This window comes from Marinobacter sp. EhC06, from assembly GCF_001650915.1.
Classification (GTDB): domain Bacteria; phylum Pseudomonadota; class Gammaproteobacteria; order Pseudomonadales; family Oleiphilaceae; genus Marinobacter.
Genome location: NZ_LXYO01000010.1, coordinates 56,362 through 114,032, shown reverse-complemented (window position 1 = coordinate 114,032; position 57,671 = coordinate 56,362). Strand labels below are relative to the sequence as shown.

The following is a 57,671-nucleotide window of genomic DNA, read 5'->3' as shown; positions in this document are numbered from 1 at the left end:
GCTTCTGCCGAGCGTGAAATCGCTTATTTCTTCAATGACAACGAGATCTGCCCGCGGGGCTGATTGCGTTGATCGGAGGCGATCGTCCGATCGCCTCCGAATTGGTTATCTGATCGAGGTTATGAAATGACAGCGGCCGCTGAAAAAACCAATCTGCTGGGGATGCCGAAAGCAAAGCTAGAAGCTTTCTTTGAATCCCTGGGAGAGAAGCGTTTTCGTGCCACCCAGGTTTTGCAGTGGATCCATCAGCGTGGCGCTGATGACTTCGATCAAATGACCAATATGAGCAAGGCGCTGCGGGAAAAGCTGAAGCAGGTCGCCGAGATCCGTGGTCCTGAGGTGGTTTACGACGAAACGTCCAAGGACGGCACCCGCAAATGGGTGATGCGCATGGACAACGGCAACAGCGTCGAAACAGTGCTGATTCCCGATGGCGAGCGCGGCACGCTCTGCGTTTCCTCCCAGATTGGTTGCAGCCTTGACTGTACTTTCTGCTCCACCGGCAAGCGTGGCTTCAATCGGAATCTCACCGCCGCGGAGGTCATCGGCCAGGTGTGGGTTGCACGCAAGGCCTTCATGCCTTTTGAGCCAGGCCCGGATCGGCCCATTACCAACGTGGTCATGATGGGTATGGGCGAGCCCCTGCTTAACTTCGACAATGTCGTGGATGCTATGAACCTCATGATGGAGGATCTGGCCTACGGGATCTCCAAGCGTCGGGTTACCCTCAGCACGTCAGGTGTTGTGCCGGCTTTGGATCGCCTGTCGGAAGTTACCGATGTTTCACTGGCCATTTCCCTGCACGCGCCGAATGATGAATTGCGTAACAAGCTGGTTCCGTTGAATAAAAAGTACCCGATTGCCGAGTTGCTGGCCGCGACCAAGCGTTACTTCGCCCGCTTGCCGGACAAGCGCAAGGCGACAATCGAGTACACCGTCATTGAGGGAATGAACGATCAGCCGGAACATGCCCGTGAGCTTGCGGTGTTGCTGCGGGATTTGCCGTGCAAGATCAATCTGATTCCCTTTAACCCGTTTCCGGAGAGCGATTTCCGGAGGCCGAGCATGAACGCGACACGTCGCTTCCAGGCCGTCCTGAACGAAGCAGGATATATTGCCACTATCAGGACTACCCGGGGTGATGACATCGATGCCGCTTGTGGTCAGCTGGTAGGACGGGTTGAAGACAGAACCCGTCGGAGCCAGAGGTACATTCAGGTTCAGCAGGTGAATCCCTGAACCAGGAACGCCATACAGCCCAATCGAGGAAGGGGACACCCGTGATAACAGCACCAGCAAACCGACGCTTTTCAATGTTAGCCGCTATGCTGCTGACTCTGCTGGTTACAGGTTGCGTTACCACCACCGACAGTCGGTTCTCACGGGAAGCGGATCGCCAGGAAGCCCTCGATAACTATGTGAAACTCGCTACCGCCTATATCGGCCAGGGCAACCTTGAACGTGCGCGTCATCACCTCGAAAGGGCGTTGAAGCTGGATTCAGATGACCCGGGTGCCAGGGCCGCTATGGGACTTGTCTATAACGCCGAGGGCGAGCCAGAGCTGGCCGAGCGTAATTTCAAACAGGCCATCTCCGAGGATCCGGGTTACACCAGGGCGCGGGTCTACTACGGGGCCTTCCTTTTCGGCCAGAATCGGATGGAAGACGCCCGAGACCAGTTCCGTGCGGCGTCGCGGGATACCGGTTATCAGGACCGCGGCTCTGTTTTCTTTAACCTGGGCATGACCCAGGAACGACTCGGAGAACTGGAAGCTGCAGCCACATCCTATCGTCGGGCGGTGGAGCTGACACGGGGCGATGCCCGCTCTTTGCTGGCGCTTTCACGGGTGTCTGTTGAAGCCGGCAATTACGACGATGCGGCCCGCTACTATTCACGCCTGATTTCCCTGATGCAAAGGAATCAGCGCCTGGTTCACTCACCGGAGAGCCTCTTAACTGGCATTCGTATTGCCCGCTATTACAGTGATGAAAACCAGGAAGCGAGCCTTGCGCTTCAGCTCAGAAACAAATTTCCGGAGTCAGTCGAATACCAACAATATAAGGTGCTGATTTCTAATGGCAACTGAAGAAAACTCACAGCCAGCGATGAAGGAGCCCGTAGGGCAGCAGCTTCAGAAGGCACGGGAAAAAGCCGGTCTGAGTACCGGAGATGTCGCCGCAGCGCAGCATTTGCGCCCTTCAGTCATACAGGCGATAGAGTCGGGAGAATACAGCCAGATTGACAGTGAACTCTTTCTGAAAGGGTATGTCAGGGCTTATGCAAAACAGGTTGGGCTGGATGCGGATGCGGTGATTGCCGACCTGGACCAGGAGCTGGAGCCCATCCGGCAACAGCGGGAACAGGAGCATGAAGCCAATCCCCTGGTTGATATCGAGCGTCGCAGACGCCGTAAACGTCAGTTGGCCAAAGCCCTGTTTTTTCTGGTGGTCCTGGGCATTGCCGGTTATCTGGCCTTCACCTTCCTGGTGCCTGAGCAGGATTCAGCACCCTCCGAGGCGGTAACAGAGCCTGAGGCTGCGCCAGAAGATCAGGGCGAAACCGGGCAACCGGCGGCGTCCGAAGCTGAACGCTCTGAGCCCGAAGTGGTGGCAAGTGTTGACGAGCCGGAGCCTGCGGTCATGGAATCTGCGCCGGTGGCAACAGAGCAGCGGGAACCGTTGGTGGAGCCGGTTGAACCAGATGCTGGCGAGACTCAGGCCCCAACTGAGACGGCAGCGGTTGAAGAGAGCCGGTCGGAGACCACCGAGACGGTAACAGAACAGATTCCGGCGATTATTCAGACTACCGAGCCGGTGCTCGAAAATCCAAACGGGCTGGCTGAAGTGGCGGACACCGGCCGGCTTCAGATTCGCTTCAGCGATGATTGTTGGGTCCAGATCAGTGATGCTGCGGGTAACCGGTTGGTGAATTCGCTTCAGCGTAACGGAGACCAGATCGATGTTGCCGGGCCAGCCCCGCTGCGGGTCGTCATTGGCGCGGTTGATGCGGTCGAATCCATCCGTTTCCAGGGTGAGCCTGTGGATATCGGTGGCTACCGGGTTGTCAACAACCGGTCAGAGTTTACCCTGACAATCTGAAACTTGATCAAATTTTCTATATCGGTCAGTAAGACATGAAACAGGATTCCCCGATTACCAGACGCAAATCCCGCCAGATAATGGTGGGCAATGTTCCTGTAGGTGGCGACGCGCCAATTGCGGTGCAGAGCATGACCAACACCAACACCTGCGACGTGGAGGCCACGGTTGGCCAGATCACGGTATTGCAGGAAGCGGGTGCCGATATCGTGCGGGTTTCTGTTCCTTCCATGGACGCTGCAGAGGCGTTCGGAAAGATTCGGGAGCAGGTATCCCTGCCGCTGGTCGCCGACATCCATTTCGATTACAAGATAGCCCTCAGGGTAGCTGAGCTGGGTGTGGACTGTCTTCGTATCAACCCGGGCAACATCGGCCGGGATGATCGTGTCAGTGCTGTTATCAGTGCTGCCCGGGACGGCAACATCCCGATTCGTATCGGTGTGAACGCCGGTTCCCTGGAGAAGTCTCTTCAGCGTAAATACGGTGAGCCCACGGCAGATGCGTTGGTGGAATCAGCCATGCGCCACATTGATATCCTGGACCGCCACGATTTCCAGGATTTCAAGGTCAGCCTGAAAGCGTCCGAGGTGTTCATGACTGTGGATGCCTACCGAAAGATCGCCCAGCAGATAGAGCAGCCGCTGCATCTGGGCATTACCGAAGCCGGTGGTCTGCGCTCGGGCACGGTCAAGTCTTCCATTGGTCTTGGCATGCTACTGATGGACGGCATCGGCGACACCATTCGGGTGTCTCTTGCGGCCGACCCGGTGCAGGAGATCAAGGTTGGTTTCGACATTCTCAAGAGCCTTCGCCTGCGAAGCCGTGGGATCAATTTCATCGCTTGTCCGAGCTGTTCCCGGCAGAATTTCGATGTCATCCAGACCATGAATGATCTGGAGGCGCGGTTGGAGGATGTGAATGACTCCCTCGACGTGGCAATTATCGGGTGCATCGTGAACGGCCCGGGTGAGGCCAAAGTTGCCGATCTCGGACTTACCGGTGGCAGCCCCAAGAATCTTTTCTACATGGCGGGCAAGCCAAACCAGAAGCTGGACAACGCCACACTGACCGACGATCTGGAACGCCTGATTCGCGAGGAAGTGGCACGGCGCAAGGAACAGGAAGAATCGATCATTGCCCGTTCTGACAACTGATCGTTACCATTCCCGGGCACAACCATCCAGACAGAGTTAAGGGTTAACATTGGCAAAGATTCAGGCAATTCGCGGGATGAACGATATCCTGCCGGAGCAGGCGCCCGTGTGGCAGTTTGTGGAATCCACGGTGCGCCGGGTACTGGCCCAGTACGGCTACCAGGAAATCCGCATGCCGATTGTGGAACAGACCGACCTGTTCAAGCGTTCGATCGGTGAAGTGACCGACATTGTCGAAAAGGAAATGTACACCTTTGAGGACCGCAACGGAGACAGCCTGACGCTGCGCCCTGAGGGTACTGCGGGCTGTGTTCGGGCGGCCGAGGAACATGGCCTGTTGTTCAACCAGACCCGTAGGCTCTGGTATACCGGCCCGATGTTCCGGCATGAGCGCCCGCAAAAAGGCCGCTATCGTCAATTCCACCAGATTGGCGTGGAATGTTTCGGGATGACTGGCCCTGATATCGATGCCGAGCTGCTGATACTGACCGCACGACTCTGGAAAGAGCTCGGGCTCGCTGAGCATACCCGTCTGGAAATCAATTCCATCGGAACGTCCGAATCCCGTCGGATTTACCGCGCTGCCCTGGTGGAATACCTGAGTCAGTTCAAGTCAGACCTGGATGCCGACAGCCAGCGTCGCCTGGAGTCTAACCCTTTACGGATTCTGGACAGCAAGGATCCTTCCACCCGCAAGATCCTGGAAAACGCGCCCAACCTCGACGACTATCTTGATGATGAATCCCGAGAGCATTTCGAGCGTCTGAAAGCGTTGCTGGATGCCGCAGGCGTGGCGTATTCAGTCAATCCGGCGTTGGTTCGAGGCCTGGATTATTACGGCAAGACCGTATTTGAATGGATAACCGACAGTCTTGGTGCCCAGGGCACAGTGTGCGCTGGTGGTCGATACGATGGCCTGGTGGAACAGCTGGGCGGCAAACCGACATTCGCAGTGGGCTTTGCAATGGGCCTGGAGCGCCTTATCCTGCTGCTGGAGACGCTTGAGCTGGTCCCGGATTACGTGAACAGCAATGCCGATATCTATGTAACGGCGATGGGTGAGGTGGCGTTGGCTCCGGCTCTTATACTGGCTGAAAAGCTGCGTGCGGCTTTGCCGGATCGGGTGATCGTTTCTCACTGTGGCGGCGGCAGTTTCAAAAGCCAGATGAAGAAGGCTGATCGGAGTGGTGCCAGGTACGCGGTCATTCTGGGCGAGAACGAGGTTGCCAATGGAACCGCCGGTCTAAAGCCCTTACGTGCTGACGAACCGCAAACCGAGGTTGCCCAGGACGAGCTGGCTGCCACCCTGGCAGCGGCGCTGGCCAACTGAATTTGACCAAATTTACTGATACAAAAGCAAAAATTCGACAACAGGAGTCCTCATGGCAGAGTTGCGCACCGAAGAAGAACAGGTCCAGGCGATCAAGGACTGGTGGAAGAAAAACGGCAGTTCTCTGCTGATCGGCATTGGTGCAGCCCTGGCCATTGTTTTTGGCTGGCAGGCCTGGCAGAACCATCAGGCGCAGCAGCGCACCGAGGCAGCCAACCAGTTTGCCAATCTGCTGAATGCCTTCAGTGACCAGGCTGATGAAACCAGCGGCGAGACCGTCGCTTTCGTCGCGCAGACCCTGCGGGAGGACTACACGGATAGCGCCTATGCGGTTTACGGTAACCTGATCCTCGCCCGTCAGCAGTTGATGCAGGAGGGTAACGCCGAAGCCGCCATTGATTCCCTGAAGTGGGCATTGGAAAAAACCGGAGAGCATGAGGCACTGGCGCTTGTGGTCCGTAATCGTCTGGCTCGTGCCCAATTTTCCGCAGGCCAGTACGAGGCTGCTCTGGCCACAATCGAGGGCGCCGGTGATGCCGATGCGTTTGATGCCATGTACTCCGAGCTCCGTGGCGATATCCTGTTGGCGCAGGGCGACCGCGAGGGCGCACGTGAGGCCTATCTTGCTGCCCGTGAGCAGAGCCAGCAAGGTCGCAGTGGTATTCTGGAGCTGAAACTGGCAGACCTCGGTGTCGGGGAGGATGCCTGATGCCGGTTCTCCGCGACAGCATGTCAAAACGCGGACTTCTCCTGGGGCTGGCTCTTCTGGCCGCACTTTCCGGCTGTAGCGCGACCGATACGTTCGAACAACCTGTTCCGGTTCCCGAGATTGAGGCGTCTGCCGAATTCAAGAGAGTCTGGAGCATGTCCGTGGGCGACGGTCATGATGGTGATTTTCTGTACCTGGCACCTCTGAATACCGGCGATTTGATCTACGCCGCATCGGCGGATGGTGAGATTTACGCCGTGGCCTCGGATTCCGGCAAGGTTATCTGGGAATCTGAATTTGAAGAGCGCATCTTCTCGGGCCTCGGTGGCGATGGGCAGAACCTCTACCTGACCACCGAGAACGCCGATCTGGTGGCGCTTTCCCGTGAGGACGGCTCCGAGCTGTGGCGCCAGTCGCTGCCCACGGAAGTACTGTCGTCGCCCCAGTCCAACGGCTCCCTTGTGGTAGCCCACACGACGGACGGCAAGGTGTTAGGTTTCAGTGCCACCGATGGTGAGAAACTCTGGCAGTACGACGGCACGGTTCCGGTTCTGTCCATGAGGGCTGCTGCGGCGCCGCTGGTCGGTGGAGACGTTGTCATCGCCTCCTTTGCCAGTGGCAAACTGATCGCTCTGGCGGCAGCCTCGGGGCAGCCCATGTGGCAGTATGAAGTGGGCCAGCCTCAGGGGCGCACCGAGCTTGAAAGGCTGGTCGACGTGACGGGGCAACCCCTGGTCATTGAGACCGCCGTTATGGTGGTTGGCTACCAGGGCAAACTTGCCCTCGTTGATATTCGTACCGGGCAGGAGATCTGGAGCCGGAAGGCATCCAGCCTCTATTCCCCGATGATTGGTGGCGGCGAGATCTATCTGGCCTCGGCCAATGGCGACATTGTTGCTCTGAGAGGCTCTGATCGTCGGGAAGTCTGGACCCAGGATCGTCTGGCCTGGCGGCAGCTAACCCAGCCAATGGTTTATGAAGACTATCTGGTGGTGGGCGATTTTGAAGGCTACCTGCATGTCATTGACCGTGAGGATGGCAAGCTGGTTGGCCAGCTGGAGTTCGACGATGAGGGTATCCGCGTACCGGCACAGCGCCTCGCCAATGGTAACCTGCTGGTTTTTGGCAACAGCGGAAAGATGGCCGTATTCCAGGTTAAGCCGCAGGATTGATCCCCCATTATGACCCCAGTTATTGCCCTTGTCGGACGCCCTAACGTCGGCAAATCGACATTATTCAATCAGATGACCCGTTCCAGGGATGCCCTGGTTGCGGACTTTCCGGGGCTTACCCGTGACCGCAAATACGGTGAGGGCAGCTACGAAGGGCAGCGCTTCATCGTCATAGACACCGGTGGTCTTACCGGCGACGAGCAGGGCCTTGATCTCGAAATGGCCCGCCAGTCCATGCAAGCGGTAGAAGAGGCTGACATCGTACTGTTCCTGGTGGACGGTCGTGCCGGCCTGACCGCAGGCGATGAACTTATTGCAGACAGTCTTCGTCGGTCCGGCAAGCAGGCCCATCTGGTAGTGAACAAGACCGATGGCCAGGACCCGGACATTGCGGCATCGGATTTCTACAGCCTTGGCTTTGAATCCACTTTCCTGATTGCGGCTTCCCACAACCGGGGTATCCGCTCGATGCTCGAGATCCTGCTGCCCTCCGAGGAGGAGCGGGAGGAAGAGGATAGGGCTGACCGTTACCCCGGCATCCGCATCGGAGTGGTTGGCCGGCCGAATGTGGGCAAGTCCACCCTGGTCAACCGGATGCTCGGTGAAGAGCGTGTGGTGGTTTACGACATGCCGGGCACTACCCGGGATAGCGTTTATATTCCCTACGAACGCCAGGGCAGTCAGTACACGCTGATTGATACCGCTGGTGTTCGTCGCCGCAAGAACGTCAGTGAAGTGGTGGAGAAGTTCTCCATTATCAAGACGCTGCAGGCGATTGACGACGCTCATGTGGTTATTCTGGTCATTGATGCCCGGGAAGGCCTCGTGGATCAGGACCTTCACCTGATCGGGTTTGTCCTTGATGCCGGCCGTTCGCTGGTGATCGCCGTCAATAAGTGGGACGGCATGGACCCGGAAGACCGTGTTCGGGTGAAAGAGCAGGTGCAGCGTCGTCTCGACTTCCTGGATTACGCCGATAAGCACTACATCTCGGCGCTCCACGGTTCTGGCGTGGGCGTGATGTATGAGTCGGTGCAAGCGTGTTACGAGTCTGCCATGGCGAAGTGGCCGACCAACCGACTGACTGCCATCCTGCAGGATGCCATTGCCCAGCATCAGCCTCCCATGGTGCACGGGCGTCGAATCAAACTGCGTTACGCTCATCAGGGTGGGTCTAATCCGCCGGTTATTGTGGTTCACGGTAACCAGGTGGATTCACTGCCGGGCGCCTACAAGCGCTACCTGGAGAACACCTTCCGCAAGGTGCTCAAGGTAACCGGGTCACCGATCCGTTTTGAATTCAAATCGGGCGAAAATCCGTTTGCTGGCAAAGTGGATCGTCTGACACCGCGTCAGAAGGTCAAGAAGGACAACGATGAGAAACAGGGTCGTCGTCCTAAGAAAAAACGCCAGAAGAGTCTTAAGCGCTGAGTCCTGGGCCGGGTGAGGGCAGACTGCCTCAGCCCGGCCCGGCACTTTCAACCTGCTTTGCCTGAACCGCGGTCAAAGCGACGGTAAACACAATATCCTCCACCAGTGCGCCCCGGGACAGATCGTTGACCGGCTTGCGCAGACCCTGCAGCATTGGCCCGATACTGACCACGTTGGCGCTGCGCTGAACGGCCTTGTAAGTGGTGTTGCCGGTATTCAGGTCCGGGAACACGAATACCGTGGCCTTGCCCGCTACCTTGCTGTCGGGCGCCTTGCTCCTGGCCACGCTCTCGATGGCCGCAGCATCGTACTGAAGCGGCCCGTCTATCAGCAGATCCGGCCTGCGCTCACGAGCTATTCTCGTGGCTTCCCTGACCTTGTCCACGTCCTGGCCGCTGCCTGACTCACCAGTGCTGTAGCTGATCATCGCAACCAGGGGTTCGATCCCGAAGGCTTCCGCCGATTCCGCGCTCTGGATCGCAATGTCTGCCAGTTCCTCGGCATTCGGATCCGGATTAATGGCACAGTCGCCGTAGACCACCACCTGTTGCGGAAGCAGCATGAAGAACACGGAAGAGACCACTTTCGCGTGGTCATGGGTCTTGATCAGCTGAAGGGCGGGTCGCACCGTATTGGCCGTTGTGTGGATGGCACCGGACACCAGGCCGTCGGCTTCATCCAGAGCCACCATCATGGTACCGAGAACGACGTTGTCTTCGAGCATGGCCTCTGCCATGTCCGGTGTCAGCCCCTTATGCTTGCGCAACTCTACCATTGGGCCGACATAGCGCTGGCGCACCTCTGTGGGATCAATAATCTCGATATCTTCGGGCAGTTCCAGATCCTGGGAATCCGCCACTCGCTTGATCTCCAGGGCATTCCCGATCAGTGCACACCGTGCCAGTTTGCGCTGATGACAGATAATAGCCGCCTGCACGGTTCTTGGCTCGCTGCCCTCGGGCAGTACAATGCGTTTGTTCGCTGCCCGAGCCCGTTCTGACAGCTGATACCGGAAAGCCGGAGGTGAAAGTCTGTTTTGTCGCGCGACTTTGAGGTGCTGCTGCAACCAGTCGGTGTCTATGCGGGTGGCAACCGCCTCCATCGCTTTTTCAATACGATTGGGGTCATCAATTGGAATGGCGGACGACAGATTCGCCAGCATGTGGGCCGTCTCGTAGGTATTGGCATCCGAGCCCAGTACCGGCAAACCGGTTTCCAGCGCTCGGTGACAGAGCTCGATCACACGCTGGTCCGGCATCAGACCCCCGGTAAGCATCAGGCCGGCCAGTGGGACCCCATTCAGAGCAGCAACCGCTGAGGTCACCACTATGTCTTCCCGATCGCCCGGCGTCACCAGCAAGGTGCCAGGTCTCAGGGTCTCGGTCATATTGCGGATGCTGCGGGCACACACCGACACCTTCTGGACTCGCCTGGCGTGCATCTGCCCCTCGTTGAGAACCGGTAACCCGAGCTCTCTGGCTATGTCGGAGACCCGAGGTGCAAGCAGCTCCGGCTGCCAGGGAATCTCCGCAATCAACCGAAAACGGCCCTCGCTGAAGACCTTGCATTGGCTCTGGTAATCAATGGTGGTTGGGGCAGGGTGGTTGCTGTTGGATCGGGGCTCAAGCCCCGCCCGCTCGGGCTCGCCGACCTTATTCAGTATAACGCCAATAACATCCGGATCGCTCGGGTTGGCAAACAGGCGCGATGAAAAATCCAGCTCTTCATCCATTTGCCGGGCGTCCAGGTTTTTGGGCGTGCTCACCAGGATAACCTCGGAACCGAGATTGCGGGCGACCTCTACGTTCAACCGGGCAATATAGGCTTCGCTGCGGTCTGGAACCAGGCCTTCGATGATTACCACGTCCACGTCCCGGGCAACTTTCTGGTATTCCCCAACCACTGTTTCCAGCAGGTAATCCGATTTGCCTCTGTTGAGCAGTTGCTGGGCTTCCTTGAGGGCAATCGGATCCGGCGGGTTCAGATGGCTGCTTGCCCGTACGAAAGCGACTGAGGAGTCCTCACCTGCGTTATGCATAGATTCGGCGCGGTGAACGGTCTGACAGAACGGCTTGTAAAAGCCGACACTCACGCCCACCCGTTCCAGGGCGCGCAGCAGACCGAGACAGACCGAAGTGAGGCCTGAATCCATGGATGTCGGTGCAAAAAAGAGACTCTTTGCCATGATGCTAGTCCTGATGATGCGTGTGGGTCAGCCCAAAGCAGCAGAGCCGGCGAGGCGGGATGCTTCCCGTGCAATAACCAGCTCCTCGTTGGTGGGGATCACCAAAACGGGAAACCTGGAGTCGGGGCTTTCCACCCGGCGGTGGCTGAATTCGCCATGATGCTTGTTTAGGTCCGGGCTGAGTTCAAATCCTATGAGCTTGAGGTGGTTGATGGTTTCGGCTCTGATCCGGGCACTGTTTTCCCCGATGCCACCTGTGAAAACCAGTGCGTCCAGTTGGCTGAGTGATGCCATCATGGCCCCAACGTAACGGGCAAGGCGGAAGCAGAACACATCAATGGCGGTTCGGGATGGCTCATGACCATGGTCCGCGAGCTCACAGAGCGAACGCATGTCGTTGGTCTGCCCGGACAGGCCGAGGAGGCCACTTTCCTGATTCAGGACCCGGTGCACCTCGTCCGCGGCGATGCCCTTGCTGCGGAGAAAGTCGAACAGGCCAGGGTCGACATCGCCGCTGCGGGTTCCCATCACCAGGCCTTCCAATGGTGTAAGACCCATGCTGGTATCGACACTGATCCCGTCCCGGATGGCGGTAATACTGCATCCGTTGCCCAGGTGGGCCGAGATGATCGAGGTGGTAGCGGGCGTTTTTCCCAACAGACGGGCAGCTTCGGCGGCCATGAAGGCATGACTGGTGCCGTGGAAACCATACCGGCGAATTCCCCAATCCCGGTACCAGGCCTCCGGCAGGGCATAGAGGAACGCCCTTTTGGGCAGGGTCTGGTGAAAGGCGGTGTCGAAAACGGCAGTCTGCGGCACCTCGGGAAACTGCGCCAGGGTTGCCCGAATGCCGGACAGATTGACCGGGTTGTGCAAGGGGGCAAGCCCCGCGCAGTCCTCAATGGCATCCATGACATCGTCATCAAGAAGCACGGCTTCACGGAAGGTCTCGCCGCCGTGAACGACCCGGTGGCCAATGGCGGTCGGGGCCGACGCCATCAGTCCCTGATCCCGGAGCGCTGCGACCAGCGTATTCAGCGCCTGATCGTGGCTGGCACCGGGATCCAGCGGAATGGTCTCTTCCCGGCCTTCAACGCGAGCAAATGCGTCGTTTTGACCGAGACGCTCAGCGAGCGCGGATGCCAGCTTTCTGTGTTGGTCATCGAATAAGGCGAGTTTCAGGGATGAGCTGCCGCAGTTCACGACAAGTACGGTGTCTTCCATGGGAGTCAGGTTCCAACGGTTTTCGATCTATACCCGATGATTGCTGGCCAGCCAGGCTTCAAAATCCGGTGCCGGCAGGGGGCGGCTGTAGAAGTAACCCTGAGAGAAGTCGCAACCTTCCTTTTTCAGGAAGTGGGTCTGAGCCTCTTCTTCCACCCCTTCTGCGATCACTCGCAGGCCCAGGCTGTGGGCCATGTTGATGATAGCCCGCACCAGTGAGGCATCCTCGGGCTCCTTCATGACATCCTGGACAAAGGACTTGTCAATTTTCAGGGTATCAAACGGGTAGCTCTTCAGGTAACTGAGGGCAGAGTAGCCTGTCCCAAAATCGTCCACTGACAATCGGATGCCGGCCTTGTCCAACTGGCGCAGGATTTCGGCGGTTTCAATGGAGTTGTCCAGAATCAGTCGTTCGGTAATTTCAAGTTCCAGCTGCTCCGGTGCCAGACCGCTGGTAGAGAGGGCGTGCATAACGGCCTCGGTAAAGCCGGGATCCCGGAACTGACGCGGCGACACGTTCACGGAAATACCAATGTCTTTGCCGGTGGCATGCTTCCATCCCATGGCGGCCCGACAGGCCTCCTCGAGGACCCACTCGCCGATGGGGGTAATCAGACCGGTTTCCTCGGCCAGGGGAATGAACCGGTCGGGCATCACCATGCCCATGGCCGGGTTGTTCCAGCGCAGCAGGGCCTCAACCGAGCAAAGCGTGCCGGAATCGGTATTCACGATCGGCTGGAAATACAGTTCGAATTCCTTCAGCTCCAGAGCCCTGCGCATGCTGGACTCCATCTTCAGGCGCTCGTGGGAGACCTCGGTCATTTCCGGGGCGAAATGGGCGAAGGAGCTCTTGCCTTTGTGTTTGGCCTGGTACATGGCGGCATCAGCGTGCTGCAGCAGCGTGCCGCTGTTGTCTGAGTCCGTCGGGAAAATAGCGATGCCGATGCTCGTGGTTACGAACACCTCCTGCCCATTGAGTATGTAGGGCGGTGAGAAGGTTTTCAGGATACGCTCTGCAACCTGCGACGAAGCCTCCGGGCCAGTCAGCCCCGGCAGGATCACCAAGAACTCATCGCCCCCCAGCCGCGCAACGGTACTGGTGCCACGGAGGCAGCTGGAAATCCTTCGGGCTGCCTCAATCAGCAGGTTGTCGCCGGCATCGTGGCCGAGGGTGTCGTTTATGTGCTTGAAGTTGTCGAGATCGAGGAACATCACGCCCACGAGGGTGCTTTCCCGACGTGCCTGTGCCAGTGCCAGTTTCAGACGGTCCAGGGCCAGCATCCGGTTGGGCAGCCCGGTCAGGATGTCGTAGTTGGCCTGGCGCAAGAGCTGCTGTTCATAGCGTTTGCGGATGCTGATGTCTTCACCCAGGATAAGGTAACCGGTGGTACCGCCGGACTCGTCCTTGATTGGGGTGACAATCAGTTGCTCCCAGAAGCGTTCACCATTACGGCGCACGCTGTTGACTTCACCCTGCCAGACCCCGACGCGCTGCACCTGCAGGCGGATGGATTGCCACAGGTGTCGGCTTTCACGGTTTTCAATATCGTTGTCCCCGAGTGCGCCAGGGTGCTTGCCAATGATCGACGCAGCCTCATAGCCGGTTAACTGGGTGAATTTCTGGTTGGCAAATTCGATACGCCACTGGCGATCGCAGATCAGGACCGAGGAGGGGCTTTGTTCAATGGCTTTGGAAAACTTCCGGATTTCCGCCGCATCCTTTTGCTGGCGCTCCATGTCTGCGTTCAGTCGCTCGCGCATCTGGTTGATGGCGTCTGTGACCCGACCCAACTCGTCGTTACGGTTCGATGGGGTGTTGGGTCTGTCCAACGTCAGTGGCTTCGAAGTGGTTTTCAGCGAAAAGTCCCGAGCGTAATTCGCCATGGTAGTCAGATGGCGTGCCACGAAATGCTGGAAGATCCAGATAATGAGGATCGAAACAAAGAACGTCTTCAGGAACTGGGTCAGCAGAATGACCCCCACCTTCCGCTTGAGTTCATCGTAGACCCGGTCCAGGTCTGCGGTCACCGTCAGCTCACCCAGTTTGAACATTTCATCGCCCTGATGAACGAGATTGAAACTGTGGGAGGTGGTTTTTGCGTCCCGCGGGATTTCTCCCATAACCAGCTCGGAATCGGGTTCGATCCTCAGCCGCAAATGAACCACATCGGGCAAACTGAGTATGCCTTCCATCTGGGTTTGCAGCAGTTTCTGGTCCAGGGCCCACAGACTGCGGGCCAGACTGGATGCATAGCCGGCTTCAACCACTTGCATGCGGTTGTCGATCTGCGAGAGGTCTTTTCGATAGTCGGAATAGATCTGAAGGGCGGAGGCCACCAGTGTAAAGGCGGAGCTGAACAGAAGAATCCAGGCCAGCAGCCTGAAAGACAGGGGCGAGCCTGTGCGAAAACGTTGAAGACGCGTCGACAGTTTTGGCATGTCTTGAACTTCAGCCACCCAGACCGGTTAGGAGATCGGACACTTCCTTTGTTTCCGACTATAGCAGCAGTTTCTTTCAAATGCCTTGCAAATGCAGGAAAAATCGAAGGAAATGTGTTGTGGTTCAGTATTTATGCGTACATCTGGTCCGACAAATACGTTGACCTGGATCAATACCTTGCGGGCATGCCGGGCGTAACCTGAGTTTAATCAAGTTAATTACCGGAAGGAGAAACAACATGTATATGGACGCCGTTGTGATCGCGGGTATTGCCACTGTACTGCTGATGGTTGGCTTTTTCGTGGGTGTTGGCATCTTCGTGATGAAAGATCAGAAGGAGCACGGACACCAGGATCGAAAAGAAGGGAAGCACGGTCAGAAGCCGGTCTGACGATGTCATCGGAAAACTTCGGTTTTCCGAAACATCAAGGCAGAAAAATTGGCGTCCCCTAGGGGGTTCGAACCCCTGTTGCCGCCGTGAAAGGGCGGAGTCCTAGGCCACTAGACGAAGGGGACGCAACGTTTTCAACACCTTGCCTCGTCGAGGTGGCGCGTATATTAAGAAAGCTTCGAAACCCTGTCAACGCCTTTTGTGAAAAAAATCACCGGGATGATCCGAGAGCAATGCATTGAGCCAATGCCGGCTCCAGATCGGGATACCGGAATTCAAACTTTTCCCTCGTAAGTTTCTCTGGAATAGCGTTCTGTCCGGTGAGCAGAAGGCGGGCCATTTCTCCCAGGGCAACCCTCAGCACCGGCGCTGGCGCCGGAAAAAGAGTGGGGCGGTGCAAAACCTTACCCAGGCTTCGGGTGAATTCTGCGTTGGTTGCCGGGTTAGGGCTCACCACATTGAACGGGCCTGAGGCGCTCGAGTTCTCCATCATCCAGATAAGAGCGCCAACGACGTCGTCGCGGTGTACCCAGGGCATGTACTGCGTACCGCTTCCCAGGCGCCCGCCAAGCCCAAGCTTGAAGGGTAGAATCATCCGTTCAAGGAAACCTCCGCCCGGGCCTGCCACTACACCCGTGCGGGAGAAGCACACCCTCACGCCATCGTCGGCTAGAGGTTTGGCGGCGTTTTCCCAGTCGCGGCAAAGTCGATGGGTAAATTCATCGTTGGGGCGGGTGTCTTCGGTTACCTTTGCAGCCCCCTGGTCCCCGTAGAAGCCAACAGCCGAGCCTGAGACGAGTACTTCCGGTGCCCGTTCCCAACTTCGGATGACCTCAACCAGCGTTTCGGTCACACCTATCCGGCTGTCCCGCAGTTCCTGCTTGCGGGCTTCAGACCACCGTTTGTCGGCGATACCTTCACCGGCGAGATTGATCACGGCATCATAACCCGGATGGGCGCGAAGCTGTTGCAGGTCGCGGATCGCTTGAACCCGACCGCAACAGGACTTGACGGTTTCTGCCGGTTGCCGGCTGAAAACCGTGAGTTCATACTCCCTTGCCAGCAATTCACGGCACAGAACATGGCCGATAAATCCGGTACCACCGGTAATCAGAATCCTTTTCGACATAATTGTTGCTCCTGTCGCGCACCGCCCGCCGAATCGGCTTTCAGAACGCCCGGCTCAGGCTGGCGTCTGTTCCAGTTGAAGCATAACAACATCCCGGATCGCCTGTCCCAGTAAAGGGTTTTCTCCAATCGGCGGCGCAAGTTGGATGGTTGCGCCATGTGCCTTCTCGAGTTCTTCAATCATGGCGGGAACGTCCTTGCGAAGGTGACGTCCGGCTGCAAGGAACAAGGGGATGATCGTAAACTCGGTGGCGCCTTCCGAAACACCTTCCTTTATGACCGTGTCCATGGATGGTTCTGCGAGTTCCATGTAGGCAACCCGAGCGTTGTCGATAGACGCAAGGGTTGGCGCAGCAAGCTGTTCGAAGGTTTCACACCAGCGCTTGTCACTGCTTCCATGTGCCAACAGAATAATGCGGGGGCTGTTCATTGCCTCTCCTGGAGTAGTCAATTTAATAGAGCCTGTCGTAAGTCCGGAGTGCCGGCCGCGATATAAGGACCGACCATAACTAAAGTAACAGGGTGACGGTGAATGTTCGATTGGAAAGAGATTCTGGATTTCTGGTTTGGCGAATTGGACGAACATGGGCTGCCAGACAGTGATCATCGGAACAAGTGGTTCCGGTCCGATCGCAGGTTCGACCAGGAAATCCGTCGGCGTTTTTTGTCGATGGTTTTGTTTGCATCCGAGCAGGGGCTGGACCACTGGCGCCGTGAGGCCGGTGGGATACTCGCCGAGATTATCCTGCTTGACCAGTTTTCCCGGAATATATTCCGCGGCGGCGCCATGGCATTTGACCAGGACCGTCAGGCAAGAAAGCTCTGCCGGCAAGCGATGCAGAAAGGCCAGGATATGATGCTTGTTCCGGTCCACAGGGCATTCCTGTATATGCCCCTTCAGCATTCTGAGCTCAAGGAGGATCAGGACACGTCCGTGGAATGTTATGAACAGCTTGCGCGGTCTACCCAGGGGATTCTGGCCGATTTTATGAGCAGCTTCCTGCAGTCCGCCCGGGATCACCGGTCCATCATCCAGCAGTACGGCCGTTTCCCCCACCGCAACAAGGCCCTGGGCAGAACTTCAACACCGGAAGAGCAGGAGTACCTCGAAGGTGGGCGCAGGTTTGGCCAGTAAGGTAATCGCTGTTTCCTTAAAGTTTTGTATGAAAAACGTACATTCTGACGGGGTTAGCAATTTTCCCTGATAAAATGCGCAACACTGAATTATGACGGGCTCGCGATACGACTCTCGCGGCCTTCAATTATTTTATCGGGGACGTGAAATGCAAAAAACGCGGCGTTTTTCGCCCGCAGGCCTGCTTTTGGCTGTGTGTGCTGCGCTACCTCTTTCATCGTTTGGCGCCTCTCTGGATGACCAGCTTCTTGATCGCCTCAGTGCAGCCGCGCCTAAAATTGACACGGCGGTTCTCAAGACAGCGATCAACGCCTCTCGTTGTGCTGTCTCCAATGGTGTTCAGATGCCCGAGCGGCTCGCGGTTATCGATTTCTCGTTGCCGTCCAGCCAGGAAAGACTGTGGATCTTTGACCTCGAAAGGGGTGAGTTGTTGCTGCGTGATCTGGTCGCACACGGCAAGAATTCAGGGAATTTCGAATCGACCGCCTTCTCCAATGTTGAGGGCAGTTACCAGTCCAGTATCGGGCTTTTTCAGGCCAGGGAATCCTATTACGGTAAGCACGGTTACTCGCTCAGGCTCGATGGTCTTGAGCCGGGCATCAACGATCTTGCCAGGCAGCGAGCCATCGTTATTCATGGCGCCGATTATGTGAATGAGGACTGGGTCAGCAAATACGGCCGCATAGGCCGGAGCCACGGCTGCCCGGCGGTGGATAACCAGATCGTCAAGCGTGTGGTGGACAACCTGAAGGGCGGCCAGTTGGTGTTCAAGTACTACCCCGACCAGGAGTGGCTGCACAGTTCCGGTTTCCTGAAATGCGACAACAAGACGCTGGCTGGAAAAAACCTGAAAAAAAGTGGTTGACGGCTTCGTCGGGATCCGTAGAATACGCCTCCGTTGTCGGTAACAGCCGAGCAGCATTGCGGGAATAGCTCAGTTGGTAGAGCACAACCTTGCCAAGGTTGGGGTCGCGAGTTCGAATCTCGTTTCCCGCTCCAGATTCAAAAAACCCGGTCCTGAAAAGGATCGGGTTTTTTCGTTTTCGGGCACCTCCAAACTCGGCGCCGGGGTGTGTGGTCAGGTATACTCAGCAGCCTGTTGCGTATCCTGATTCTTTGGGGAGGCTGCCCGCCATGAAGGTCCATTCGCTGTTCGTGTACCCCGTCAAATCCCTGTCTGGCATTGAAGTGACCTGTTTTAGTACCGATGACTTCGGGCCAGTTGGGGACCGTCGATGGATGATCGTGGATGATGACCGCCGGTTTGTTACCCAGAGGGAGCACCCGGAACTTGCCCGGGTCGGAACCCGTCTGGAAGGTGACCGGGTCGTGATCAGCATTCCCGATGAGGGCGAGTTTGTCCTGAGTGCCGCAGAGGAAGAGGTTCGGGTTCTGGTCTGGAGAGACTGGGTCAAGGCCCGGACGGGGTTGCCCGAGGCAAACGCTGCCCTGAGCCGTTTCTGCGGTAAGCCTGTTCGCTTGGTCTTTATGCCGGACAGCTCTTTCCGCCGAGTTGATGCGGGCCGGGTCACCGACTACCGCCGGGTGGGTTTCGCCGACGGGTTTCCCTTTCTGGTTACAAATACCGCCTCCCTGGCAGAGCTGAATAGCCGGCTCGAAGTGCCCGTGGAGATGCGCAGATTCCGCCCCAATATTGTGGTTGAGGGGGCAGGGGCTTGGGATGAAGATCTGTGGCAGAGCCTGAGCATTGGCGACAACCGCCTGAGCATCGTAAAGCCCTGTTCGCGCTGTGTCATGACCACCGTGGATCCTTCCACGGGCCAGAAGGATGCCGCCTTGCAGCCCCTGAGAACGCTCTCCGGCTATCGCAGAACCCAGGAGGGCGTCATCTTCGGCCAGAACGCCATTCATGAATCACCGGGCATTATTCGCGTGGGTGATCCCGTCACTGTCAACAAATCGGAGTAGAACCAAACGTGCCACTGTTAACGCTGGACTCAGTTTCCCTGGCTTATGGAATGCACCCGCTGCTGGATCAGGCCTCATTGGTTATCGATGCCGGCGAGCGCGTGTGTTTGCTGGGACGAAACGGCGAGGGGAAATCGACCCTGCTCAAGATTGTCAGCGGGGAAGTGATACCCGACGGTGGGTTGGTGCGTCTTGACGATGGCGCTGTGCTGGCGGTACTGCCGCAGAACCTGCCTTCGGAAGATACCCGTACCGCCTATGAAGTTGTCGCCGGGGCCTTTCCGGAAACAGGCCAGTTGCTTGCTGAATTTCATCAGCTGTCCCAGCAGGCCGATGAGGCGAGTCTCGACCGGCTGATGAAGGTTCAGGAGCGCCTGGAAGCTCTGGATGGTTGGCGCCTGGACCAGAGAGTCACCACCATTCTCGGACAGTACGGCGTTGATCCGGACCAGACGCTGGATACTCTGTCCGGCGGTTGGCAGCGCCGGGTTTTGCTGGCCAAGGCACTGGTTGCCGATCCGGACATACTGTTGCTGGACGAGCCCACAAACCACCTGGATGTACCGGCAATTGCCTGGCTGGAAGAGGCCCTTGGCCAGTTCCGCGGCGCTATGCTGTTTGTCAGCCACGATCGTGCGTTCATACGGCGCATGGCGACCCGAATTGTGGAGCTGGACCGGGGTAAGCTGGTGAGTTTTGCCGCCACCTATGATCGCTACCTGGATCTGAAAGAGAAAGCGCTGGAAGAGGAAGAGCGGCAGAATGCGTTGTTCGATAAGCGACTGAAGCAGGAAGAAGCCTGGATTCGTCAGGGCATCAAGGCTCGCAGGACTCGCAATATGGGGCGTGTTCGGGCCCTGAAAGCCATGCGTGAGGAGCACCGGCAGCGCAGGGTGCGAGGTGGAACCGCCAGCTTTGCCGTGGAAGACGCGGCGCGGTCTGGCAAGCTGGTGGTTGAAACCAGGGACGCGGGTTTTGCCTATCCGGGTGGCGCGCCGGTAATAAGAGATATGAATCTTACCATCCTTCGCGGGGACAAGATCGGGCTTGTTGGCGAGAACGGCACGGGCAAGACGACCCTTGTTCGGCTTTTATTGGGAGATCTGGAACCAACCGAGGGTTCTATTCGTCTGGGTACCAATCTGCAGGTTGCTTACTTTGATCAGTTGCGAGGTGAGCTGGATCTGACACGGAACGCACTGGATAACCTGTCCGAGGGCCGGGAGTTCATCGACATTAATGGCCAGAGCAAACACGTACTTGGCTATTTGCAGGAATTCCTGTTTACCCCGGAGCGCGCCAGATCTCCGGTCAGCGTCTTTTCCGGTGGTGAGCGTGCCCGGCTGCTGCTGGCGAAGCTGTTCAGCAAGCCCGCCAATATCCTGGTGCTCGATGAGCCAACCAACGATCTGGATGTGGAAACGCTGGAGTTGCTGGAAGAACAGCTGGCGGAATTTGCCGGCACCGTGATCGTGATCAGTCACGACCGTGAGTTTCTTGATAATGTGATCACCGAAACGGTTTTCCTGGATGGATCGGGCAAAGTGCGGGAGTTCGTTGGTGGCTACACCGATTGGCGTCGACAGGGCGGCTGTTTCCCGTCAGAAGCCACCGGTAATCGACCGGACAAGCAGGATAAATCCAGTAAAACCTCTGGTGATACTGGCAAGGCCGAATCACAGAAAGCCGCGGATAGCATAAAAGCGGGAACGCAGTCTGAGAAAAGCAAACCCGCTAAACTGAGCTACAAACTCAAACTCGAGCTGGAGCAGTTGCCAGGGCAGATTGAGGCACTCGAGCAGGAAGTCGCCGGCCTGCAGGAAAGAATTTCCCAGGCTGATTTTTATTCAGGCCCACCGGATGAAGTCTCGGCCACTCTGGAAGCATTGACGGAAAAGGAAAACCGTCTGGAGCAGGTCATCGAGCGGTGGATGGAGCTGGAAGAACAGGCAAACCAATGAACGTACACTACGATTTCAGATTTCAGGACGGTCGTACCGTCGAATTCAAAGTCACGGACAAGCCGTCCCGGCCGTCGGGTTCGCTCCCGTCATGGACAAAACTGGAGCATTGCCAGTGTAGTAACTGCCCGCTAAAAGCGGCGGAATCTCCCCACTGCCCGGCGGCAACGGAAATATTGCCGGTGGTGGAGGCTTTCCGGGATGAGGATGCCTATCAGAAGGTTGAAGTAAGAGTAACCGATGACCGCCGCAGCTATGTAAAACAGACGGCCCTCGAAGAGGCGCTCCGGTCGCTGCTCGGGTTGAAAATGGCAACCAGCGGTTGCCCGGTGCTTTCGGAGCTCAAGCCGATGGCGGTCCACCACCTTCCGTTCGCAAATACCGATGAATTTATTATGCGTAGTGTTTCCCACTACCTGTTGCAGCAATATTTTGCGAAACGGAATCATCAGACCCCGGACTGGGAACTGAAGGGACTGGTGGAGAGGAATCAGAGGTTGCAGTTGGTCAACCAGGCCCTGTGGCAGCGTATTCACTCGGTCTGCAAGGGCGACAGTAACCTGAAGGCGCTACTGAATTTCTTTTCAATGGCATCCAGTGTCAGCTTCTCACTGGAAAGTCAGCTGCGCAAACTGGAGGCGAAAATGGGCGGCGAGGGGGCCTGATAGCCGCTTCCCGTCAGTGCAGGCCCGGGTCCAGGCCCGGGCCTTCTGTTCAGCAGACGTTAATGAATTCGAACGGCCAGAACATCGCATTCGGTTCCATGCAGGACCCCGTTGGCGGTTGAGCCCAGCAATAGCTGGAAACCCTTTCGCCCGTGACTGCCGACGATCACCAGATCCACCTCCTGTTCCTTGGCGAGCCTGTGAATTTCAGACTCAGGACGTCCGACTGTCACCACCTGATTGTTTTTTGCCACACCGTACTGATCGCCGTAGGTTCCCAACTGTTCGCGGGCCGCTTTATCGAGCTGGTCCTGCAGTTCCGTCAGGTCCATCGGGATATCTCCCCCATAGGCATACCCAACAGGCTCAACCACGTGGACCAGCATCAGCTCGGCACCGTGGGCCTCGCTCACGGCTTTTGCCTTGTTCAGCACCTGCGGGGCCTCTTCAGTGAGGTCAATGGCAACAAGCATCTTTTTATAGGCAGACATCGTATCGCTCCTTCGCACACGGGGTATTGTAATGAGGATAGTACCTTAAAACCGGTCGGGAAAGTGTAGAGGGAAACTGACGGGTATCAAAAACGGAGACGGAAAACTGCTTTTCTGGCAGGCAATTACGCCTGCCAGAAAGGGACGGCAGGTGTTCATGCGTTACCCTGGAGAAGCTCAATGGTTGTGGCCAGCCCTTTGAGGATGCCCTTGGAGTACCGGTCGATTACAAAGCCTACGTTGTTTTCATTGTAGTTGATGTAGGATCCCCGAATGAACTGCCATTTGGATGAGATATCGTTAAGTGCTGCTTTCAGTTCCGGTGTTCCCTGGCCCTTGATAACCGATGCCAGCAATTGATCCAGCTCCCGGGCCTGCTCGTCCAGCGGTGTTTCGGTAGAAGAGCCCTGGAAGGTCTGGGCCACCGAGGAGTTGGTCCTGACCGAGTACTTGGCCATCATCTGTGCCATCTTCACTGCAGCAGAACGGGCAGCTTCAACCCTCGGATTGGTATCGGTCTGGGAACTTTCCTGGGCCACCCGGTAGAGCTCGGTGGCTTTCTCGTTCATGGTCAGTGCCTGGTTGGCCATATCGGAGACCAGACGCAGGTCCGGATAACCCTGATTGCGCACATCGTTGATGTTGTCGCGCATCAGGTTCTTGAATTTATCAAACTCCTGATTGAGCCCTTCTACTTCCTCGGCAGACAATACGCCGGAATCACTGCCAGCAATGGAATTCATCGAGTCATTGGCCGAGTTGATGCCCTGTACAATCTCGTTCAGGGTATCGGTGTCCCCGGTTCCACTGAAACGGTAGTAGGCATCCAGTGCCATGTAGTTACTGACCCGGAAATTATGAAGGTCGGAGAGAAATCCGTCGGCGCTGTCCTGGGCGCGGACACCCATGGACGTTAGTGCAAGTAGAATAAGCGCGGCTACAAGGGAACGTACCCGCAGGTTAGCGTCTGTCATCGGATGGGTCTCCGTAATGCGGTTTTATTATTGTGGACCAAAGTCGTAGATCGAAGGTAAAGTAACTGCGTCAGCCAATCAAGCAGTTTTGGCGGCGTTGTCGCCCGTAAATGTAAATAACTTTGAAATTTGCGTGACGAAGTTCCGGTTTTCCCTGAGCAGTGGCTTCCAGTTCACTGAAACATAACAATTCCGCTCGAATTTTTTCGGTTGCCCCCGGCAATTTGGGGACTTTTGCAGCCCTCCTGAAAGAAACAAATTGACAAATGCGCCGTTTTTTTTCATCGTGTGCCCTCACGATTCAAACGACTGTATGAATTTTTGGATCGGATGATCGGGCAGTGACCGAAATCTCGCTGCACAAACAGCCGCGCCGGTGAATCAAAAAGTACCGCTCGGCTGGAAGCAGTTCCAAACACAGACTGGAGATCAGTTGATGATTTACGAAGGTAAAGCCATCACGGTTAAAGAGATCGAAGGCGGGATCGCTCAGTTGAACTTCGACTTGCAGGGCGAGTCAGTAAACAAGTTCAACCGTCTTACTATCGAAGAGCTCCGCGCCGCGACTGACGCACTTAAAGCGCAGAAGAACCTGAAGGGTCTGGTAGTGACCAGCTCCAAGGACAGCTTCATTGTTGGCGCCGATATTACCGAATTCACCGAGCTGTTTGCGGGCTCGGAGGAGGATCTGGTAGCCAACAACCTCAAGGCCAACGAAGTCTTTAACGCCGTTGAAGATCTGCCGTTCCCCACAGTTACCGCGATCAACGGTATGGCGCTGGGTGGCGGTTTCGAGATGTGTCTGGCAACCGACTACCGCGTGATGGACAAAAAGGCCAAGGTTGGCCTTCCGGAAGTGAAGCTTGGCATCTTCCCGGGCTTCGGCGGTACCGTGCGTCTGTCCCGTCTGGTGGGTGTGGACAATGCCGTTGAGTGGATCAGCGGCGGCACTGAGAACCGTGCAGATGTGGCACTGAAAGTCGGTGCTGTGGATGCCGTGCTCGAGTCCGACAAACTGGTTGACGCTGCTGTTGCCATTATTAACCAGTGCAACGAAGGCAAGCTGGATTACGAAGCTCGTCGCGAAGAGAAGAAGGGCAAGATCAAGCTCAATGCCATGGAAAGCATGATGGCATTCGAGATCTCCAAGGCATTTGTTGCCGGCAAGGCTGGCAAGAACTACCCGGCGCCCGTCGAGGCCATCAAGGTCATGCAGAAGCATGCCGGTATGACCCGTGACAAGGCAATCGAAGTGGAAGCCAAAGGCTTCGCCAAGATGGCCAAGACCAATGTGGCGGCCTGCCTGGTTGGCCTGTTCCTGAACGATCAGGAATTGAAGAAGAAGGCCAAGGCCTGGGAAAAAGAAGCCAACGACGTGAACCTGGCTGCCGTTCTGGGTGCCGGTATCATGGGTGGTGGTGTTGCATTCCAGTCTGCCCTGAAAGGCACGCCGATCATCATGAAGGACATCAACCAGGACGGTATCGCCCTGGGTCTGAAAGAAGCCAAGAAGCTTCTGGCCAAGCGTGTTGAAAAGGGCAAGATGAAGCCGGATCAGATGGCCGACGTGCTCAATAGCATCACGCCGACCCTGAACTATGGCGACTTCAAGAATGTAGATCTGGTAGTCGAAGCCGTTGTTGAGAACCCGAAGGTGAAAGACGCGGTTCTTCGTGAGACCGAAGACGCGGTTCGTGAGGACACCATCCTGACCTCCAACACCTCTACTATCTCCATCGATCTGCTTGCGAAGAACCTCAAGCGTCCGGAAAACTTCTGCGGCATGCACTTCTTCAACCCGGTACACATGATGCCGCTGGTTGAGGTTATCCGTGGCGAAAAGACCAGTGATCGTGCGATCGCCACCACCGTGGCTTACGCCAAGGCCATGGGCAAGACCCCGATCGTTGTCAACGATTGCCCGGGCTTCCTGGTAAACCGTGTTCTGTTCCCGTACTTCGGCGGCTTTATCGGCCTGGTGCGTGACGGTGCTGACTTCCAGCACGTTGACAAGGTTATGGAGAAGTTCGGCTGGCCGATGGGCCCTGCCTACCTGCTTGACGTTGTCGGCATGGATACCGGCAAGCACGCCGGCGAAGTGATGGCAGACGGCTTCCCGGATCGGATGAAGCACGAAGGCACAACCGCCATTGACGTGATGTTCGATAACAACCGTTACGGACAGAAGAACGACAAGGGCTTCTATAAATACGAACTGGACCGCAAGGGCAAGCAGAAGAAGGTTGTCGATGAAGAGACCTACAAGCTGCTCGAGCCGGTTGTTCAGGGTAAGAACGAGTTCAGCGAAGAAGACATCATCGCCCGCATGATGATTCCTCTGTGCCTGGAAACCGTTCGCTGCCTGGAAGACGGCATTGTCGAAGATCCGGCAGATGCTGACATGGGCCTGATTTTCGGTATCGGCTTCCCGCCTTTCCGGGGTGGTGCCCTGCGCTATATCGACGATATGGGTGTAGACAAGTTCGTCGAACTGGCAGACAAGTTTGCAGACCTTGGTCCTCTTTATCACCCGACCGAGAAGCTGCGTGAAATGGCCAAGACTGGCAAAAAGTTCTTTGGCTAACCCTGAACGAGATTTCCGAACGGAGAAAGATCTATGAGCCTTAATCCGAGAGACGTTGTCGTCGTCGATTGCGTGCGGACTCCGATGGGTCGTGCCAAAAACGGTTGTTTCCGGAACGTGCGTGCAGAGACCCTGTCCGCCAATCTGATCGAAGCACTGTTTGAGCGCAACCCGAAGCTCGACCCGAAAGAAGTTGAAGATGTTATCTGGGGCTGTGTAAATCAGACCAAGGAGCAGGGCTTCAACGTGGCGCGTCAGATTTCCCTGCTGACCCGCATTCCCCACGAGTCTGCCGCTCAGACCGTGAACCGCCTGTGTGGCTCTGCCATGAGCGCGATTCACACTGCAGCCCAGGCCATCATGACCGGCAACGGTGATGTGTTCTTCGTGGGCGGTGTCGAGCACATGGGGCACGTACCCATGACCGAAGGTTTCGACCACAACCCGGCTGCGTCCAAGTACTCCGCAAAAGCGTCCAACATGATGGGCCTGACCGCGGAAATGCTGGCCAAGATGCACGGGATTACCCGTGAGCAGCAGGACGAGTTCGGTGCTCGCTCCCACCGTCTGGCCCATGAAGCGACCGTAGAAGGCCGTTTCAAGAACGAAATCGTGCCCATTGAAGGTCACGACGAGAACGGCTTCAAGGTGCTGATCGAGGAAGACGAGACCATTCGTCCCGAGACCACTGCCGAGTCGCTGAGCCAGCTGAAACCGGCGTTCGATCCGAAGAACGGTACCGTGACTGCTGGTACTTCTTCCCAGCTGACCGACGGTGCGGCAGCAATGGTGCTGATGTCCGCAGAGCGTGCTGAAGCGCTTGGCCTGAAGCCGATTGCCAAGATCCGCAGCATGGCCGTTGCCGGCTGTGATCCCGCGATCATGGGCTATGGCCCGGTGCCGGCCACCAAGAAAGCCCTGAAGCGCGCAGGCCTGAAAGTCGAAGACATCGACTTCTGGGAACTGAATGAGGCTTTTGCCGGCCAGTCCCTGCCTGTCCTCAAGGACCTGAAGCTGTTGGGCGTTATGGAAGAGAAAGTGAACCTGAACGGCGGCGCGATTGCCCTTGGCCATCCGCTGGGCTGCTCCGGTGCACGTATCTCCACAACCCTGCTGAATGTAATGCAGGCCAAAGGCGGTAAGCTTGGTGTTTCCACCATGTGTATCGGTCTGGGCCAGGGCATTGCGACGGTCTGGGAGCGTCTGTAATCCGTTAAGCGGTTTTCAGTACGCGGTTTCAGAAGGCCCGGCAAATGCCGGGCCTTTCTGTTTCAATCGGCGGCCCGGACAGGCTTCCAGAATGTGAAAAAAAGCAGGATTGAAACCAAAGAATGGGTTGTCTTGCTATTCTTGACCCTGTAAAACAGTGAGCCTATACAGATTGGCGGCGTATGTGTGTTTTCTAGCCGACTGATTTTACAGCGAGTTTACGGTTTGCTGATTAATTGACCGATTTATCGCCAAGGATACAGAACTCCGATATGGGTAAAAGTCTCGTAATTGTCGAGTCACCAGCGAAAGCGAAGACCATCAACAAGTACCTGGGCTCTGACTTCATCGTCAAATCGAGCGTCGGGCACATTCGTGATCTTCCCGTCAGTGGCAGTGGATCCCAGTCGGATCCGAAGGAGCGCGCCAGACAGGCCGCCGCCACCCGAAAGATGAGCCCGGAAGAAAAGGCGGTGCACAAAAAGCGCAAGGCCCGGGAGCAACTGGTGGCCCGCATGGGTGTCGATCCCGACCAGAACTGGAGCGCCCGTTACGAGATCCTTCCCGGAAAAGAGAAGGTTGTCAGTGAACTGAAGCGCCTGGCCAAATCCGCAGACCACATCTATCTGGCGACGGATTTGGACCGTGAAGGGGAGGCCATTGCCTGGCACCTGCAGGAAACCATTGGCGGCGAGCCGGAGAAATACCGGCGGGTGGTGTTTAACGAAATCACAAAGCGCGCCATTCAGGAAGCCTTCAAGGACCCCGGGAATCTCGACAACAACCGGGTGAATGCCCAGCAGGCCCGGCGCTTCCTCGACCGGGTTGTGGGCTATATGGTGTCACCGCTGCTGTGGGCAAAGATTGCCCGTGGCCTGTCTGCCGGTCGCGTGCAGTCAGTCGCTGTTCGGTTGATTGTCGAGCGGGAGCGGGAGATCCGGAAATTTGTCCCGGAAGAGTTCTGGCAACTGCATGCCGACCTCGCATCGGCCAAGGCCGAGCAGCCGGTTCGCTTCGAAGTTACGCGCCACGATGACAAGCCTTACCGGCCAGTCAACGAGCAGCAGAGCACCGAGCACGTCAGCCGCCTCAAGGCTGGCACCTTCAAGGTCTCCAAGCGAGAAGACAAGCCGACACGCTCGCGTCCGTCAGCCCCATTCATTACCTCCACGCTGCAGCAGGCGGCGAGCAACCGCATGGGGTTCAGTGTCAAGAAGACCATGATGCTGGCCCAGCGTCTTTATGAGGCGGGCTTTATTACTTACATGCGTACTGACTCCACCAACCTGAGTCAGGATGCGGTTAGCAGCTGCCGAACCTACATTCAGAAGCAGTTTGGCGACAAATACCTGCCTGAGAAGCCACGTGTCTATGGAAGCAAAGAGGGCGCCCAGGAGGCCCACGAAGCCATTCGGCCGACCGAAGTCAGTCGCCGTCCTACCGATATCAGCGGCTTGGAGAAAGATGCCGAGAAGCTATACGACTTGATCTGGCGCCAATTTATTGCCTGTCAGATGTCCGATGCGGAGTTCCTGAGCACCTCGATAGTCGTTGCTAACGGCGATTACGAGCTACGTACCCGGGGCCGGATCATCAAGTTCGATGGTTTCCTGAAGGCGGCGCCTCAGGCCGCCAAGAAAGATGAAGACATTGCTCTGCCTGATATCCAGGTAGACGAAGTTCTGGATCTGAAAAAGCTCGACCCGAGCCAGCACTTTACCAAGCCTGCGCCGAGGTACACCGAGGCGAGCCTGGTCAAAGAGCTCGAAAAGCAGGGTATTGGCCGTCCCTCGACCTATGCGTCGATTATTTCGACGATTCAGGATCGCGGCTATGTCAGGCTGCAGAACCGCCGCTTCTATGCCGAGAAGATGGGCGAGATTGTGACCGAGCGCCTGTCAGAATCTTTCCCGAATCTGATGGACTTCGATTTCACCGCGAAGATGGAAGATGAGCTCGACGAAATTGCCGAGGGTGATGTCGAGTGGAAGAAAGTCCTGAATGATTTTTACGGCCGTTTCAAGCAGCAACTGGAAACGGCAGAAAGTGGTGAAGACGGCGGCATGCGTGCCAACACGCCCACCGAGACTGATATTCCGTGTCCGAGCTGCGGTCGGAATATGCAGATTCGTGTGGCCAGTACGGGTGTATTCCTGGGCTGCTCCGGTTACTCATTACCACCGAAGGAGCGTTGCAAGACCACCATCAATCTCGTGTCCGGCGACGAAGTGGTCAGCGCTGACGATGACGTGGAAGGCGAGGGCGAAACCCGGCTGCTGCGCAAGAAGCGCCGCTGCCCCAAGTGTGGCACTGCCATGGACAGCTACCTGGTGGACGAAACCCGCAAGCTGCATGTCTGTGGTAACAATCCGGATTGCTCTGGCTACGAGGTAGAAAAGGGCACGTTCCGCATCAAGGGCTACGATGGGCCGACCCTCGAGTGCGACAAGTGTGGCTCTGAGATGCAGCTGAAGACGGGGCGGTTTGGAAAGTATTTCGGTTGTACCAATACCGAGTGCAAGAACACCCGTAAGCTGCTCAAAAATGGCGAGCCAGCACCGCCCAAGATGGACCCGGTACCCATGCCGGAGCTTCAGTGCCAGAAGGTGGATGACACTTACGTTCTTCGTGATGGGGCGTCCGGGTTGTTTCTGGCCGCCAGCAAGTTCCCGAAAAATCGGGAAACGCGACCACCTCTGGTGATGGAGATCAAACCACACCGGAAGGAAATTGATCCGAAGTATGATTACCTGATGGATGCGCCCGAGCGTGATCCTGAAGGCAATCCGACGGTGATTCGCTACAGCCGCAAGACCAAGGAGCAGTACGTCATGTCCGAGAAGGAAGGCAAGGCGACGGGCTGGTCCGCGTGGTATGTGAACGGAAAGTGGCAGCCGCAGGACAAGAAAAAGTAGTGCCTGTGGATTCGGGGCCGGGTGAGAGCTTTCATCCGGCCCAGCTTCAGAGACTTACCGGAACTTCCTGAGTCTCTGGATTAAAGAGGATGTATCCCAGCGTTTGCCCCCCATGGACTGCACATCCGCGTAGAACTGATCCACCAGAGCGGTGACTGGCAGAGACGCGTTCACTTTTCGTGCCTCTTCCAGGCAAATCCCCAGGTCCTTACGCATCCAGTCAACCGCGAAGCCGTGTTCGAATTCACCCGCAATCATCGTTGCCGAGCGGTTTTCCATTTGCCAGGACTGGGCTGCCCCTTTCGAAATCACATCCACCACTTTTGCCACATCCAGCTCAGCCTGCTCGGCAAAGTGCAGCGCCTCTGAAAGGCCCTGTACAAGACCGGCAATGGCGATCTGGTTCACCATCTTGGTTTTCTGGCCACTGCCAGCTGGGCCCATTCGGTTGAGTGCGCGCGCATAGTGCTCCATAACCGGCTCGGCTTTCGCATAGTCCTGTTCAGAGCCGCCGCACATGATGGTCAGCTTGCCGTTTTCGGCTCCTTGCTGGCCGCCGGACACAGGCGCGTCCACAAATCCCATGTTGTTTTTACTGGCAGCTTCAGCAAGATACTCGGCAATGCCGGCTGAAGCCGTAGTGTGATCGACCAGAACCGCACCTTCGGAGGCATTGGCGAGGATGCCTTCATCGCCTTCGTAAACTGCTTTAAGATCGATATCCGCACCAACGCAGGTGAGTACTATATCCGCGCCCTTCACGGCCTCGGCAATGGAGGTGCAGCTGGTTCCCCCGTATTCGCTTGCCCATTGCTCGGCTTTGGCGCTGGTTCGGTTCCAGACCCTGACGTTGAGCCCGGCCTTGGCCAGGTGCCCGGCCATTGGATAGCCCATTACGCCGAGGCCGATAAACGCTGCTGTAGTCATTGCTTTCTCCTCTTATGTTTTTGTCGGGTTAACTTAGCACAGAAGGGCGGGGCGGCACGCAATAAAAAAGGCCGCTGAATCAGCGGCCTTTCCATGCGTTGCCCGAGAAATCAGGCTTATTTCGCCGGATAATCCCGGGAATCCGAGCCAGTGTAAAGCTGGCGCGGACGGCCGATGCGATAGTCGCCGCTGACCATTTCGTTCCAGTGCGAGAACCAGCCGATGGTCCGCGACAGGGCGAAGATAACGGTGAACATCGAAGTCGGGATTCCGATGGCCTTGAGGATGAGTCCGGAGTAGAAGTCGACGTTCGGGTAAAGCTTGCGCTTTACGAAGTACTCGTCTTCCAGCGCGATTTTTTCCAGACGCTGGGCGATCTTCAGCAGCGGGTCGTTTTCGAGGCCTAGCTCGGTCAGAACCTCGTGAGCGGTTTCTGCCATTACCTTGGCGCGCGGGTCGAAATTCTTGTATACCCGGTGGCCGAAGCCCATCAGACGGAATGGATCGTCTTTATCCTTGGCCTTGGCAATGAACTTCTCGATGTTGGACTCGTCGCCGATCTCGGCCAGCATGTCCAGAACCGCTTCGTTCGCGCCGCCGTGCGCGGGGCCCCAGAGGGCGGCAATGCCGGAAGCGATACAGGCATAGGGGTTGGCGCCGGTGGAGCCGGCCAGACGCACGGTCGACGTCGACGCATTCTGTTCGTGGTCTGCGTGCAGGATGAAGATCTTGTCCATGGCCTTGGCTAGGATCGGGTTCGGCTTATATTCCTCACAGGGAACGCCAAACATCATCTGCAGGAAGTTCTCGGAATACGAGAGGTCGTTACGCGGGTACATGAAGGGCTGGCCGATGCTGTACTTGTAACACCAGGCTGCAATCGTAGGCATCTTGGCGACCAGGCGGTGAGCGGTGATCTCACGCTGCTCCTGGCTGGCTACGTCCATCTCGCCGTGGTAGAAGGCGGACAGGGCGCCGACCACACCACACATGATGGCCATCGGGTGTGCATCACGACGGAAACCCTGGAAGAAGTTCCGCATCTGGTCGTGCAGCATGGTGTGGTTTTTGATGGTCTCGTGGAACTTCTGGTTCTCCTCGGCGCTTGGAAGTTCGCCGTGAAGCAGGAGATAGCAGACTTCAAGGTAGTCGGAGTGTTCCGCGAGCTGTTCGATCGGGTAGCCGCGGTGCAGGAGAACGCCATTTGCACCGTCGATGTAGGTTATGGCCGATTCGCAGGCTGCGGTGGATACGAATCCGGGGTCGTATGTAAAAACGCCTTCCTGGACTAGGCCTCGTACGTCGATAACGTCAGGGCCGACGGTGCCGGAATAAATCGGTAGCTCAATGGACTTGTCCCCCACCGAGAGCGTGGCTTTCCTGTCGGTCATGGTGCTCTCCTATTTATCAGCTTTGAAAGCTTTATCTACAGTTATGGATGCGCTAGAAGGCGCGTATTATCGCAAAACTGGCGGCAAAATATAGGGCGTTGGCTTTTTTTGTCAATGGAAGAGTCGGGAAAACCCAGAATTTGACATTCGCTGTAAATCAGGGATATCCCGAATAACAACGGATTGGGGATGGAAAAGGATTTGTCAATCATCCTTATAGCTGGCTTAACCCCCTGAAATACGCGGCTTGAGCGACGTTGCAGGTTTGTAATTGGTTAGGGTACTCCTTATAATCCCTAGCCCGGAATTGGGGATAAACCTTCTCCCGCTGCCTGTAAATAGTGGTTTGCCGGTGAGGTTATCTCCCTTCTGAGCCAATCGTGTGCCGGTTTCGTATCTGCACGCCGATCCTTACATACCAACCATCCGCACCCGGTTTTCCGGTCCCGCGGAACCAAGAGAGAGTGTGAGAGCGCTGTGAATAGCAAACGACCAGTAAATCTCGATCTCGGCAAGTTTCATTTTCCGCTGCCAGCCATTACGTCCATATTGCACCGTATCAGCGGCATCATCATTTTTGTTGGTGTTGCGTTCCTGCTTTACGGGCTTCAGCTTTCCCTGTCCGGGGAAGAGGGCTTCAGTCGTGTCAATGAACTGCTGGACAGCTTCCTTGCCAAGCTGATTATCTGGGGCATCTTGTCTGCTCTGTTGTACCACCTGGTTGCGGGTATCAAGCACCTGTTCATGGATATGGGCATTGGTGAAGAGCTCGAGAGCGGCCGCCTCGCCTCGAAGATCACGATTGTGGTTTCCGTCATTCTCATCGTTCTGGCAGGAGTCTGGGTATGGTAAACAGCGTCACGAACCTGGGTCGCAGTGGTGTCTATGACTGGCTGATCCAGCGGGTAACCGCCTACGTACTTGCTTTGTATACAATTTTCCTGCTCGGCTTTCTGTTGACCTCCGACGTCAACTACGAAACCTGGAGTGCGCTTTTCGACCAGACCTGGTTCCGTATCTTTACCCTTATGGCACTGCTTTCAATCGGTGCTCACGCTTGGGTGGGGCTCTGGACGGTGACGACCGACTATATCAAGGCCATGGGTCCCAGGTTTATCGTGCAGGCGGCTTGTGGGCTGACCATGTTCGTCTATGTGGTTTGGGGCATTCAGATTCTTTGGGGGCTTTAATCGATGGCTAATATCAAGACCATGTCCTTTGACGCAATTGTTATCGGCGGCGGCGGTTCCGGCATGCGTGCCGCGCTCCAGTTGACCGAGTCCGGCGTCAATACCGCGTGTATCACCAAGGTTTTCCCGACGCGGTCTCATACGGTCTCTGCCCAAGGTGGCATCACCTGTGCGATCGCCAGTGCTGATCCGAATGACGACTGGCGCTGGCACATGTATGACACGGTTAAAGGCTCGGACTACATTGCCGACCAGGATGCCGTCGAGTACATGTGTTCCGTTGGTCCTCAGGCGGTATTCGAGCTTGAGCACATGGGTCTTCCGTTCTCGCGCACCGAGCAGGGCCGTATCTATCAGCGTCCGTTTGGTGGTCAGTCCAAAGGCCCTGATAACCCGACTCAGGCAGCACGTACCTGTGCCGCTGCTGACCGTACCGGTCACGCCCTGCTTCACACTCTGTACCAGGCCAACATCAAGGGCGGAACCACCTTCCTTAACGAGTGGTACGCGGTAGATCTCGTCAAGAACAGTAAGGATGAGGTCGTTGGTGTGGTTGCCATTGAGGTTGAGACCGGCGAAGTCGCCTACATCAAATCCAAAGCGACCGTTCTTGCTACCGGTGGCGCGGGACGTATTTACGCCTCCACAACCAACGCGCTGATCAACACCGGCGACGGTATCGGTATGGCACTGCGTGCCGGTTTCCCGATGCAGGACATGGAAATGTGGCAGTTCCACCCGACCGGCATTTACGGAGCGGGAACGCTGGTGACCGAAGGTTGTCGGGGTGAGGGTGGCTACCTGATCAACGCCGAGGGTGAGCGTTTCATGGAGCGCTATGCGCCGAACGCGAAAGACCTGGCGGGCCGTGACGTTGTAGCCCGGGCAATGGTGATCGAGATTCTGGAAGGTCGTGGCTGCGGTCCGGATAAGGACCACGTTCTGCTGAAGCTGGATCATCTGGGTGAAGAGACCCTGAACCTGCGCCTGCCGGGCATCTGTGAGCTGTCCCGCACCTTTGCGCATGTGGATCCTGTCAAAGAGCCGATCCCGGTCGTGCCTACCTGTCACTACATGATGGGCGGCATTCCGACCAACGTTGGTGGTCAGGCGTTGACCCAGGATGAAAACGGAAAAGACAAGCCAATCCCCGGGCTGTTCGCCTGTGGCGAGGCTGCGTGTGTATCGGTACACGGCGCCAACCGTCTGGGTGGTAACTCTCTGCTGGACCTGGTGGTGTTTGGTCGCGCAGCTGGCCTGCACATTGAAGAGCAGCTTCGCGGCGGCTTCGAGGTAGACGGTGCCAGTGAGGACGATATCAAGCGTGCCATGGCGCGGCTTGACCGCCTGAACAACGCAACCGAGGGCGAGAGCGTTGCAGAGGTCCGCAAGGATTTGCAGAACTGCATGCAGTTGTACTTCGGCGTGTTCCGTGACGGCAAGAGCATGGAAGAGGGTCTCAAAAAGCTGGAAGCGATTGGTGAGCGTGTTCGCAACACCAAGCTGGCCGATACCAGCAACGCCTTCAACACCGCCCGTATCGAAGCGCTCGAGCTGGATAACCTCTACGAGGTTGCCCTGGCTACAGCGGTTTCCGCCTTTGAGCGGAAGGAAAGTCGCGGCGCTCATGCCCGGAACGACTACACCGAGCGTGATGATGAGAACTGGCTGAAGCACTCCATGTTCTTCCCGCTGGAAAAGCGCGTGGGCAAGCGTGATGTGAACTTTGCACCGAAGACGGTGGACAAGTTCGAGCCGAAGGTCCGGACTTACTAAGGGGGACTCCGAAAATGTTAGTAAGCCTTTATCGTTATAACCCGGAGACTGACAACGCGCCTTACATGCAGGACGTGGATGTTGATATTCCGGAAGGCAAGGATCTCATGGTTCTTGATGTGCTGAACCTAATCAAGGAGCGGGATCCTTCAATGGCCTACCGTCGTTCCTGCCGGGAGGGCGTGTGTGGCTCTGATGGCATGAACATGAACGGCAAAAACGGCCTGGCGTGTATTACGCCGGTCTCCCAGGTGGTGAAGGGCGACAAGCTGGTGCTGCGTCCGCTGCCGGGTCTGCCGGTTATTCGTGATCTGGTTGTAGATATGAGTCTTTTCTACAAGCAGTACGAAAAGGTCATGCCTTACCTGATTAACGACAAGCCTGCTCCTGCGATCGAGCGGCTGCAGTCTCCGGAAGACCGCCAGAAGCTGGATGGCCTGTACGAGTGTATTCTCTGTGCCTGCTGTTCCACGTCCTGTCCGTCATTCTGGTGGAACCCGGACAAGTTTATCGGTCCTGCTGGCCTGCTTCAGGCTTACCGTTTCCTGGCGGACAGCCGGGATACAGCTCAGGACGAGCGACTTGCCGGCCTTGATGACCCGTTCAGTGTATTCCGCTGCCGGGGCATCATGAACTGTGTCAGTGTCTGCCCGAAAGGTCTGAACCCCACAAGGGCTATCGGCCACATTCGGAACCTTCTGCTGCAAAGGGCGACTTAAGCAGCAGGATTTGCGACAGACGCTATACTGTTCTGATCAGGTTAGTACCCGGAAGGCCTCGCAAGTTTGCGGGGCCTTCAACCAAAGGCTTATAGTCAAAAGTCTTACCCGGGTGCACACTACGCAAGCCGTGGCGGGAACTTATAAAGTTTTCTCCCTGTTTTGCTGAGTACAAAAACCACCGGGGAATGGAAAACATCCATGTCGGGTGTGGTGGCCAAAGTCGATCCCGTAAAAACCCGTATTGACTGAGATATACCCCTGGCCGACCATATCGGGCTCCCCGCACCAGCCCAAGGTGAGCTATTCAAGATGCACGAAAGCATAATGGAGCAGTTATGGCAGACTTCCCACCTTCAGGGTGGAAATCTCGCCTATGTTGAACAGCTTTTTGAAACCTACCTGACAGACCCCAATGCCGTTCCCGAAGAGTGGCGCAGCTATTTCGACAAACTCCCCAGTGTCGATGGCTACAAAGGCCGTGACATTGTCCACTCTTCCATCCGCGAACAGTTCGAACACATCTCCCGTAACCAGCGCTTTCTGGCCAGTGGCGGCGTTCCCGCCAGTGCAACGTCGGATGCGGACAAGAAACAGATTCGTGTTCTCCAGCTGATTAACGCCTATCGCTTCCGCGGCCATCAGGAAGCGAAGCTGGACCCGCTCGGTGTTTGGCAACGTCCCAAGGTTGAAGACCTCGATCCCGAATTCCATGAACTGTCCGACTCTGACCGTGACCTCGAGTTCCAGACCGGCTCACTGAACCTCGGCTCCGAGACCATGAAGCTCGGAGATATTGTCGATGGTTTGCGCCAGACCTACTGCGAAAGCATTGGCGCTGAATACATGCACGTTGTCGATACCCGCATCAAGCGCTGGTTCCAGCAACGCATGGAGCCGGTTCGTTCACGTCCCGCATACGAGGACAACACCCGAAAGCACATCCTTGAGCGACTGACGGCTGCCGAAGGTCTCGAAAAGTACCTGGGTTCCCGTTATCCGGGTGTGAAACGCTTTGGTCTTGAGGGTGGCGAAAGTCTCATTCCCTGTCTGGACGAGCTGATCCAGCGTGCCGGTTCCTACGGCGCCAAGGAAATCGTTCTGGGTATGGCGCACCGTGGTCGCCTGAACGTCCTGGTCAATACTCTGGGCAAGAATCCGAGAGAACTCTTCGACGAGTTTGAAGGCAAGAAACTGGCCGATTCCGGTTCAGGTGACGTGAAGTACCACCAGGGCTTCTCATCCAACGTGATGACCCCGGGTGGCGAAGTGCACCTGGCGATGGCGTTCAACCCGTCGCACCTGGAAATCGTTTCGCCGGTGGTTGAAGGCTCCGTTCGGGCCCGCCAGACCCGTCGCAACGACGAGGATGGCAGCAAGGTAGTGCCAATCATCATGCACGGTGACGCGGCGTTTGCCGGCCAGGGCGTGGTGATGGAAACCTTCCAGATGTCCCAGACCCGTGGGTTTGGCGTTGGTGGCACCATTCATATTGTTATCAACAACCAGGTTGGTTTCACCACCAGCAAGCAGGAAGATGCGCGGTCCACGGAGTACTGCACCGACGTGGCCAAGATGATCCAGGCGCCAATCCTGCATGTGAATGCGGACGACCCGGAAGCGGTCATGTTCGTGACCCAGATGGCCATGGACTACCGCAACGAATTCAAGAACGACGTGGTGATCGATCTGGTCTGCTATCGTCGTCGTGGTCACAACGAGGCGGATGAGCCGGCCGCAACCCAGCCGGTCATGTACGAGAAGATCCGTAAGCTGAAGACCACTCGCAACCTGTACGTTGATCAACTGGTGGAAGCCGGTGTTATCACCGAGGAAGAAGCCAAGCAGATGGAGAACGACTACCGTGACGCCCTGGACAATGGCGAGCACGTGGTCAAATCCCTGGTCAAGGAGCCCAACAAGGAGCTCTACGTAGACTGGACACCGTACCTGGGCCACGAGTGGACGGCCAAGTGCAAGTCCAGCGTTGCGCTGAAGACCATCCAGAAGCTGGGCAAGAAACTGACCTCGGTCCCTGAAGGTTTCAGTATCCAGCGCCAGGTCTCCAAGATTGTGTCCGACCGCGAGAAAATGACCGCCGGTGCCCTGCCGATCAACTGGGGCTACGGTGAAGTCATGGCCTATGCGACGTTGCTCAACGAAGGGCATCCGATCCGCATTACTGGCCAGGATGTTGGCCGCGGCACCTTCTCGCATCGCCACGCGGTTCTGCACAACCAGAAAGACGGCTCGACTCATATTGCCCTTGAGCAATTGTCGGAAGACCAGCCGAAATTCGAAATTTACGACTCGCTGCTCTCGGAAGAAGCCGTGATGGCGTTCGAGTACGGTTACGCGACCACCGCACCTGATGGCCTTGTGGTCTGGGAAGCGCAGTTTGGCGACTTCGCCAACGGTGCCCAGGTCGTGATTGATCAGTTCCTGACCAGTGGTGAGCACAAGTGGGGGCGCCTCTGTGGCCTGACCCTGCTGCTGCCTCATGGCTACGAAGGGCAGGGGCCGGAGCATAGCTCTGCACGCCTCGAGCGTTTCCTGCAGCTGAGTGCCGAACATAATATCCAGGTCTGCGTGCCGACCACGCCGTCGCAGGTATTCCATATGCTGCGTCGCCAGGTGAAGCGCCCGCTGCGCAAGCCTCTGGTTGCCATCACGCCCAAGAGTCTGCTGCGGCACAAGGAAGCGACGTCCGATCTTGACGATCTGACCACCGGTACCTTCAAGACCGTGCTGCCTGAGAAAGAGCCGTCCGATCCGAAGAAAGTCACCCGTCTGATCCTGTGTTCCGGCAAGGTCTATTTTGATCTGCTCGAGAAGAAGAAGTCGGACGAGCGTGAAGACGTCGCCATTGTCCGGATCGAACAGCTGTATCCTTTCCCCGGAGACGACCTTGACGAGCTCCTGAGCGAGTACACCAAGCTCAAGCACGTTGTCTGGTGTCAGGAAGAGCCGATGAACCAGGGTGCCTGGTATTGCAGCCAGCATCACATGCGTAATGCGCTGCACCGCCTGAATCCCAAGCTGTACCTTCAGTATGCCGGTCGTGACGCTTCGGCTGCTCCTGCCTGTGGCCATATGTCGGTCCACATTGAAGAGCAGAAGAAACTGGTTAACGACGCGTTTGAAATTTGACGAGCTACCGAACTAAGGATCTGTAATGTCAACTGAGATTAAAGCCCCCGTTTTCCCGGAGTCGGTCGCGGAAGGTACTGTCGCGACCTGGCACAAACAGCCGGGTGAAGCCTGCTCCCGTGACGAGCTGATTGTCGATATCGAGACCGACAAGGTCGTTCTTGAAGTGGTTGCGCCTGCTGACGGCGTGATCGAAGAAATCATCAAGAACGAAGGCGATACCGTTGAAAGTGGTGAGGTAGTCGGCAAGTTCAAGGAAGGTGCCAAGGGCGAGGCCAAGCCTGCCGAGGGCAAGAAAGAAGAGGCCAAGGAAGAGGCTCCGAAAGAAGAGGCCAAGAGTGAAGCCGCTTCCGGCGAAGCGATTCTGAGCCCGGCAGCGCGTAAGCTGGCCGAGGAAAACAACGTTGATCCGAACAGCATCCAGGGTACCGGCAAAGATGGCCGTGTAACCAAGGAAGACGTTCAGAACCACGTGGACAGTGCCAAGTCCTCCGGTGGTGCTTCCGCGCCCCAGCCTGCGGCGGGTATGCCGGAAGTGAACGTCAGCCAGGGCGAACGTCCAGAGAAGCGCGTGCCGATGACCCGCCTGCGTGCGAGCATCGCCAAGCGTCTGGTCAACGCGCAGCAGAGCGCAGCCATGCTGACCACCTTCAACGAGGTGAACATGGCGCCGATCATGGAACTGCGCAAGCAGTACCAGGAGAGCTTTGTAAAGCGTCATGGTATCAAGCTTGGTTTCATGTCCTTCTTCACCAAGGCGGCCACCGAAGCCCTGAAGCGGTTCCCCGCGGTGAACGCGTCCATTGATGGTAACGACATGGTTTACCACGGTTACCAGGATATCGGCGTGGCCGTATCCACGGATCGTGGTCTGGTCGTTCCGGTACTCCGCGATTCCGACGCCATGGGCCTGGCCGACATCGAGAAGAAGATCGTTGAATACGGCACCAAGGCGAAAGAGGGCAAGCTGGCCATTGAAGACATGACCGGTGGTACCTTTACGATTACCAACGGCGGCATCTTCGGCTCGCTGATTTCCACACCGATCCTGAACCCGCCACAGACTGCAATCCTGGGCATGCACAAGATTCAGGAGCGTCCGATGGCCGTGAACGGCAAGGTGGAAATTCTGCCGATGATGTACCTGGCGCTTTCTTACGACCACCGAATGATTGATGGCAAGGAAGCGGTGCAGTTCCTCGTTGCCATCAAGGAAATGCTTGAAGACCCGGCACGTATTCTGCTGGACGTCTGAGTCGACTTTAAACGTATCGGAAAACGGGATTAACTATGTCTGATAAATACGACGTCATTGTTATTGGTGCGGGCCCGGGCGGCTATGTTGCTGCCATCAAGGCTGCCCAGCTGGGTCTCAAGACCGCGTGTGTCGAATCCTGGACCGCCGAAGACGGCAAGGCGCAGGTACTTGGCGGTACCTGCCTGAACGTGGGCTGTATTCCCTCCAAGGCACTGCTGGAGATTTCCCACAAGTTCGAGGAAACCACCCACGATTACGAGATGCAGGGCATCATCGCCAAGGATGTCAAGATGGACATCGGCAAGATGATGGAGCGCAAGGCTGGTATCGTGAAGCAGCTGACCGGCGGTATCGCCGGCCTGTTCAAGTCCAACGGCGTTACCTCCATCCACGGCCACGGCAAGTTGCTGGCCAACCGCAAAGTGGAAGTAACTGACAAGGACGGCAAGTCCAAGACCTACGAAGCCGAAAACATCATTCTGGCCACTGGTTCCAAGCCGATCCAGATTCCGCCTGCGCCGTTCGATGGCGAGTACATCGTGGATTCCGAGGGAGCCCTCGAGTTCACCGAAGTGCCCAAGCGTCTGGGTGTGATCGGTGCCGGTGTTATCGGCCTGGAGCTTGGCAGCGTCTGGGCACGTCTGGGCTCCGAGGTGACGGTCCTTGAAGCGGTGGATACCTTCCTGCCGGCGGTGGATCAGCAGGTTGCCAAGGACGCACTCAAGCAGTTCCAGAAGCAGGGTCTGAACATCGTCATGGGTGCTCGCATGACCGGCGCTGAAGTCAAACGCAAGCTGGTCAACGTTACCTATGAAGATTCCAAGGGCAAGCAAGAAGCCAAGTTTGACAAGCTGATTGTTGCCGTTGGACGTCGTCCGTACACCGATAACCTGCTTTCCGAGGATTCCGGTGTGCAGATGGACGAGCGCGGTTTCATCTTCGTGGATGACAACTGCAAGACCGAGGCGCCGGGTGTCTGGGCTATCGGTGACGTGGTCCGCGGCCCAATGCTGGCCCACAAGGCGTCCGAAGAGGGCATCATGGTTGCCGAGCGCATTGCCGGGCACAAGCCCCAGGTCAACTACGACTGCATCCCCAACGTGATCTACACCTCGCCGGAAGTTGCCTGGGTTGGCAAAACCGAAGAGCAGATGAAGGCAGAGGGTGAAGAGTACAACGTAGGTACCTTCCCGTTTGCGGCCAACGGTCGTGCCATGGCTGCAAACTCGGCGTCCGGTCTGGTCAAGATCATTGCCGATGCAAAAACTGACCGCATTGTCGGTTTCCATGTAGTTGGTCCCCAGGCCTCTGAAATCGTTGCCCAGGGCGTAATCGCCATGGAATTCGGTTCCAGCGCCGAAGATCTGGCCCTGACCTGCTTTGCACATCCGACTCTGTCCGAGTCCGTGCACGAAGCAGCTCTGGCCGTCGGTGGTGGCGCGATTCATATCGCGAACCGCCGCAAGAAGAAGTAACGCAAACCAGGAATTTTTTAATTCGGGACATTAACTATGAATTTGCATGAATATCAGGGCAAGCAGCTTTTCGCTGAATATGGCCTGCCCGTATCCAAAGGCATTGCCTGTGATACTCCCAAGGAAGCAGTAGCAGCTGCTGACGAAATCGGCGGTGATGGCTGGGTAGTGAAGGCCCAGGTGCACGCAGGCGGCCGTGGTAAGGCTGGTGGCGTTAAGCTGGTCAAAAGCAAAGACGAGATCCGTGAGTTTGCCGAAAAGTGGTTGGGCAAGAACCTGGTAACCTACCAGACTGATGAAAATGGCCAGCCGGTCAGCAAGATTCTGGTTGAATCCCTCACCGACATCGACCAGGAACTGTACCTGGGCGCGGTCGTTGACCGTGGCACCCGTCGCATCGTGTTCATGGCCTCCACCGAGGGCGGTGTTGAGATCGAGAAGGTTGCCGAAGAGACCCCCGAGAAGATCCTGAAAGCCGAAATCGACCCGCTGGTTGGCGCTCAGCCGTACCAGGGCCGTGAGTTGGCCTTCAAGCTGGGCCTGGAAGGCAAGCAGATCGGTCAGTTCACCAAGATTTTCATTGGCCTGGCCAAGCTGTTCGAAGAGTGCGACCTCGCGCTGGTAGAGATCAACCCGCTGGTTATCACCCCGGCCGGTGACCTGCATTGCCTCGACGCCAAAGTTGGTGTTGACGGTAACGCCCTGTATCGCCAGAAGAAGATCCACGAGATGCACGATCCCTCCCAGGAAGATTCCCGGGAAGCGGAAGCGGCCAAGTGGGAGCTCAACTATGTGGCCCTGGAAGGCAACATTGGCTGCATGGTCAACGGTGCTGGTCTGGCAATGGGCACCATGGATATCATCAAGCTTTCTGGTGGCCAGCCTGCCAACTTCCTGGACGTTGGTGGCGGTGCAACCAAGGAGCGTGTTTCCGAAGCATTCAAGATCATCCTGTCTGACTCCAACGTCAAGGCGGTTCTGGTCAACATCTTCGGCGGTATCGTTCGCTGCGACATGATTGCAGAAGGCATCATCGGTGCCGTTAAGGAAGTCGGCGTCAAGGTTCCTGTTGTGGTTCGCCTTGAAGGCAACAACGCGGAGAAGGGTACTCAGGTACTCGCCGATAGCGGCCTGAACATCATTGCCGCTACCAGTCTGTCGAATGCGGCAGAGCAAGTTGTTAAAGCCGCAGGGGGTAAATAATGAGCATCCTGATTAACAAAGACACCAAGGTTATCTGTCAGGGCTTTACCGGCGCACAGGGCACCTTCCACTCAGAGCAGGCAATTGCCTACGGCACCAAGATGGTTGGCGGCGTTAGCCCCGGCAAGGGTGGCACTGAGCACCTCGGCCTTCCGGTGTTCAACACCGTTCGTGACGCCGTTGAAGCAACCGGCGCAGAGGCGACCGTTATCTACGTACCGGCGCCTTTCTGTAAAGACGCTATTATCGAAGCCGCGGATGCCGGCATTCAGCTGATCGTCTGTATCACTGAAGGTATCCCGACCATCGATATGCTGTACGCCAAGGAATACGTGGATCGCAAGGGCGTTCGCATGATTGGTCCCAACTGCCCGGGTGTTATCACTCCGGACGAGTGCAAGATCGGCATCATGCCTGGCCACATCCACAAGAAGGGCAAGGTTGGTATCGTGTCCCGCTCAGGTACCCTGACTTACGAAGCGGTCAAGCAGACCACCGACTTCGGCTACGGTCAGTCCACCTGTATCGGTATCGGTGGCGACCCGATCCCGGGCTCCAACTTCATCGACATTCTGGCCCTGCTGCAGGAAGATCCTGAGACTGAAGCCATTGTGATGATTGGTGAGATCGGCGGTACCGCCGAAGAAGAAGCCGCGGCCTACATCAAGCAGAACGTCACCAAGCCGGTGGTTTCCTACATCGCTGGTGTTACTGCGCCTCCGGGCAAGCGCATGGGCCACGCTGGCGCCATCATCTCCGGTGGTAAGGGTACTGCAGACGAGAAGTTTGCCGCCCTGGAAGACGCTGGCGTTCGCACCGTCCGCAGTCTGGCCGAGATCGGCCAGGCCCTGAAGGAAGTCACTGGCTGGTAAGCTGGCCTTCTTTCAGCAAAAACCCCCGTTTCTGCCCTGCAGAGCGGGGGTTTTTTATTTATAATGCCGGGTCGCCTGAACTATGATGGCGGTTCCAATATCAAATAAGGAGTTCGTGCTTTGAGTTCTGTAGATTCCCAGCAAAGGGTTTTGTCCGGCATGCGTCCGACCGGCAAGCTTCACCTTGGCCACTACCACGGTGTGCTGAAAAACTGGGTTAAACTCCAGCATGAATTCGAATGCTTTTTCTTTGTGGCGGACTGGCACGCCCTGACCACCAACTATGACGACCCCTCCGGCATTGAGCAGAGCGTCTGGGACATGGTCATTGACTGGCTGGCGGCCGGTGTGAACCCGGGTTCGTCCACCATGTTTATTCAGTCACAGGTACCCGAGCACGCAGAATTGCACCTGTTGCTGTCGATGATTACGCCTCTCGGTTGGCTGGAACGTGTGCCGACCTTCAAGGACCAGCAGGAGAAGCTGCGGGAGAAGGATCTGGCGACCTACGGATTTCTGGGTTACCCGTTGCTTCAGAGTGCAGACATTCTGGTTTACCGGGCAGGGAAGGTACCGGTCGGTGCCGATCAGGTGTCCCATGTTGAAATCACCCGGGAGATCGCCCGTCGCTTCAACCATATATACGGTCGTGAGCCCGGATTCGAGGAGCAGGCAGAAGGCGCCATCGTGAAGATGGGCAAGAAAAACGCCAAGCTGTACCGCAATCTGAAGAAGCGCTACCAGGAAGAGGGCGACATGGACGCCCTGGAAACTGCTCGTGCGCTGTTGAAAGAACAGCAGAACATCTCCCTGGGCGATCGCGAGCGTCTGTACGGCTACATCGAGGGTGGTGGCAAGGTGATTCTGCCAGAGCCGCAGCCGCTGTTGACACCGGAGTCCAAGTTGCCGGGTCTGGATGGGCAGAAAATGTCCAAGTCCTACAACAACTATATTGGACTGCGGGAGGAGCCGGACAGCGTTGCCCAGAAGGTCCGCACCATGCAGACCGATCCCCAGCGAGTCCGGCGTACGGATCCGGGTGAACCCGAGAAATGCCCGGTGTGGGGGATGCACAAGATCTATTCGGACGCGGACACCCAGGAGTGGGTACAGACCGGTTGTCGCAGTGCCGGCATTGGCTGCCTTGATTGCAAGAAGCCGTTGATTGACGCGATTGTCGAAGAGCAGCGTCCGCTCCACGAGCGCGCGCGTGAGTATGAGGGCAACCCGGACCTGGTTCATTCCATTCTCCAGGAAGGTCGCGAACACGCCCGCGATGCTGCCAGAGATACCCTTGAGGAAGTCCGGGCGGCCATGGGGCTTCATCACCGCTGAATCCGCAGGAATCGGTCCCGCGGGCACAGAGCCGCGGGACCGATCCGGAGAGAAAGGTTATGACCGAAGAATCCACCGATCAGGCGACGCCGGAAGCTCAGGACGCCGGCCCGGAGCAATCGCCCCTGGCGCTGGTGTCCGGCAAGCCGGTGGTGGATCTTCCCAAGGACCTGTACATTCCGCCGGATGCTCTGGCGGTCTTCCTTGAAGCGTTTGAAGGCCCGCTGGACCTTCTGCTGTACCTAATACGTCGCCAGAACATGAACATACTGGACATCGACGTCAGCGAGATTACCCGGCAATACATGGATTACATCGGTGCCGTCGAGGCCATGCGCTTTGAACTGGCTGCCGAATATCTGGTGATGGCGGCCACCCTGGCGGAAATCAAATCGCGGATGCTGTTACCTCGCCAGGAAAGCGACGATGAAGAAGAGGTCGATCCTCGTGCCGAACTGATTCGTCGGCTTCAGCAGTATGAACGGTTCAAGCAGGCCGCCGAGGATATCGACGAACTGCCGCGGCTGGAGCGGGATAACTTCGCAGCCTCCGCCGCCCTGCCCAGGATGCCGTCAAGTCAGCCCCATCCCGATGTGGATCTGAGGGAGATGCTGCTGGCCCTTCAGGGTGTTTTACAGCGCGCAGACCTGTTCACCAGTCACCATGTTGAGCGTGAGAAGCTGTCCACCCGTGAACGCATGTCGGCAATCCTTTCGGTGCTTCAGGATGACCATTTTGTGACCTTTGAGAGCCTGTTCACGGTCGAAGAGGGGCGGCTGGGTGTTGTTGTAACCTTCCTGGCGACGCTTGAGCTGGTCAAGGAGCAGTTGATCGAGGTGGTTCAGGCGGAAGTTCTCGGGCCGATTCATGTTCGCGCCAGGGCGGCAAGTTAGGGCCCCTGGAAGTCGGAAGCACGGAAATACGGATCAGACACCATGAACGAAGAGCACCTGCTGAGAATCCAGGCAATTGCCGAGGCCGCCCTGCTGGCGGCGGGCAAACCGCTGTCTCTTGACCAGCTGCGGGAATTGTTCAGTGAAGAGGAGCGGCCGGCGCGACAGGTCATGGAGCACGTCATGGTGCTTCTTGAAGCGGCCTGTGAAGGGCGAGGCTTCGAGCTGAAGAAGGTCGCCAGTGGCTACCGACTCCAGGTGCGTGAGGAGTATGCGCCCTGGGTGGGTCGACTGTTCGAGGAAAAGCCCCAGCGTTATTCACGGGCCTTGCTGGAGACCCTGGCACTGATTGCTTACCGACAGCCCATCACCCGGGGTGAAATCGAAGACATCCGGGGTGTTACGGTAAGCAGCAATATCATTCGTACACTGCTTGAGCGAGAGTGGGTGCGCGTCGTTGGGCATCGGGATGTGCCGGGTCGGCCGGCCATGTACGCGACCACGAAACAATTCCTGGATTACTTTAATCTCACGGGCCTGGACCAGCTACCGCCCCTGAATGAAGTCCGCGATCTTGAAGAAATCGGCCGGGAAATTGAAAAGAACATGCAGGGTGAGATCGAGTTCGAATCCACGACTGCCGAGAACGACGACGAATCTTCGAGCCAGACACTTCACTGACGCCATTCGGGTGTCAGTCAGAAACTAAGGATTGATTACATGGCGGCAGAACGCCCCAACAAACCAGCCAGACCCGCCCGTGACCCAGCCAGTCAGGGCGGCCCTGAGCGTATTCAGAAATTGCTCGCCCGGGCAGGTGTTGGTTCGCGCCGGGAAATCGAGGGCTGGATGGAAGCCGGTCGTCTCCTGGTCAATGGACAACCGGTGGCACCAGGGCAGAAGGCGTCCGTTGAGGACCGTTTCGAGCTCGATGGCAAACGACTGGAAGTGTCCGGCGCGGCTGAAGTGATGCGACGGGTGCTGATCTATAACAAGCCCGAGGGCGAGGTCACGACCCGAAAGGACCCTGAGGGCAGACCGACGGTGTTTGATCGTTTGCCACGCCTTAAAGAGCATCGATGGATTTCCATTGGCCGGCTTGATATCAACACCACTGGCCTGGTGCTTTTTACCACAGACGGAGAGTTGGCGAACCGGCTGATGCATCCTTCCAACCAGATTGACCGGGAATACGCGGTACGTATCTTTGGGGAAGTGGACGACGCCATGATTGAGCGACTGCTTCAGGGCGTTCTGCTGGAAGATGGCATGGCCAAGTTCACCGATATCTCTCCGGCCGGTGGCAGCGGTATGAATCGCTGGTTCCACGTTACCCTGCTGGAAGGGCGCAATCGGGAGGTGCGTCGCCTGTGGGAATCGCAGGGCGTTCGTGTCAGTCGGCTGAAACGCGTGCGTTACGGGCCGATCTTTCTGCCGAGCAGGCTGACCGTGGGAAAATGGGAAGAGCTGGATCAGCGGGCGGTAGATACCCTCAGTCGAACCGTTGGTCTCGAGTCGGTCGAGATTCCCCAGAAAACGCCAAACGAAAAGGCAGCCCACGATCGCCAGAGGCGAAAAAGCCCTGGCCGGTCCGGAAAGAAAACTCCTGGCAATAAATGGGCGGTCAGCGACACCAAGCCCGCCAGGCCCGCCGGGCGTGCTCCCAGGCCAGAGAGAGCCCGAAGCAAAACGTCGCGCGGTTAAGCGTTACGAAATGGTGGCAAACACCCGGGTGCAGTTACGACCCTGGTGTTTGGCACGATAGAGCGCTTCGTCAGCCCTGGCCAGCCAGGCCTGAGGGGCTTCCTGGGGCAGAAACGTAGCAACGCCACAGCTGGTTGTGACTTTCAGCTCCTTTTCTCCGCCATCCACCCGGATGGCCGCGATCGCTTTGCGAACCCGCTCCGCCACATCTTTTGCATCCTGCTCCGAGGTATGCGGAAGCAGGATGGCAAATTCCTCGCCACCAAAGCGATACACTGAATCAGATGTGCGGATGGACTTCTCGATCTCCGCCGCCGCGATCTGAAGGATATGGTCGCCTACCACGTGACCGTGTGTGTCGTTGATCGTTTTGAAATGATCCAGGTCGCAGAGCACAAGTGAATATGGTTCGCCATGTCTTTCCGACAACAGGCTGGAGCGCTGAAGCGCGTCATCCAGGGCGCGTTTGTTGGGAATGCCGGTCAGGGAATCGGTCAGAGACGCCTGCTCAATGGCGACGTACTGGCAGGCGTTACGAATCGGGCAGATGGCCGCGCCCAGAATTATCTCGATGCCCTCTAGCTCCTGTTCGGTGAACCTCTGACGGCGTTGCAGCACAAGAGTCCCGTAATTGACGCCCTCAAGGCTCAGACGATACTCGCAGCGGTGCGGGCCGCCCATGCCGGTGGCATAGACGAAATCCTGTTTACCGATCCGGTGGCGGTAGTTGAGGGAACTGAACGGGATAATGGCGACCAGTTCTTCGGCCAGGATGGCCAGCTGTTGCTCCAGCGACAGGGTAGTCGAGAGCCGTCGTGTCAGTCTTGCGAGCACATCCGGCGTATTGGTCCAGTCCTGATGTGCCTGACGCAGCGCAGCCAGTTTCTGGGGCTGGGAAGGAGACTGATGGATCGACGGTATGTTTTTCACTACGGTTCACTCTGTCGCAGAAATTTACAGTGCTTTCGGGGTCAAAAGCAGAAACCGTGCCTACTTAAAAAATAACAATAAAAACAGATGCTAATGAACTATTTTTCACTCAATTTATGATTTTTCCGCGGTAGTTCAGGAATTGCTGTCAAAAAACCGGCAGTGATTTGCCGTGATGCGTTCCTGACCGCTCAAAATGTCAGACAAGGGGTGGGGCTATAGATTCCCTGTGGTAAACTTCTGCGCTTGAAATCGTGCCGTCTTCAGGAATGAGTGACCAACTTTATGAGGTTTCAGGCCCCGGAAAGTCTGTCTGAACAAATTGCCCAGCATCTGGGGCAAAGAATCATCACGCGAGATCTCAAACCCGGCGAACGCATTCAGGAACTGAAAGTGTCGGGTGAACTGAATGTCAGCCGTGGCTCTGTGCGGGAAGCGCTACTTATTCTGGAGCGCCGCCATCTGATCGAAATTTTCCCGAGGCGGGGCGCGGTTGTCTCCAGCCTGACGCCCGAGAGCGTCAACAGCCTCTACGATATCTACATCGATCTTCTCTGCATGCTCGGACGAAAGGTACTTGAACGTTGGTCCGGCAAAGAGCTTGGTGGTGTCATGGGTCAGGTCCGTGAACTGCAGGCGGTCATTGACGCCCTCAACGCGACCAGCGCTGACGCTGCCGAGCAGGTCATCGACGCCGGATTCGGGGTAATGCGCTACGCCTATGGGCTGGTTGAGAACCCCTTTCTTGAGGAAACTCTCGAGAACTTCCGGCCGGCCATCAGCCGAACCTATTTTGTGGCGTTGGAGCACTTCCGGGAAGAAATCGGGGAAACCGCGACCTTCTTCCGGCAGTTGGCCGAGGCTGCCGTTGATGACGACGCCGAACGATTGCAAGCGGTCATACAGGCCTTTGGTGAACACCAGCGGCAGCAGGTGTTGACGATTCTCCGGCAGGAGGCGAGCGCCTGATATGCGTCTGAAGTCCATCAAACTGGCTGGCTTCAAATCCTTCGTTGATCCAACCACTGTGCCGTTCCCATCGAACATGACTGCCGTGGTCGGGCCAAATGGGTGTGGCAAGTCCAACATCATCGACGCGGTGCGCTGGGTGATGGGGGAAAGCTCCGCCAAGTACCTGCGCGGCGAGTCCATGACAGACGTTATCTTCAACGGCTCCAGCGCAAGAAAGCCGGTAGGTCAGGCCTCCATAGAACTGGTGTTCGATAACAGCGATGGCTCGGCCCCGGGTGAATTTGCGAAATTCAACGAAATCTCTGTTCGCCGCCGGGTTTCTCGCGAAGGGCAATCCGAATACTTCCTGAACGGCTCCAAGTGCCGGCGTCGGGACATTACCGATCTGTTCCTGGGGACTGGCCTTGGCCCGCGGAGCTACGCCATTATCGAGCAGGGCATGATCTCCCGCCTGATCGAGGCAAAACCGGAAGAGCTCCGGATCTACATTGAGGAAGCGGCCGGCATCTCAAAATACAAGGAACGTCGCCGGGAAACGGAGAATCGCATCCGTCGGACCCAGGAAAATCTGGAACGGCTGACCGACCTCAGGGAGGAGCTGGGCCGACAACTGCAGCACCTGGAGCGCCAGGCGGCAGCGGCGGAAAAGTACAAGGCTTACAAGCAGGAAGAGCGCCAGAAGAAAGCCGAACTGACGGTACTGCGCTGGCAATCCCTCGACAATGACCTGCAGGCCTGGCGGGGCAAGATCCGGGACACCGAGCTTGAGCTCGAAAAATACCTGACCGAACGCGTCAGCCTTGAGACCTCTCTCGAATCCCTCCGGGACAATCATCAGGAACGGACCGAACATTTCAACCGGGCCCAGGCACGCTATTACGAGGCCGGCGCGGATATCGCCCGTATCGAACAGAGTCTTGAGCACCAGCGCGAACGGAGCCGGCAGATGGCCGCGGAACTGGATCAGGCCATGGCCAACCAGCGCGAACTGGCCAGGGAACTGGAGCAAGACGAGGACAAGCTGGCGGGTATCCAGGAAGAGCTGGACATGATGGAGCCCGAACAGGAAGCGTTGGCGATACGCTCTGAAGAGTCGGGCGAGAAACTGCAGCAGGCCGAAGACGCCATGAGCGACTGGCAGCACCAATGGGAAGATTTCAGCGCCCGCTCGTCGGATGCCCGGCGCCAGGCCGAGTTGGCCCAGTCCAGGATTCGCTCGCTCGAAGACGCCATTGAGCAACTGCTCACTCGGCAACGCAAACTGCAGGATGAGCAGGAATTGCTGGAAGGCCAGATGGATCGGGCGGAACTTGAGGAGCTGCTGGAACAGCAAGAAACACTGGAGCTTAAACGGGAAGAAGCGGCTGAGCGCATTGCGGCGATCCAGGATGAGCTCTACGACGCCCGGCAGCATCAGCGTGACGCCGAGCAGGCCGTCTCGGAGGAGCGGCAACGGGTCCAGAGCCTTCGCGCCTCTCTGGAGTCCCAGCAGTCCCTTCTGGATGAGCAGATGGGGGCCGGGGATGATGTTCTGCAATCCTGGCTGTCACAGAACGCCCTCAGCGATATGCCCCGGGTGGCCAGCCAGCTCGATATTGCCGATGGCTGGGAGTTTGCGGTTGAACAGGTTATCGGGCGTTTTACCCAGGGCCTCTGTCTCCCCGACATCGACCAGCTCTCCTCGGCGATGAGAGAAGCGCCAAGGGGCCTGGCACTTGTTGAAGCCGGGGCGTCTGATAATGCTGGAACAACAGGCCTGGCGGCCAAGGTTTCCGGTGTGCCAGGAATTGCCTCGTTGCTTCATGGCATTGACGCGGTGGAAACCGTTTCCGATGCCATGGGTATGCGAGCCGGGCTCCAGAAAGGGCAGAGCCTGATGACCCCGGAAGGCGTCTGGGTTTCCCGGGATTGGGTATTGATGCCGGACTCGGACGCAGGCCAGGTCGGGGTGATTGAACGACAAAAGAAAGTTACCGAATTGGCTTCGCAACTGACAGAGGCTGAGGAAGCACTGGAGGCGGCCAGCGAGAAACTGGACGCATTGCACGAGCGCGCAGAGCGCTCCGAATCTGCCCGGGATGAGGCCCAGGCCCGTTTGAGCGAGGCAGACCGCGAGCTGAGCTCGCTGTCGTCGAGAGTCAGCGGCCTGCGAGCCCGAGCCGAGCAGATTGACGCCCGTCTGCAGAGAATCCGGGACGATATCGAGGATGTCTCTGAAAACCTGGTGGGCCAGAAAGAGAGCCTGCAGGAGGCCCGGGAAGAATGGCAACTGGCGCTGGCGTCCAGTGAAGACAGCGATGAAGAAAAAGAACGGCTTCTCGAGCAGCGGGACAGCCTGCGCGAGAACCTCGACCGTCTGCGCCAGGAGGCCCGGCATGACCGTGACCACGCGCATCAGTTGCAGCTGCAGCTCCAGACTCTGCATAGTCAGCGGGACGGTCTGAGGCAGACGATTGACCGGATGCAGTTGCAGAAAGAGCGTATCGATGAGCGACTGGAGATTCTGAGGGAATCCCGGGAAAGCGCCGAGGAACCTATTGAAGATCTGCAGATGCAGCTTGAAGGCCTGCTGGATCGCCGATTGGCGGAAGAGGAGAAGCTGGGCGCGGCGCGCGACGCCCTGGAAGAGATCGACCGTGAGGTCCGGGAGAAAGAGCAGGGCCGAAGCGGCACCGATCACCGCATCCAGGAAGTCCGGTCCCAGCTCGAAAAACTTAAAATGGAATCCCAGGCCCTGGAGATCCGCTCCGGCAACCACATCGAGCAGCTCAAGGAGCTGGACGTTAAGCTGCAGGACATTCTTTCCCAGCTGCCTGAAGGTGCGAATGAGAAAGATTGGGCTGACGAGCTGGAGCGCATCGGCAACCGGATACAACGGCTGGGCGCCATCAACCTCGCGGCTATCGAGGAGTACCAGGTACAGAGCGAGCGCAAGACCTACCTGGATTCCCAGCACGAAGATCTGATGGAAGCCCTGGAAACACTCGACAATGCGATCCGGAAGATCGACCGGGAGACCCGTCAACGCTTCAAGGAAACCTTCGATCAGGTGAACGGTGGCCTCCAGGCGCTCTTCCCGAAGGTGTTTGGAGGTGGTAATGCCTATCTGGAGCTTACCGGCGAGGATCTTCTGGAAACCGGCGTTGCGATCATGGCCCGGCCTCCTGGCAAGAAGAACAGCACCATCCATCTGTTGTCAGGTGGTGAAAAGGCCCTCACGGCGATTGCTTTGGTGTTCTCGATTTTTCAGCTGAACCCGGCACCCTTCTGTATGCTGGATGAGGTGGATGCACCGTTGGATGATGCCAACGTGGGTCGCTATGCCAATATGGTCAAGGAGATGTCGAAGCAGGTTCAGTTCATCTACATTACCCACAACAAGATTGCGATGGAGATGGCGGATCAGTTGATGGGGGTCACCATGCATGAACCGGGATGTTCGCGGCTGGTGTCGGTAGACGTGGACGAAGCCGCAGCCCTCGCGGAGGCTTGAGGCTGTTCAGAATTCGGGCAACCATGACAAAAACGCCATCTGGCCCGGGTGTGCGTTGTATTCATTACGGGCTTTTCTTAGAGTAGCAACGTTACGGGATCTGCAAACAGGACAGCAGCACTATGTCACTTAGGGAATGGTTAATTGCCATCGGTACCCTGGTTATAATCGGCATTGTCATTGATGGCGTGCGCCGGATGCGGCGCGCCCGTAAGGAATCCATGGCGATTTCATCCGGTATGGGCGCCGACGAGCTGGAGGATTCGCCACTCGACGACGAGTACAACCCCGAGTTGCCCAATGGCGGAGCACGAACCATTTCCCGCGATACCCTCGAAGAACGGGGCTATGTGAAGCGGGAAAAGCCCAGCCGATTCGCGTCCCCAAAGCCCAAGCCGACCCGTCCTGTCACCGCCACTGCCAAATCGGAGCAGCCCGAATCGTCAGAACCGGATCCACAACCGGAAACCGAACCCGTGGCTGAGCGCTACGAAGAGTCAGTGGAGTCGGAGCCCGATTTCGGACTTTCCAGTCAGGAGCCTGAGGAAACCGAGCTCGAATCCGGCTGGGGCGCCATTGAAGACGAGGCGGAAGCCGTCCCGCCAACGGTCACGACCGAAGTGGAAGAGGACACTGCCCGGCGTGAGCCCTCCCGACCGTCGGCCGGTCAACCTCTGGCGGGCGCGAATCGCCCTGAGGCCAGGGAAGTGATCGTCATCAACGTGTTGGCGAAGAGCGACGAGGACTTCAAGGGGCCGGCGTTGAAGAAGCTGTTCGAAGCGTGCGGTCTGGAGCACGGAGACATGGACATATACCACCGCCATGAAGAATCCGATACCACCAGCCCTGTGCAGTTCAGTGTTGCCAACGCCGTGGAACCCGGCACATTCAAACCCGGGGATATGCCGGCCCTCACCACGCCCGGGATCAGCTTTTTCATGAGTATGCCGGGGCCCACCAATGCGCTGCAGGCATTCGACTTCATGCTCGAAACCGCCCAGGCAGTGGTACGTAACCTTGGCGGGGAACTGAAAGACGAGCGCCGAAGCGTGATGACCCCGCAAACGATCGAGCACTGCCGCCAGAGAATCCGCGAGTTTGAGCGTAAGCAGCGTTCCCAGAAAGTGTGAAACCAGGCGGTAACAGATGGCCCGATGCCCGGTTCGATCCGGGCATTTTTTTGAGAAACGAGAGTGCCAGTCCATGAGCAAAGCCACGCCCGATATTACCCAGCGTGTAGAAGAACTCCGTTCGGTTATTGATGATCACAACTACCGGTACTACGTGCTGGACGATCCCCGTATTCCCGATGCGGAATATGACAGGTTGTTCCGTGAGCTGCAGACCCTGGAAGCCGATTATCCGGAGCTGGCCTCAGATACGTCGCCCACCCGGCGGGTTGGCAGTGCCGCGGAAACCAGTTTCGAGGAGGTGGTTCACCGGCTGCCTATGTTGTCGCTGGACAACGCCTTCAATGAGGACGAACTGCGGGAATTCGATCGGAGGGTGAGGGACCGGCTGGGCATCAGCGAGGACGTGGAGTACGTGTGCGAACCCAAGCTCGATGGGCTGGCGGTCAGTCTGCACTACGAGAATGGCGCCCTCACCACTGCCGCAACCCGGGGTGATGGCTACTCCGGAGAGGACATCACCGCCAATATCCGAACGATCCCTTCGGTGCCATTGAAGCTGCGGGGCGAAGATGTGCCGGACCTTGTAGAGATCCGTGGCGAAGTTTACATGCCCAAGGACGGTTTCGAGCAACTGAACCGTCGACTAGCCGAGCGAGGAGAGAAAACCTTCGTAAACCCCCGGAACGCGGCGGCTGGCAGTCTCAGGCAGAAAAAGTCCACGGTAACGGCGAAGCGTCCGCTGGAAATGTGCGCCTACAGTGTTGCCGTGACGGACGAGAGCCTGTTGCCCGATACCCAGTGGGATGGCCTTCAGCGCGTTCAGAGTTGGGGTTTCCGGATCAATCCCGAGATGCGCAAGGCGAAAGGCGTGGAGGAGTGCCTTGAGGCCTACAGCGAGCTAATGGCCAAGCGGGACACGCTGCCATATGAAATTGACGGCATAGTGTTCAAGGTGAACCGCCTTGACCAGCAAAATGCCCTGGGTTTTGTCTCCAGGGCGCCGCGCTGGGCGATTGCCCACAAGTTCCCGGCGCAGGAAGAGCTCACCGTTATTGAGGATGTGGAGTTCCAGGTGGGTCGAACGGGTGCCGTTACCCCGGTGGCCCGTCTCAAGCCTGTGTTTGTCGGTGGCGTGACCGTCAGCAATGCTACTCTCCACAACATGGACGAAATCCGCCGGCTCGATGTTCGCATCGGCGATACCGTGTTTATCCGTCGCGCCGGTGATGTGATACCTCAGGTGGTCAAGGTGGTTCCCGAAAAGCGTCCGTCGGGCGCCAGGGAAGTGGAATTGCCCGACCATTGCCCGGTCTGCGATTCCGACGTTATCCAGATTGAAGGGGAAGCGGTAGCCCGATGCTCTGGCGGCCTGTTCTGTCCGGCCCAGCGCAAAGAAGCCATCCGTCACTACGCTTCCCGGAAAGCCCTGGACATTGAAGGGCTGGGTGACAAATGGATCGACATCATGGTTGATCAGGGCATGGTAAAAACCGTGGCCGACCTTTATCACCTGACCACCGATGATCTGGTCAAACTTGAGCGGATGGGGGAGAAGTCGGCCGCCAACCTGGTCGCTGCCATCGATAAAGCCAGAAAACCCGTTCTATGGCGTTTTCTATACGCGCTTGGGATTCGCGAGGTGGGGGAGGCCACCGCCAAGGGCCTGGCTTCGCACTTCGGGACTCTCGAGGCCATTGCCGCCGCCGATGAAGAAAGCCTGCAGTCAGTTCCCGATGTCGGGCCGATTGTCGCTGGTCATATTCGCAGCTTCTTCGAACAGACCCATAACCGGGAAACCCTGGATGCCCTGCGGGACGCCGGCGTGGAGTGGCAGGAAGAGCAGATCCAGAAAGGGGACAAGCCCCTGAAAGGCCAGACCTGGGTGCTGACGGGCACGCTCTCCGGAATGACTCGTGACGAAGCCAAAGAAAAGCTGGAGTCTCTGGGAGCCAAGGTGGCCGGAAGCGTCTCCAAAAAGACCGCCTGCGTGGTAGCGGGCGAGGCCGCGGGTTCCAAGCTGGCGAAGGCCGAACAGTTGGAGGTCCCTGTCCTGGATGAGGCGGGCCTGGTTGCTCTGCTGCATGAGCATGGCGTGGATGCGGGCTAACCGAATCTGAGAACTCGCGCAGATCCCCTGCGTAACAAATTGGCTACCATGGCGTTGTTCTGTAACGGTGTGTAAACCGCCCGGTGTTTCTGCTTCACCCGGCGGTCGCTACCACAATAACAACGATTGAAACGGATTTTTCCATGGGCGCCGATTTTTACTCCCGCATTCATCCCGTTCGCCAACTTGTCTTTCTGGCCCTGCTTTCGCTCGGGCTCTCTGGCTGCAAGACGGAAAAAGATCCCGATCAGCCCACCATTCTCGGCGTGCCCCCGGTGTTTGCCTATCTCGGCGTTGAGTACTCCTACAACTTCGGGGCTTACGGTGGCGAGGACATCCTTGACTATTCCCTGACCAACGCGCCGTCCTGGCTGGCGCTCGAAGACACCAGTAACAAAGCCCGGCAGGGCATCATAATGCGTGGCGTTCCTGGGCTTACAGGCGGTAGCAGGGGAGAGGCAGACCTGGGCAAAACCGAAGATATCAACCTGGTAACAACCGATGGCCGCATGGCGGGCGCCCAACCGTTTGATATCGATGTCAAATACAACGTGATGTCCCTGGATGCCGAGCCGTTCACGGAGGGCGAAAGCCCGGAGATTCCGGCAAGCAATCGCGAACAATGCGCCTTGCCGGATCTGGAGACCGGCGGTGAGCACAGTTTTACCATTAATCTCTACAACGACGACGGCTCGGTCTCCGGCACCAAAGATCTGACACTTCCGACGCGCCGCGTTTTCGTCAAGGTAATCCTCGATCAACCGTCGGTTACCCGGGTTGCGGTCGCCTTTGAGCTGCTGTCCGATTATGACGCCTCCAGCTGCGACGTCGGATTCTCGCCTCCACACCAGAATTGCGATTACAGTGCCTCCAACGCTGGTGATGCCATTCTGGGCAAGGACATCGTTGGATTGGGCAGTAACAGTCCGGTGCCGCTGGACGAAACCGGTGAGAATGAACTCGACTACATCGACTATGAGCTCGATGACCAGGGCTTCTATACCCGGGGTGTCATCA

At 57.2% G+C, this 57,671-nt stretch carries 46 protein-coding genes and 2 tRNA genes (2 of these 48 only partly in view); 37 read left to right on the top strand and 11 right to left on the bottom strand.

What is annotated here, in order from left to right; translation table 11 throughout:
* The 9 genes from ndk to der form a co-directional block, all read left to right on the top strand.
* Positions 1-63, top strand: the final stretch of a protein-coding gene (gene ndk, locus A8B84_RS05640; protein WP_064228070.1) for a nucleoside-diphosphate kinase. Its footprint begins 366 nt before the window's first position; only the last 63 of its 429 coding nucleotides appear in the window; its start codon lies beyond the left edge, outside the window; it ends in the stop codon at positions 61-63.
* Positions 64-126: 63 nt separating this feature from the next.
* On the top strand, positions 127-1,239 hold the full coding sequence (rlmN, locus tag A8B84_RS05635; RefSeq protein WP_064228071.1) for a 23S rRNA (adenine(2503)-C(2))-methyltransferase RlmN: 1,113 nt from the start codon (positions 127-129) through the stop codon (positions 1,237-1,239).
* 74 nt (positions 1,240-1,313) lie between these two features.
* Complete coding sequence (gene pilW, locus A8B84_RS05630) at positions 1,314-2,087, top strand: type IV pilus biogenesis/stability protein PilW (protein ID WP_064228072.1); 774 nt, start codon at positions 1,314-1,316, stop codon at positions 2,085-2,087.
* Positions 2,077-3,099, top strand: coding sequence for a RodZ domain-containing protein (locus A8B84_RS05625; RefSeq protein WP_064228073.1), 1,023 nt, complete (start codon positions 2,077-2,079; stop codon positions 3,097-3,099). Before pilW ends, A8B84_RS05625 begins: the two co-directional genes overlap by 11 nt.
* Before the next feature lie 35 nt (positions 3,100-3,134).
* Positions 3,135-4,253: a flavodoxin-dependent (E)-4-hydroxy-3-methylbut-2-enyl-diphosphate synthase gene (gene ispG / locus A8B84_RS05620; RefSeq protein WP_064228074.1), complete on the top strand. Its 1,119-nt coding sequence runs from the start codon at positions 3,135-3,137 to the stop codon at positions 4,251-4,253.
* A 49-nt stretch (positions 4,254-4,302) separates the two neighbouring features.
* A complete protein-coding gene (hisS, locus tag A8B84_RS05615) occupies positions 4,303-5,583 on the top strand; it encodes a histidine--tRNA ligase (RefSeq protein ID WP_082905093.1) in 1,281 nt (426 codons plus the stop codon).
* A gap of 52 nt (positions 5,584-5,635) precedes the next feature.
* On the top strand, positions 5,636-6,292 hold the full coding sequence (locus A8B84_RS05610) for a YfgM family protein (protein WP_064228076.1): 657 nt from the start codon (positions 5,636-5,638) through the stop codon (positions 6,290-6,292).
* Positions 6,292-7,464 (top strand): outer membrane protein assembly factor BamB, encoded by a 1,173-nt coding sequence (bamB, locus tag A8B84_RS05605; RefSeq protein WP_064228077.1) that lies wholly within the window; start codon positions 6,292-6,294, stop codon positions 7,462-7,464. Before A8B84_RS05610 ends, bamB begins: the two co-directional genes overlap by 1 nt.
* Positions 7,465-7,473: 9 nt before the next feature.
* Positions 7,474-8,895, top strand: a complete 1,422-nt coding sequence (gene der / locus A8B84_RS05600; RefSeq protein WP_064228078.1) for a ribosome biogenesis GTPase Der — start codon at positions 7,474-7,476, stop codon at positions 8,893-8,895.
* Between the two features lie 28 nt (positions 8,896-8,923).
* Here der and pta read toward each other — a convergent pair whose 3' ends face one another.
* From pta to A8B84_RS05585, 3 genes are read right to left on the bottom strand one after another with little or no spacing between them, the layout of a single operon-like run.
* Positions 8,924-11,080 carry a phosphate acetyltransferase gene (gene pta, locus A8B84_RS05595; RefSeq protein ID WP_064228079.1) on the bottom strand — a complete coding sequence of 719 codons (2,157 nt, stop codon included), beginning with the start codon at positions 11,078-11,080 and terminating at the stop codon, positions 8,924-8,926.
* A gap of 27 nt (positions 11,081-11,107) precedes the next feature.
* Positions 11,108-12,304 carry an acetate/propionate family kinase gene (locus tag A8B84_RS05590; protein ID WP_064228080.1) on the bottom strand — a complete coding sequence of 399 codons (1,197 nt, stop codon included), beginning with the start codon at positions 12,302-12,304 and terminating at the stop codon, positions 11,108-11,110.
* Between the two features lie 27 nt (positions 12,305-12,331).
* Positions 12,332-14,743 carry an EAL domain-containing protein gene (locus tag A8B84_RS05585; protein ID WP_064228159.1) on the bottom strand — a complete coding sequence of 804 codons (2,412 nt, stop codon included), beginning with the start codon at positions 14,741-14,743 and terminating at the stop codon, positions 12,332-12,334.
* 239 nt (positions 14,744-14,982) lie between these two features.
* On the opposite strand from A8B84_RS05585, the gene ccoM reads away from it, so the two are divergent.
* Positions 14,983-15,135, top strand: a complete 153-nt coding sequence (gene ccoM, locus A8B84_RS22120) for a cytochrome c oxidase subunit CcoM (RefSeq protein WP_162841247.1) — start codon at positions 14,983-14,985, stop codon at positions 15,133-15,135.
* A 49-nt stretch (positions 15,136-15,184) separates the two neighbouring features.
* Here ccoM and A8B84_RS05580 read toward each other — a convergent pair.
* From A8B84_RS05580 to A8B84_RS05570, 3 genes are all read right to left on the bottom strand, one after another.
* A tRNA-Glu gene (locus A8B84_RS05580) sits at positions 15,185-15,260 on the bottom strand.
* A gap of 86 nt (positions 15,261-15,346) precedes the next feature.
* Positions 15,347-16,264 carry a TIGR01777 family oxidoreductase gene (locus A8B84_RS05575; protein WP_064228081.1) on the bottom strand — a complete coding sequence of 306 codons (918 nt, stop codon included), beginning with the start codon at positions 16,262-16,264 and terminating at the stop codon, positions 15,347-15,349.
* A gap of 54 nt (positions 16,265-16,318) precedes the next feature.
* On the bottom strand, positions 16,319-16,693 hold the full coding sequence (locus A8B84_RS05570) for a sirohydrochlorin chelatase (protein WP_064228082.1): 375 nt from the start codon (positions 16,691-16,693) through the stop codon (positions 16,319-16,321).
* Between the two features lie 102 nt (positions 16,694-16,795).
* On the opposite strand from A8B84_RS05570, the gene A8B84_RS05565 reads away from it, so the two are divergent.
* The 6 genes from A8B84_RS05565 to A8B84_RS05540 all read left to right on the top strand — a co-directional run bounded on the left by A8B84_RS05565 (position 16,796) and on the right by A8B84_RS05540 (position 21,953).
* Positions 16,796-17,398: a DUF924 family protein gene (locus tag A8B84_RS05565; RefSeq protein WP_064228083.1), complete on the top strand. Its 603-nt coding sequence runs from the start codon at positions 16,796-16,798 to the stop codon at positions 17,396-17,398.
* 148 nt (positions 17,399-17,546) lie between these two features.
* Entirely contained in the window at positions 17,547-18,263 is a 717-nt protein-coding gene (locus A8B84_RS05560; protein ID WP_064228084.1) for a murein L,D-transpeptidase catalytic domain family protein, read from the top strand.
* A gap of 58 nt (positions 18,264-18,321) precedes the next feature.
* Positions 18,322-18,397: transfer RNA gene (locus A8B84_RS05555), tRNA-Gly, on the top strand.
* A gap of 135 nt (positions 18,398-18,532) precedes the next feature.
* The gene (locus tag A8B84_RS05550; protein WP_064228085.1) at positions 18,533-19,327 is read left to right on the top strand and encodes an MOSC domain-containing protein; all 795 of its coding nucleotides are present in this window, start codon (positions 18,533-18,535) and stop codon (positions 19,325-19,327) included.
* Between the two features lie 8 nt (positions 19,328-19,335).
* Positions 19,336-21,288, top strand: coding sequence for an ATP-binding cassette domain-containing protein (locus A8B84_RS05545; RefSeq protein WP_064228086.1), 1,953 nt, complete (start codon positions 19,336-19,338; stop codon positions 21,286-21,288).
* Positions 21,285-21,953, top strand: a complete 669-nt coding sequence (locus tag A8B84_RS05540) for a DUF6901 family protein (protein ID WP_064228087.1) — start codon at positions 21,285-21,287, stop codon at positions 21,951-21,953. The genes A8B84_RS05545 and A8B84_RS05540 overlap by 4 nt, the downstream gene beginning before the upstream one ends.
* A 59-nt stretch (positions 21,954-22,012) precedes the next feature.
* On the opposite strand, the gene A8B84_RS05535 is transcribed toward A8B84_RS05540, so the two are convergent.
* Positions 22,013-22,444: a universal stress protein gene (locus A8B84_RS05535; protein ID WP_064228088.1), complete on the bottom strand. Its 432-nt coding sequence runs from the start codon at positions 22,442-22,444 to the stop codon at positions 22,013-22,015.
* Between the two features lie 155 nt (positions 22,445-22,599).
* The gene (locus A8B84_RS05530; protein ID WP_064228089.1) at positions 22,600-23,418 is read right to left on the bottom strand and encodes a hypothetical protein; all 819 of its coding nucleotides are present in this window, start codon (positions 23,416-23,418) and stop codon (positions 22,600-22,602) included.
* A 436-nt stretch (positions 23,419-23,854) separates the two neighbouring features.
* Between A8B84_RS05530 and fadB the strand changes: the two genes are divergently transcribed.
* The 3 genes from fadB to topA all read left to right on the top strand — a co-directional run bounded on the left by fadB (position 23,855) and on the right by topA (position 30,126).
* Positions 23,855-26,002 carry a fatty acid oxidation complex subunit alpha FadB gene (gene fadB, locus A8B84_RS05525; RefSeq protein WP_064228090.1) on the top strand — a complete coding sequence of 716 codons (2,148 nt, stop codon included), beginning with the start codon at positions 23,855-23,857 and terminating at the stop codon, positions 26,000-26,002.
* 33 nt (positions 26,003-26,035) lie between these two features.
* A complete protein-coding gene (fadA, locus tag A8B84_RS05520; RefSeq protein WP_062784509.1) occupies positions 26,036-27,211 on the top strand; it encodes an acetyl-CoA C-acyltransferase FadA in 1,176 nt (391 codons plus the stop codon).
* 272 nt (positions 27,212-27,483) lie between these two features.
* A complete protein-coding gene (topA, locus tag A8B84_RS05515) occupies positions 27,484-30,126 on the top strand; it encodes a type I DNA topoisomerase (RefSeq protein ID WP_064228091.1) in 2,643 nt (880 codons plus the stop codon).
* A 54-nt stretch (positions 30,127-30,180) separates the two neighbouring features.
* Here the strand turns inward: topA and A8B84_RS05510 are convergent, their stop codons facing one another.
* Positions 30,181-31,053, bottom strand: coding sequence for an NAD(P)-dependent oxidoreductase (locus A8B84_RS05510; protein ID WP_064228092.1), 873 nt, complete (start codon positions 31,051-31,053; stop codon positions 30,181-30,183).
* Between the two features lie 116 nt (positions 31,054-31,169).
* Positions 31,170-32,444, bottom strand: coding sequence for a citrate synthase (gene gltA, locus A8B84_RS05505; protein WP_064228093.1), 1,275 nt, complete (start codon positions 32,442-32,444; stop codon positions 31,170-31,172).
* Positions 32,445-32,921: 477 nt separating this feature from the next.
* On the opposite strand from gltA, the gene sdhC reads away from it, so the two are divergent.
* From sdhC to rluB, 13 genes are all read left to right on the top strand, one after another.
* A complete protein-coding gene (gene sdhC, locus A8B84_RS05500; RefSeq protein WP_064228094.1) occupies positions 32,922-33,296 on the top strand; it encodes a succinate dehydrogenase, cytochrome b556 subunit in 375 nt (124 codons plus the stop codon).
* The gene (gene sdhD, locus A8B84_RS05495) at positions 33,290-33,634 is read left to right on the top strand and encodes a succinate dehydrogenase, hydrophobic membrane anchor protein (protein ID WP_064228095.1); all 345 of its coding nucleotides are present in this window, start codon (positions 33,290-33,292) and stop codon (positions 33,632-33,634) included. Before sdhC ends, sdhD begins: the two co-directional genes overlap by 7 nt.
* Before the next feature lie 3 nt (positions 33,635-33,637).
* A complete protein-coding gene (sdhA, locus tag A8B84_RS05490) occupies positions 33,638-35,410 on the top strand; it encodes a succinate dehydrogenase flavoprotein subunit (RefSeq protein WP_064228096.1) in 1,773 nt (590 codons plus the stop codon).
* A 14-nt stretch (positions 35,411-35,424) separates the two neighbouring features.
* Positions 35,425-36,129 (top strand): succinate dehydrogenase iron-sulfur subunit, encoded by a 705-nt coding sequence (locus A8B84_RS05485; protein ID WP_064228097.1) that lies wholly within the window; start codon positions 35,425-35,427, stop codon positions 36,127-36,129.
* 312 nt (positions 36,130-36,441) lie between these two features.
* The gene (locus A8B84_RS05480) at positions 36,442-39,279 is read left to right on the top strand and encodes a 2-oxoglutarate dehydrogenase E1 component (RefSeq protein WP_064228098.1); all 2,838 of its coding nucleotides are present in this window, start codon (positions 36,442-36,444) and stop codon (positions 39,277-39,279) included.
* 25 nt (positions 39,280-39,304) lie between these two features.
* Positions 39,305-40,534 (top strand): 2-oxoglutarate dehydrogenase complex dihydrolipoyllysine-residue succinyltransferase, encoded by a 1,230-nt coding sequence (gene odhB, locus A8B84_RS05475; RefSeq protein WP_064228099.1) that lies wholly within the window; start codon positions 39,305-39,307, stop codon positions 40,532-40,534.
* 35 nt (positions 40,535-40,569) lie between these two features.
* Positions 40,570-42,012 carry a dihydrolipoyl dehydrogenase gene (gene lpdA / locus A8B84_RS05470; protein ID WP_064228100.1) on the top strand — a complete coding sequence of 481 codons (1,443 nt, stop codon included), beginning with the start codon at positions 40,570-40,572 and terminating at the stop codon, positions 42,010-42,012.
* Between the two features lie 36 nt (positions 42,013-42,048).
* Entirely contained in the window at positions 42,049-43,215 is a 1,167-nt protein-coding gene (gene sucC, locus A8B84_RS05465) for an ADP-forming succinate--CoA ligase subunit beta (protein WP_064228101.1), read from the top strand.
* On the top strand, positions 43,215-44,087 hold the full coding sequence (sucD, locus tag A8B84_RS05460) for a succinate--CoA ligase subunit alpha (protein ID WP_064228102.1): 873 nt from the start codon (positions 43,215-43,217) through the stop codon (positions 44,085-44,087). Before sucC ends, sucD begins: the two co-directional genes overlap by 1 nt.
* Before the next feature lie 120 nt (positions 44,088-44,207).
* Positions 44,208-45,422 carry a tryptophan--tRNA ligase gene (locus A8B84_RS05455; protein ID WP_082905092.1) on the top strand — a complete coding sequence of 405 codons (1,215 nt, stop codon included), beginning with the start codon at positions 44,208-44,210 and terminating at the stop codon, positions 45,420-45,422.
* A gap of 59 nt (positions 45,423-45,481) precedes the next feature.
* Positions 45,482-46,315 carry a segregation and condensation protein A gene (locus A8B84_RS05450; protein WP_064228103.1) on the top strand — a complete coding sequence of 278 codons (834 nt, stop codon included), beginning with the start codon at positions 45,482-45,484 and terminating at the stop codon, positions 46,313-46,315.
* Positions 46,316-46,357: 42 nt separating this feature from the next.
* Complete coding sequence (gene scpB / locus A8B84_RS05445; protein ID WP_064228104.1) at positions 46,358-46,996, top strand: SMC-Scp complex subunit ScpB; 639 nt, start codon at positions 46,358-46,360, stop codon at positions 46,994-46,996.
* Between the two features lie 39 nt (positions 46,997-47,035).
* Positions 47,036-48,019, top strand: a complete 984-nt coding sequence (gene rluB / locus A8B84_RS05440) for a 23S rRNA pseudouridine(2605) synthase RluB (protein WP_064228105.1) — start codon at positions 47,036-47,038, stop codon at positions 48,017-48,019.
* A 3-nt stretch (positions 48,020-48,022) separates the two neighbouring features.
* Here rluB and A8B84_RS05435 read toward each other — a convergent pair whose 3' ends face one another.
* Entirely contained in the window at positions 48,023-48,949 is a 927-nt protein-coding gene (locus tag A8B84_RS05435) for a GGDEF domain-containing protein (RefSeq protein ID WP_064228106.1), read from the bottom strand.
* A gap of 285 nt (positions 48,950-49,234) precedes the next feature.
* Here A8B84_RS05435 and A8B84_RS05430 point away from each other — a divergent pair, with 285 nt between their 5' ends.
* From A8B84_RS05430 to A8B84_RS05410, 5 genes are all read left to right on the top strand, one after another.
* Positions 49,235-49,918 (top strand): GntR family transcriptional regulator, encoded by a 684-nt coding sequence (locus A8B84_RS05430; RefSeq protein ID WP_064228107.1) that lies wholly within the window; start codon positions 49,235-49,237, stop codon positions 49,916-49,918.
* Position 49,919: 1 nt separating this feature from the next.
* Positions 49,920-53,414 carry a chromosome segregation protein SMC gene (gene smc / locus A8B84_RS05425; RefSeq protein ID WP_064228108.1) on the top strand — a complete coding sequence of 1,165 codons (3,495 nt, stop codon included), beginning with the start codon at positions 49,920-49,922 and terminating at the stop codon, positions 53,412-53,414.
* Between the two features lie 122 nt (positions 53,415-53,536).
* Positions 53,537-54,544, top strand: coding sequence for a cell division protein ZipA (gene zipA / locus A8B84_RS05420; protein ID WP_064228109.1), 1,008 nt, complete (start codon positions 53,537-53,539; stop codon positions 54,542-54,544).
* 73 nt (positions 54,545-54,617) lie between these two features.
* The gene (ligA, locus tag A8B84_RS05415; RefSeq protein ID WP_064228161.1) at positions 54,618-56,654 is read left to right on the top strand and encodes an NAD-dependent DNA ligase LigA; all 2,037 of its coding nucleotides are present in this window, start codon (positions 54,618-54,620) and stop codon (positions 56,652-56,654) included.
* 143 nt (positions 56,655-56,797) lie between these two features.
* Positions 56,798-57,671: the beginning of a hypothetical protein gene (locus tag A8B84_RS05410; protein WP_064228110.1), read on the top strand. It continues 1,877 nt past the right edge of the window; only the first 874 of its 2,751 coding nucleotides appear in the window; its start codon is at positions 56,798-56,800; its stop codon lies beyond the right edge, outside the window.

Bases quoted from the DNA above. Each gene is read 5' to 3' on its own strand.
- A8B84_RS05430 (WP_064228107.1), top strand. From the start codon at position 49,235: ATGAGGTTTCAGGCCCCGGAAAGTCTGTCTGAACAAATTGCCCAGCAT.
- sucD (WP_064228102.1), top strand. From the start codon at position 43,215: ATGAGCATCCTGATTAACAAAGACACCAAGGTTATCTGTCAGGGCTTT.
- pta (WP_064228079.1), bottom strand. From the start codon at position 11,080: ATGGCAAAGAGTCTCTTTTTTGCACCGACATCCATGGATTCAGGCCTC.
- sdhD (WP_064228095.1), top strand. From the start codon at position 33,290: ATGGTAAACAGCGTCACGAACCTGGGTCGCAGTGGTGTCTATGACTGG.
- rluB (WP_064228105.1), top strand. From the start codon at position 47,036: ATGGCGGCAGAACGCCCCAACAAACCAGCCAGACCCGCCCGTGACCCA.
- rlmN (WP_064228071.1), top strand. From the start codon at position 127: ATGACAGCGGCCGCTGAAAAAACCAATCTGCTGGGGATGCCGAAAGCA.
- smc (WP_064228108.1), top strand. From the start codon at position 49,920: ATGCGTCTGAAGTCCATCAAACTGGCTGGCTTCAAATCCTTCGTTGAT.
- ligA (WP_064228161.1), top strand. From the start codon at position 54,618: ATGAGCAAAGCCACGCCCGATATTACCCAGCGTGTAGAAGAACTCCGT.
- zipA (WP_064228109.1), top strand. From the start codon at position 53,537: ATGTCACTTAGGGAATGGTTAATTGCCATCGGTACCCTGGTTATAATC.
- A8B84_RS05450 (WP_064228103.1), top strand. From the start codon at position 45,482: ATGACCGAAGAATCCACCGATCAGGCGACGCCGGAAGCTCAGGACGCC.
- bamB (WP_064228077.1), top strand. From the start codon at position 6,292: ATGCCGGTTCTCCGCGACAGCATGTCAAAACGCGGACTTCTCCTGGGG.
- der (WP_064228078.1), top strand. From the start codon at position 7,474: ATGACCCCAGTTATTGCCCTTGTCGGACGCCCTAACGTCGGCAAATCG.
- A8B84_RS05610 (WP_064228076.1), top strand. From the start codon at position 5,636: ATGGCAGAGTTGCGCACCGAAGAAGAACAGGTCCAGGCGATCAAGGAC.
- gltA (WP_064228093.1), bottom strand. From the start codon at position 32,444: ATGACCGACAGGAAAGCCACGCTCTCGGTGGGGGACAAGTCCATTGAG.
- A8B84_RS05550 (WP_064228085.1), top strand. From the start codon at position 18,533: ATGAAGGTCCATTCGCTGTTCGTGTACCCCGTCAAATCCCTGTCTGGC.
- A8B84_RS05575 (WP_064228081.1), bottom strand. From the start codon at position 16,264: ATGTCGAAAAGGATTCTGATTACCGGTGGTACCGGATTTATCGGCCAT.
- pilW (WP_064228072.1), top strand. From the start codon at position 1,314: ATGTTAGCCGCTATGCTGCTGACTCTGCTGGTTACAGGTTGCGTTACC.
- A8B84_RS05585 (WP_064228159.1), bottom strand. From the start codon at position 14,743: ATGCCAAAACTGTCGACGCGTCTTCAACGTTTTCGCACAGGCTCGCCC.
- A8B84_RS05480 (WP_064228098.1), top strand. From the start codon at position 36,442: ATGCACGAAAGCATAATGGAGCAGTTATGGCAGACTTCCCACCTTCAG.
- ispG (WP_064228074.1), top strand. From the start codon at position 3,135: ATGAAACAGGATTCCCCGATTACCAGACGCAAATCCCGCCAGATAATG.
- topA (WP_064228091.1), top strand. From the start codon at position 27,484: ATGGGTAAAAGTCTCGTAATTGTCGAGTCACCAGCGAAAGCGAAGACC.
- sdhA (WP_064228096.1), top strand. From the start codon at position 33,638: ATGGCTAATATCAAGACCATGTCCTTTGACGCAATTGTTATCGGCGGC.
- sucC (WP_064228101.1), top strand. From the start codon at position 42,049: ATGAATTTGCATGAATATCAGGGCAAGCAGCTTTTCGCTGAATATGGC.
- lpdA (WP_064228100.1), top strand. From the start codon at position 40,570: ATGTCTGATAAATACGACGTCATTGTTATTGGTGCGGGCCCGGGCGGC.
- odhB (WP_064228099.1), top strand. From the start codon at position 39,305: ATGTCAACTGAGATTAAAGCCCCCGTTTTCCCGGAGTCGGTCGCGGAA.
- A8B84_RS05570 (WP_064228082.1), bottom strand. From the start codon at position 16,693: ATGAACAGCCCCCGCATTATTCTGTTGGCACATGGAAGCAGTGACAAG.
- A8B84_RS05625 (WP_064228073.1), top strand. From the start codon at position 2,077: ATGGCAACTGAAGAAAACTCACAGCCAGCGATGAAGGAGCCCGTAGGG.
- A8B84_RS05540 (WP_064228087.1), top strand. From the start codon at position 21,285: ATGAACGTACACTACGATTTCAGATTTCAGGACGGTCGTACCGTCGAA.
- A8B84_RS05590 (WP_064228080.1), bottom strand. From the start codon at position 12,304: ATGGAAGACACCGTACTTGTCGTGAACTGCGGCAGCTCATCCCTGAAA.
- A8B84_RS05510 (WP_064228092.1), bottom strand. From the start codon at position 31,053: ATGACTACAGCAGCGTTTATCGGCCTCGGCGTAATGGGCTATCCAATG.
- A8B84_RS05565 (WP_064228083.1), top strand. From the start codon at position 16,796: ATGTTCGATTGGAAAGAGATTCTGGATTTCTGGTTTGGCGAATTGGAC.
- A8B84_RS05560 (WP_064228084.1), top strand. From the start codon at position 17,547: ATGCAAAAAACGCGGCGTTTTTCGCCCGCAGGCCTGCTTTTGGCTGTG.
- fadA (WP_062784509.1), top strand. From the start codon at position 26,036: ATGAGCCTTAATCCGAGAGACGTTGTCGTCGTCGATTGCGTGCGGACT.
- scpB (WP_064228104.1), top strand. From the start codon at position 46,358: ATGAACGAAGAGCACCTGCTGAGAATCCAGGCAATTGCCGAGGCCGCC.
- fadB (WP_064228090.1), top strand. From the start codon at position 23,855: ATGATTTACGAAGGTAAAGCCATCACGGTTAAAGAGATCGAAGGCGGG.
- ccoM (WP_162841247.1), top strand. From the start codon at position 14,983: ATGTATATGGACGCCGTTGTGATCGCGGGTATTGCCACTGTACTGCTG.
- A8B84_RS05485 (WP_064228097.1), top strand. From the start codon at position 35,425: ATGTTAGTAAGCCTTTATCGTTATAACCCGGAGACTGACAACGCGCCT.
- A8B84_RS05535 (WP_064228088.1), bottom strand. From the start codon at position 22,444: ATGTCTGCCTATAAAAAGATGCTTGTTGCCATTGACCTCACTGAAGAG.
- A8B84_RS05530 (WP_064228089.1), bottom strand. From the start codon at position 23,418: ATGACAGACGCTAACCTGCGGGTACGTTCCCTTGTAGCCGCGCTTATT.